We start from the raw sequence: 57,433 nt of genomic DNA, 5'->3' as shown, positions 1-57,433 counted from the left end.
GGCCAGTTGCCGAGCAAGATCGGCGCCTACGACAACGCCGCCGATTTCCCCGCCGACGTACCGACCTACGCCCACTACCTGCGCCGCCTCGGCTACCGCACTGCCCTGTCGGGCAAGATGCATTTCTGCGGCCCGGACCAGTTGCACGGCTACGAAGAACGCCTGACCAGCGACATCTACCCGGCCGACTACGGCTGGGCGGTGAACTGGGATGAACCGGACGTGCGCCCGACCTGGTATCACAACATGTCGTCGGTGCTGCAAGCCGGCCCGTGCGTGCGCACCAATCAGTTGGATTTCGACGAAGAGGTGGTGTTCAAGGCCCAGCAGTTCCTGTTCGACCATATCCGCGAGGATGGCAACCAGCCGTTCTGCCTGACTGTTTCGATGACTCACCCACACGATCCGTACACGATTCCCAAGGCTTTCTGGGATCTGTACGACGATGCCGATATCCCGCTGCCTACAACCCCGGACCCGCATGCCCTCGATCCGCACTCGCAACGTCTGCTCAAGGTCTACGACCTGTGGGACAAGCCGCTGCCTGTGGATAAGATCCGCGATGCCCGCCGTGCCTATTTCGGCGCGTGCAGCTATATCGACAGCAACGTCGGCAAACTCCTGCAAACCCTCGAAGATACCGGGCTGATCGATGACACCATCATCGTGTTTTCCGGCGATCACGGCGACATGCTCGGCGAGCGCGGCCTCTGGTACAAAATGCACTGGTATGAAATGGCCGCACGGGTGCCGCTACTGATAAGCGCACCGGGGCAGTTCGGCGCTGGTCGGGTCAGCGCCAGTGTTTCCACGGCGGACCTGTTGCCGACCTTCGTCGAACTGGCCGGCGGCTCGCTGGAACCGGGCTTGCCGCTGGACGGCCGCTCTCTGGTCCCGCACCTGCAAGGGCAGGGCGGCCACGACGAGGTGTTCGGCGAATACATGGCCGAAGGCACCATCAGCCCGCTGATGATGATCCGTCGCGGTGCCTACAAATTCATCTACAGCGAAGACGACCCTTGCCTACTCTTCGACGTACACAACGACCCTAGCGAACTGGAAGAACTCAGTCATTCGCTGCAACATCACCATCTTTTCGACGATTTTCTTGCCGAAGCGCGGGCCAAATGGAACATTCCGGCGATTCACCAGCAGGTGCTCGCCAGCCAGCGGCGTCGGCGCTTCGTGGCCGAGGCACTGACCCTCGGCAAGCTGAAGAGCTGGGATCACCAGCCACTGGTGGACGCCAGTCAGCAGTACATGCGCAACCACATCGACCTCGACGATCTGGAGCGTAAAGCACGTTATCCACAACCCTGCCAAAACCAATAATGTTAAGGGGAAGTCCATGCAAAGGTTATCCACAGTACTGACGGTCGGGCTCCTGACTCTGGGCAGTGCATCGGCGTTTGCCGATCAGAGTTGCGAGACAGTGAAAATGGCCGACCCGGGCTGGAGCGACATCGCCGCGACCAATGCCATCACCGGGTTTCTGCTCGACGGCATGGGCTACAAGGCCAAGGTCGACACCCTCGCGGTGCCGATCACCTTTGGCGGGCTCAAGGATGGCCAGGTCGATGTGTTCCTGGGTAACTGGATGCCGGCGCAGCAGGGCTTCTATGACAAGTTCGTCGCCAACGGCGATGTCACGCAACTGACGAAGAACCTCGACGGCACCGAATTCACCCTCGCCGTTCCGGACTACGTGTGGGACGCGGGTGTGCATGACTTTGCCGACCTGAACAAATACGCCGACAAGTTCGACCGCAAGATCTACGGCATCGGCTCCGGCGCGCCGGCGAACATCTCGCTGCAAGAGATCATCAAGAAAAACGATTTCGATATGGGCCAGTGGAAACTGGTCGAGTCCAGCGAGCAGGCAATGCTGGCAGAAGTGTCCCGCGCGGTGAAAAAACAGAAATTCGTGACCTTCCTTGGCTGGACCCCACACCCGATGAACGTGCAGCTGAAAATGCACTATCTGAAGGGTGGCGAGAAATACTTCGGCGACACCGGCAGTGTGCATACCCTGACCCGTAAAGGTTATGCACAGGCCTGCCCGAACGTTGGCAAACTGCTGACCAACCTGAGTTTCACCCAGGACATGGAAAACAGCATCATGGCCGAGGTGGTGAACAAGAAAGTCAGCAATGCCGACGCGGCCAAGGCGTGGATCAAGGCCAACCCGGCGGTGCTGGATAAATGGCTTGATGGGGTGAAGACGGTGGATGGCAAGGATGCGTTGCCGGCGGTCAAAGCGAAACTGTAAGGTTCGAGAACGCCATCGCGAGCAGGCTCGCTCCCACAGGTCCGCGCACTCCCTGTGGGAGCGAGCCTGCTCGCGAATCGATTTATGCCCTTGCGCCATTACATCTGACACACCACCCTGACGCATTTACAGTCATTCACCGAGAGGCCCCATGGCCCTGCCAAGCCGCCATTCACTCTTCCCCTTCCTCACCTGGCTACCCCGGCAAACCCGCGCCAGTGTCGGTCGTGACCTGATCGTTGGCCTCAGCGGCGCAATTCTCGCGCTGCCGCAATCCATTGCCTACGCACTGATTGCCGGCCTGCCGCCAGAATACGGCCTGTACGCGGCAATCATCCCGGTGTTGATCGCTTGTCTCTGGGGCTCGTCGTGGCATCTGATCTGCGGTCCTACGGCGGCCATCTCGATTGTCTTGTACGCCAGCGTCAGTCCTCTGGCCGTTCCGGCGTCGCAGGACTACGTCATGTTGATCCTGTTGCTGACGTTTCTTGCCGGCCTCTTTCAGTGGCTGCTGGGTTTGCTGCGGTTTGGCGCCCTGGTGAATTTCGTCTCTCACTCGGTGGTGCTGGGTTTCACCCTGGGTGCTGCCGTGGTGATTGCCATCGGTCAATTGCCTAACCTGCTGGGGCTGGACTTGCCCAGCCAGGCCACCGCGCTGGACAGTTTCATCACGTTGCTGCGCCATCTAGGCGAAATGGACAAACCTTCGCTGGCGCTGGGGCTGGCGACGGTGGTGGTGGGCGTGATCCTCAAGCTGTGGTTGCCACGCTGGCCGACGCTCTTGATCACCCTGATTCTCGGCGGTTTGCTGGTTTGGCTCTGGCCATCAATGTTTGGCCATGTGCAACTGGTCAGCGCCTTCACTGGCAAACTGCCGCCCTTCAGTCCGTTGCCGCTGGACCTCGATCTGATCCTGCGCCTGCTACCCAGCGCGGTAGCGGTCGGAATGCTCGGGCTGGTCACCAGCCTGTCGATTGCCCGCTCGATTTCTGCACGTTCGCAGCAATTACTCGACGCGAATCAGGAAGTTCGTGCCCAAGGCCTATCGAACATCGTCGGTGCGTTTTTTTCCGGCTCGCTGTCGGCCGGCTCCTTCACTCGCTCTGCCCTGAGCTATGAAGCAGGGGCCTGTTCGCCACTGGCCGGGGTTTTTTCGGCATTGTGGGTGGCGCTGTTTGCGATCTTCGGCGCGAGCCTGATCGCGCACATCCCGATTCCGGCCATGGCCGGCAGCATTCTGTTGATCGCCTGGGGACTGGTGGACCATCGCGGCATTCGCGCGTTGTTGCGGGTCAGCCGCGCTGAGTTCGTGGTCATGGCGCTGACCTGCGTCGCCACGCTGCTGCTGGAACTGCAGACAGCGATCTACGCTGGCGTGCTGGCCTCGCTTTTTTTCTACCTCAAGCGCACATCGCAACCACGGGTGCAGCATGTGCGAGATGGCGAGGAGGACATTCTGCGGGTGGGCGGTTCGATCTTTTTTGGCGCCAGCCATTACCTGCAAGTGCGCCTGCAACGCATGCACGGCGCGCGCGTGGTGATCGAGGCGCAGCAGATCAACTTCATCGACTATTCAGGGGTGGAAATGCTGCATCAGGAAGCGCGGCGCCTGCTGCGCCAGGACCGCAGCCTGACCTTGCGCCGGGCTCGGCCGCAGGTGGTGGAAGAGCTGAGGAAGCTGGAAGGGGCGGAAAAATGCCCGATCCGGTTTGAGGATTGAAACACCGCTCTCTGTAGGAGCGAGCTTGCTCGCGAAAAACCTGAGAGCGCAGCTGGGCATCTGGTTTTGCGCATTATCGTTCGCGACCTTCGTCGGAACGCCGCCCGGAGCAAGCTCGCTCCTACAGTAGGTTATAGGGCCAATTGCCGGCGAAGTTCAGCCAATACCGGCGCAGTATCCGGGCGTACACCGCGCCACAGGAAGAACGCCTCCGCCGCTTGCTCGGCCAGCATGCCCAAGCCATCCATCGCCACCGCCGCCCCGTGTTCGCTGGCCCAGCGGCAGAACGAGGTCGGTTCCTTGCCGTACATCATGTCGTAGCACACTGTTTTGCCCGGTTCGATCAGGCTGGGCGCAATCGGCGGCACATCGCCCGTCAGGCTCGCGGAGGTCGCATTGATGATCAGGTCCACTGACTCCTGCAACCAGTCGTAGCCACTGGCCGAGACCGGCCCCAGATCGCAGAACAGTTCCGCCAGCAACTCGGCCTTGTCCACCGTGCGGTTAGCGATGATCACCGATGCCGGTTGCTCGGCCAGCAACGGCTCCAAAGCACCGCGCACCGCGCCGCCAGCGCCGAGCAACAGGATGCGTTTGCCCTTGAGGCTGAATCCGGCGTTGACCGTCAGATCGCGCACCAGCCCGGCACCGTCGGTATTGTCGCCCAGCAGACTGCCATCGGCCAGTTTGCTCAGGGTGTTCACCGCTCCGGCCCGTTGCGCCCGCGCCGTCAGGCTGTTCGCCAATCGATAGGCTTCTTCCTTGAACGGCACCGTCACATTGGCACCCCGACCCTCGAGGAAAAACGTCCGGGCACAGGTGGAAAAGTCGTCGAGTGGCGCCAGCAGCGTGTTGTAGTCCAGCTTTTGCGCGGTCTGCTCGGCGAACAGACGATGGATCAACGGCGACTTGCTGTGGCCAATCGGGTTACCGAATACGACATAACGGTCCATCAGGATTCCTCATTCAGGCTTCGGCCAACCAATCGCGGTCTTGCAGGAAATACTCGGTCAGGCGCGCTTCTTCGCTGCCAGGCTCGGCCTTCCAGTCGTAACCCCAGCGCACTTGTGGTGGCAGCGACATCAAGATCGACTCGGTCCGTCCACCCGATTGCAGGCCGAACAACGTGCCACGGTCGTAGACCAGATTGAATTCAACATAGCGGCCACGGCGGAATTCCTGGAACTCGCGCTGCTTGGCTGTGAACGCATCGTTCTTGCGGCGCTGCACGATCGGCAGATAGGCGTCGATGTACGCGTCGCCGATGGCGCGCATGAAGGCGAAGCTGGTGTCAAAGTCCCACTCGTTCAGGTCGTCGAAAAACAACCCGCCGATGCCGCGCGGCTCGTGGCGATGCTTGATGTGGAAGTAGCTGTCGCACCAGGCCTTGTAACGCGGGTAAACGTCCGGGCCAAACGGCGCACAGGCCTGCTCGGCGACGCGGTGCCAGTGGATGCAGTCTTCTTCGTTGCCGTAATACGGGGTCAGGTCGAAGCCGCCGCCAAACCACCAGACCGGTTCTTCACCTTCTTTTTCAGCGATGAAAAAGCGCACGTTGGCGTGGGAAGTCGGCACGTGCGGGTTGTGCGGGTGAATCACCAGCGACACGCCCAGGGCTTCAAAGCCACGGCCCGCCAGTTCCGGTCGATGAGCGCTGGCAGACGGTGGAAGACCGCTGCCGAAGACATGGGAAAAGTTGACGCCGCCCTTTTCAATCACCGCGCCGTTTTCGATCACGCGGGTGCGACCGCCACCGCCGGCAGGCCGGGTCCAGGCGTCTTCGACGAATTGCGTGCCGCCGTCTTCGGCTTCCAGGGCAGCGCAAATGCGCTCTTGCAGGTCGAGCAGGTAGGCTTTTACGGCCTCGGTGCGGGTCGTCATGTCATCACCTTGAATCGGGCAAAACTACGCGGTGCTCCATTGGAGCTCAGCCTGCGCAAATGGGCCCGTAGCATAACATCGCAAGTTACCCCTTCGCAGTTGACGAAGATCAAGCTTAGGAGTCCGATAGGGCGCTTGGTAAAACGACCTATGGAGAGTTCTGATGGCAAAGCGTATCCAGTTCCGCGCCCATGGCGGCCCCGAAGTGCTCGAATATGTGGATTACCAACCCGCCGAGCCAGGTCCGAAGGAAGTGCGCGTGACCAACAAGGCCATCGGCCTGAACTTCATCGACACCTATTACCGCAGCGGTTTGTATCCACCACCGTCCCTGCCGTCGGGTGTTGGCTCAGAAGGTGCGGGCGTGGTCGAGGCAGTGGGCAGCGACGTGACCCGCTTCAAGATTGGCGATCGCGTGGCCTATGGCAGCGGCCCTCTGGGCGCCTACAGCGATGTTCACGTCTTGCCCGAGGCCAATCTGGTGAAACTGCCGGACGCCATCAGCTTCGAACAGGCCGCCGGCGTGATGCTCAAGGGCCTGACCGTGCAGTACCTGCTGCGCCAGACTTATGAACTCAAGGGTGGCGAAACCATCTTGTTCCATGCGGCGGCCGGTGGGGTCGGTTCCCTGGCCTGCCAATGGGCCAGAGCCTTGGGCGTGAAGCTGATCGGCACGGTCAGCTCGGCAGAGAAAGCTGCACTGGCCAAGGCCAACGGAGCCTGGGCGACCATCGACTATAGTCATGAAAACGTCGCGCAACGCGTGCTGGAATTGACTGACGGCAAAAAAGTCCCGGTGGTGTACGACGGCGTTGGCAAAGACACCTGGCTGACTTCACTCGACAGCGCCGCGCCACGCGGGCTTGTGGTGAGTTTCGGCAATGCGTCCGGCGCGGTCGACGGCGTGAACCTGGGGATCCTGGCAGGGAAAGGCTCGCTGTACGTGACCCGGCCAACCCTCGGCACTTATGCGAACAACGCCGAGAACCTGCAACGCATGGCCGACGAGTTGTTCGAGATGATCATCAGCGGCAAGCTGACCGTGGACATCAGCCAGCGTTATCCACTGGCTGAAGCGGCGAAGGCGCAGACCGAGTTGTCGGCGCGGCGTACGACGGGCTCGGTTGTTTTGTTGCCCTGAGGACGCCTTCGCTGGCAAGCCAGCTCCTACAAGTTTCGCGATAAACCTGTAGGAGCTGGCTTGCCAGCGAAGAACGATGACGTGATATCAGTCCGGGCGCACAACCCTGCCGGTCGCCAGATCGCGAATCACGCTCGGGTTCTTGCGCCCGCCCAGATTGCCACCCAACACCAGATCCACCTGGCCACGGAAATACTGTTCGACGCGAATCCGCGTACGTGCCGCCGGGCGCCCCTGCGGGTTGGCCGACGTCGACACCAACGGCCCGACCAGCGCGCACAAGTCCCGTACCAGCGGGTGATCGCTGACGCGTAGCGCTACCGTCTCATGCACCCCGGTAATCCACTCCGGCAGCAGGTTCTGGTGCGGCACCAGCCAGGTGTTCGGACCTGGCCACGTGCTGGCCATGCGGTCCATCCACAACTCGGGAAAGTCTTCGAAGAGGAAATCGAATTGACGGATATTGTCGGCGACCAGAATCAGCCCCTTATCCACAGACCGGCCCTTGATCAGCAGCAGACGCTCCACCGCTTCCTCGTCCCACGGGTCGCACCCCAGGCCCCAGACTGCTTCGGTTGGGTAGGCAATCACCGCCCCGGCGCGAATTGCTTGCGCGGCTTGTTGCACACGCCAACTGTTGACCATGAAAAACACTCCAGAATAAGGCTCTGCGCAGTTTACCGATCTTGTTTATAAAACCTAGCTCACCCGCGCAAACCAGCGTCCGCTTTCGCACACGGCGCAGCCATCCATTTCCAGTTCCGTCAACGCAGCCAGCACTTTTGGCAAGGCCCAGCCGCTTGCGTCGGCCAGCGCTTCGCTGGTGAGAGGCGCGGCATGCAGCAGCTTCAGCAGTGGGTGAGTCGTCATAGGAGTGCAGGTTTGCGTGGATAACGACAGTCGTTGCCAACCGCGCAAGGCTTCAAGGATATGTTCGATGGTTTCCACCAGCACCGCACCGTCCCGAATCAACTGATGACAGCCGCGGGCGCCGGGGTGATGGATCGACCCGGGCATCGCAAACACCTCGCGCCCCTGTTCCGCCGCCAGCCTCGCGGTGATCAGTGAACCGCTGGCGACACTGGCTTCGACCACCAGCACCCCGAGAGACAAACCACTGATGATCCGGTTGCGCCGGGGGAAGTTGCCAGCGCTGGGGCCTGCATCCAGCGGAAACTCCGAAAGCACTGCGCTGCCCGAAGCGATCATGGCGTCCGCCAGGCGTCTATTTCGCTGTGGATAAAACTTCTCGAGCCCCGTGCCGAGCACACCGACCGTTTGCCCACCGACGTCGAGCGCGGCCTGGTGCGCGGCGGCGTCAATGCCCAGGGCCAGGCCGCTGGTAATGACAAAACCGGCACCGGCCAGGCTGCGGGAAAACGCCGCAGCGGTGTCCATCCCCGGCCGGGACGCGCGCCGGCTGCCGACCATTGCCAGTTGTGGTTTTTCCAGAATGCCCGGATTGCCCGCGACAAATAACAGCGGTGGTGCATCGCTGATTTGTGCCAGCAGTGCCGGGTAGTCCGGTTGGTCCCACATCAGTAAATGCTGGGCCGGGTGCTCTAACCAGGCCAATGCGTGGCTGGCGCCGTCACGAATCTCGGTGCTTCGTCTGGCCTCGGAACACGCCAGTGGCAAACCCAGCGAACGCCAGGCACTGGCCGGTGCGCTAATGGCTTTGGATGCCGAACCAAAGGCTTCGAGCAATTTCTTGAAACGCGCAGGACCGAGTTCCGGCAAACGATGCAGACGTAATCGAGCTTCCAGCTCCGCGGGGGAAACCGGTGTAACAGTAGACAGCGACATGGATCATCCTTGATCGTAATAAGCACCCGTACAAACGGGAATAAGCTGTGGATAACTCTGTTGGTAACTTGTGAAGCACGCTTACGGATTTCGCACCTTGTCCATCACCGACAGCGAGCGCGAAGTGCTAAGCACCAACCCATAACTGAGTTTGTCGTAGGTACGGAAAACCATCAGCAGACCAGCGCGCTCATCGGGAATTTTCAACGGCTGGCCGGTGATCCGGTCGCGCACGGTTTCGCCGGTCTTCATCACCGCAAGCAGATTGCCTTCGGCCAGGCCGTCGCGCTGCCCCTTATTCAGCGTAACCACGTCCAACTCGCCGATCTGAGTGACCCCACGCGGCACATCGATGATCAAACCGTTGATTTCGTGACTCGGTGCGTTGGGCGTGAAGGTCGAGTTGATCGCGTGCTCTTCACCGCTGAACAAGCGATCGCCGATGCGCACTTCCTGGGTCGTGCGTTGCAACGCCAGGGTGGCAACGTCGCCTTCGATGGCCACGACCTCACCGCCGCCGATGTCGTCGGCGTTGATCCCTAGAATTTCCTTGCTCTGCGGATCGGTGTAGACCTTGCCTTGGCGGAAGATGCCGTACACCGGTTGCGCCGGATCGAAATGGCCACGGGCAAAGATACGGTCACCCGCGCCGCTGAGTACGCGTTCGGCATCGCCAGCGACGATGTAGGGCGCCTTGTCGAAATCCTCGGCCTTGTCGACGATGCGGTTGCTCAGCAGAAAGCTGTTGATCGATTTCAGCGCAATGCCGGGGATAGCCTCGGTCACCGGGCTGCTGCGCACCTGAGGCGACAGCTTTATGGTGGGAATATCTTCCCGAAGTTGCACTTGCCCGTACGCCAGACCGGCCGAGGCCAGGAGCAGCAGGGCGAGTAGTGATTTCCTCATGCGGTGAATCCCTTTATTATGTACGTTCGCGTGAAACGCCAGAGCCGTCAGTGGCTCGCTCCCGGCTTGCTTGTCAACAGAAGGGAGCTACGTTTTACAACGGTAGCCTGCATTTCTTCGGACCCGCCAGGCCATCGACCCGACCTTACTTCACACGTGCAATCATCAAGCTTATGGCCATTTTGAACATCCTCGAATTCCCTGATCCGCGCCTGCGCACTATCGCCAAGCCAGTGGCCGTAGTGGACGCCGAAGTGCGTCAGTTGGTCGACGACATGTTTGAAACAATGTATGAAGCGCCTGGCATCGGCCTCGCCGCTACCCAGGTCAACGTGCACAAACGTATCGTCGTGATGGACCTCTCCGAAGACCGCACCGAACCGCGAGTGTTCATCAACCCCGAGCTCGAACCGTTGACCGACGAGATGGGCCAGTATCAGGAAGGCTGCCTGTCGGTGCCGGGTTTCTACGAAAACGTCGATCGCCCGCAACGGGTCAAGGTCAAGGCGCTGGACCGCGACGGCCAGCCTTACGAACTGATCGCCGAAGATTTGCTCGCCGTGTGCATCCAGCACGAATGCGACCACCTCAACGGCAAATTGTTCGTTGATTACCTGTCCACGCTCAAACGCGACCGCATCAAGAAGAAACTGGAAAAGCTCCATCGCCAGAACGCCTGATGCCCATCTTCAAAGGCTTGCTGCGGCAAGCCTTTTTCTTTTCAAGAGACGTCACCCATGACTGAGCCACTGCGCATTGTCTTTGCCGGCACCCCGGAATTCGCCGCCGAACACCTCAAGGCCCTGCTCGACAGCCCTTACGAGATCGTCGCGGTCTACACCCAACCGGATCGTCCGGCCGGTCGCGGGCAAAAACTGATGCCGAGCCCGGTCAAGCAGCTTGCTCTAGAGAACAATATCCCGGTGCTGCAACCGCCGACCCTGCGCAACGAAGATGCTCAGGCTGAACTGGCCGCACTGAAGCCGGACTTGATGGTGGTGGTCGCCTACGGCCTGATCCTGCCGCAAGTGGTGCTGGATATTCCGCGCCTGGGTTGCATCAACAGTCACGCCTCGCTGCTGCCGCGCTGGCGTGGTGCGGCGCCGATCCAGCGCGCCGTGGAAGCGGGGGACGCCGAAAGCGGCGTGACCGTGATGCGTATGGAGGCCGGCCTCGATACCGGGCCAATGCTGCTGAAAGTCGCCACGCCGATCAGCGCCGAAGACACCGGCGGCAGCCTGCACGATCGTCTGGCCGAAATGGGCCCGCCGGCCGTGGTCCAGGCGATTGCCGGCCTCGCCGCCGCAACCCTGGAGGGCGAAGTGCAGGACGACAGCCTCGCTACCTATGCGCACAAATTGAACAAGGACGAAGCACGCATCGACTGGAGTCGCCCGGCGATTGAGCTGGAGCGTCTGGTGCGTGCCTTCAACCCATGGCCGATCACCCACAGCACCTTGAACGGCGAAGCCCTGAAAGTGCTGGCTGCAAATCTGGCTGAAGGCAAAGGCGCCCCGGGTGAAATCCTCGGCGCCAGCAAGGACGGCCTGATCGTCGCGTGCGGCAAACAGGCCCTGTGCCTGACCCGTCTGCAATTGCCCGGCGGCAAGGCGCTGAACTTCAGCGACCTGTTCAACAGCCGCCGTGAGAAATTCGCCACCGGCACGATCCTCGGTCAAGCGGCGGACACTCAATGAACCCGCGTCTGGCCGCCGCCAAGGCACTCGCTGCCGTCCTGAGCGGAAAAGCTTCGCTCAACAGCTCACTGCCGACCCAGATGGACAAGGTCGAAGACCGTGATCGCGGTTTCACCCAGGACCTGGCGTTCGGCACCGCGCGCTGGCAGCCACGCTTGTCGGCACTGGCGGCCAAACTGCTGCAGAAGCCGTTCAAAGCCGCCGACGCCGATGTCGAGGCGCTGTTGCTGGTCGGTCTCTATCAGTTGCTCTACACCCGTGTCCCGGCCCATGCCGCGATTGGCGAGACGGTCGGTTGCGCCGACAAGTTGAAAAAACCATGGGCCAAGGCCTTGCTCAACGCTGTTCTACGTAACGCTCAGCGCGAAAGCGAAACGATTTTCGCCGAGCTGGAGCGTGATCCGGTGGTGCGCACCGCGCACCCACGCTGGCTGCAGAAATCCCTGAAGGCGTTCTGGCCAGAGCAATGGGAAGCCATCTGCGCCGCCAACAACGCGCATCCGCCGATGATCCTGCGGGTCAACCGTCGCCACCACAGCCGTGACGCCTACCTCGGCTTGTTGACCGACGCCGGTATCGCCGCGACTGCGTGTGTCTATAGCCGCGACGGTATCGTGCTCGAAGCCGCCGCTGACGTACGCAGCCTGCCGGGTTTCGCCGAAGGCTGGATCAGTGTGCAGGACGAAGCCGCGCAACTGGCCGCTGATCTACTGGATCTGGCGCCGGGCCAACGGGTGCTGGACGCCTGCTGCGCACCCGGCGGCAAGACCTGCCATATTCTCGAAGCCGAGCCAAAACTGGCCGGCGTCGTGGCGGTAGACCTGGAGGCCAAGCGCCTGGTGCGGGTGCGGGAAAACCTCGAACGCCTGAAACTGAGCGCCGAACTGATTGCCGCCGACGGCCGCGACACCCAGGCGTGGTGGGACGGCAAGCCGTTCCAGCGCATCCTGCTGGACGCGCCATGTTCGGCCACCGGTGTGATTCGTCGTCACCCGGACATCAAGCTGACCCGCCAACCCGACGACATCGCCGCGCTGGCGCTGCTGCAAGGCGAATTGCTCGACGCCATGTGGAACACGTTGGAGGTGGGCGGCATTCTGCTGTACGCCACTTGTTCCACGCTGCCGACCGAAAACACTGAAGTCATCGCAGCCTTCCTCGCCCGCACGCCGGGCGCCCGTGAACTGGACCTCGCCACGGCGGCCGGCATCAAACAGCCCCATGGTCGCCAGTTGCTGGCCCAGGAAGGCGGCCACGACGGGTTCTACTACGCCAAGCTGATCAAGATCGCCGCCGCTCGCGGTTAAATGGATTCAACGGAGTGAATGGATGAAAATCATCATCCTCGGAGCAGGGCAGGTGGGCGGTTCGCTGGCGGAACACCTGGCCAGCGAAGCCAACGACATCACCGTGGTCGACACCGATGGCGAACGCCTGCGCGACCTCGGCGACCGCCTGGACATCCGCACGGTGCAGGGTCGCGGTTCATTCCCGACCGTGCTGCGTCAGGCCGGGGCCGATGACGCCGACATGCTGGTCGCGGTGACCAACAGTGACGAAACCAACATGGTCGCCTGCCAGGTCGCCCACACCCTGTTCCACACCCCGACCAAAATCGCCCGGGTTCGCGAAGCCGCGTACCTGACCCGCGAAGAGCAGTTGTTCCAGAACGAAGCGATTCCGGTGGACGTGCTGATCAGCCCGGAACAAGTGGTTACCAACTACATCAAGCGCCTGATCCAGCATCCCGGCGCCTTGCAGGTGATCGACTTCGCCGAAGGCAAGGCGCAACTGGTGGCCGTGCGGGCTTATTACGGCGGGCCGCTGGTGGGTCAGCAACTGCGGCAGCTGCGCGAACACATGCCGAACGTGGAAACCCGCGTCGCGGCGATTTTCCGTCGCGACCGACCGATCCTGCCCCAAGGCGACACGGTGATCGAGGCCGACGACGAAGTATTTTTCATCGCCGCCAAAGCGAACATTCGCGCGGTCATGAGCGAAATGCGCCGTCTCGACGAAACCTACAAACGCATCGTCATCGCCGGTGGCGGGCAGATCGGCGAGCGTCTGGCCGAGGCCATCGAAAGCCGTTATCAGGTAAAGATCATCGAGATGAATCCGGCACGTTGCCGTCATCTCTCGGACCACCTCGACAGCACCGTGGTGTTGCAGGGCAGCGCTTCGGACCGCGACCTGTTGATGGAAGAGAACATTGCCGACGCCGATCTGTTCCTGGCCCTGACCAACGACGACGAAGCCAATATCATGTCTTCGCTGCTGGCCAAACGCCTCGGTGCGAAGAAGGTGATGACCATCATCAACAACCCGGCTTATGTCGATCTGATCCAGGGCGGCGACATCGACATCGCCATCAGCCCGCAACTGGCGACCATTGGCACCTTGCTGGCCCACGTGCGCCGGGGCGACATCGTCAGCGTGCACTCACTGCGCCGGGGTGCGGCAGAAGCCATCGAGGCGATCGCCCATGGCGATGCGAAATCGAGCAAGGTGATCGGCAAGGCCATCGAGAACATCGGCCTGCCACCGGGCACCACTATCGGTGCGATTATCCGCGACGAAGAAGTGATCATTGCCCATGACGACACCGTGATCGAAACGGGCGACCATGTAATTTTGTTCCTTGTGGATAAAAAGCATATTCGCGATGTGGAGAAGTTATTCCATGTGGGGTTGAGCTTCTTCTGATCCAACATTGCCAGGATCGCAGCCTTCGGCAGCTCCTACATGGATCGGTGTAGGAGCTGCCGCAGGCTGCGATCTTTTGATCTTCGTTTCAACGCGCCAAAGGAACCAACATGATCGAATCCCTGGAAAAAATGCTCGCCAAGGGTGTGGATAACGCTTTGCTGCGCTTCGGCCTGGGCAAGGGTTATCTGGATCTGGGAGAGAATGCCAAGGCAGTGGAGCATTTCCAGCGCTGCGTCGAATTCGATCCGAAGTATTCGGCGGCGTGGAAACTACTGGGCAAGGCCCATCTGGCGCTGGCGGACTTTGCGGCCGCGCGGCAAGCCTGGGAGCAAGGCCTGGAAGCTGCTCGCGGCCATGGTGACAAACAGGCCGAGAAGGAAATGACGGTGTTCCTGAAGAAGCTCGAGCGTCAGGCGCACGCAGGCCAATAAAGATCAAAAGATCGTCCGAACGCGGCCCGAGCCTTCGGCAGCTCCTACGGGGTGTACGCCGAGCCTTTGTAGGAGCTGGCGAAGCCTGCGATCTTTTGATTTTTTGCATCAATACCAGCGAGCTTCACCCGGCGGACGCTTCTTGAAGCGCTTCATGCTCCACATGTACTGGCTCGGATACGCCCGCACATAGCGCTCGACCACCTGGCTCATGGCCGCGCAAGACTCCGCGGTATCGGTGCTGTACATGGCTTCTGGCGCGGCTTCGAGGATCACTTTGTAGCCCGAACCGTCGGGCAGACGCAGGGCGTGCAGGAACACGCCGACCGCTTTGCCACCCGCGAGCATGTTCGGCACGAATTTACTGGTCAGGGCCTGAGTGGCAAAGAACGGCACGAAGATCCCGGCGGATTCGGCCGGTTCCGGGTCAGCCGGAATGCCCACTGCCCCCCCTTTGCGCACTTCCTTGATGACGCTGAGGATGCCTTCCTTGGTGGAAGCAGCGACCTTGTTACCCAGTTGCACCCGCTGCTTTTGCAGCAATTCATCCACCGCCTTCAATTTGGGCGGACGATAAAAAATGATCGGTTTGCACTGGCTGCAGTAGAAGTGGTTGAGCACTTCCCAGTTGCCCAGGTGGCTGGTGATGCCGACCACGCCTTTGCCGGAGGCGAGGGCGTCCTTCAATATGTCGAGGCCCTCGACCTCGCGCACCAGGTCGATGGAGCGCTGGGCCGGCCAGATCCAGGCACAGGCGCTTTCGGTCAGGGACTTGCCGATATCCTTCAGGCTCTGGCCCACCAGGCGTTCACGCTCGGCGGGGTCCATGTCCGGAAAGCACTTGGACAGATTGATCCGTACCACGTCGCGGGAACGGTTCGGGGTTTTCCACATGACCCAGCCAATTGCCGAGCCCACGGCCTGCACGGCCCGCCACGGAAGCAGGGCAAACAGCCGCAGAGCGCCTACCAGCAAGGCGCCTTTCAACTTATCCACAGGTCACTCCTGATCTTGTGCTGTGCGCGAGGCGGCCATTCTAACCGGCGTTCGCCAGCTGCGCGTAGCGGTCGCAATCGCGGGTGTGATCCATGACCATGCCCGAGGCCTGCATCAGCGCGTAGCAAATGGTCGGCCCGACGAAGGTGAAACCGGCTTTTTTCAAGCCTTTGCTCATTTCCACGGCGGGCGGCGTCACGGCCGGCACTTCGCTGCGATCCTTGAAATGATTGATCACAGGCGTGCCACCGACGAACGACCAGAGAAATTCCACCGGGTCCTCCAGCACCAGCCAGGCCTGGGCATTGCGCCGGGCCGCATTGAGCTTGAGGCGGTTGCGGATGATGCCCGGATCGAGCATCAACTCGTCGATTTCGGCATCGCTCATCTGCGCCACGCGCTGGACATCAAAACCGAACATCACCTGACGATAATGCTCGCGTTTGCGCAGCACGGTGATCCAGGAAAGGCCGGCCTGGAACCCTTCGAGCAAAAGCAACTCGAACAATCCCTGCGCATCGCGTAGCGGCGTGCCCCACTCCTGATCGTGATATGCCATGTACAGCGGATCTTCGGAACACCAAAAGCAGCGTGGCATAAGGCTCCAGGGGGCGTGCGCAGCCATGAATCGGGTATACTCCCGCTCTTTAAATCGCAGCCCAAGAAACAGGTGAATTTCGTGAGCCAGCCTACGCCTGCCGTGCGTACCTTCCAAGACTTGATCCTCGCCCTCCAGCAATACTGGGCCGAGCAAGGTTGTGTGGTACTTCAGCCCTACGATATGGAAGTAGGCGCCGGCACTTTCCACACTGCTACATTCCTGCGCGCCATCGGCCCGGAAACCTGGAACGCCGCCTACGTGCAGCCAAGCCGCCGTCCGACTGACGGCCGCTACGGCGAAAACCCGAACCGTCTGCAGCACTACTACCAGTTCCAGGTGGTCCTGAAGCCGAACCCGGACAACTTCCAGGAACTGTACCTGGGCTCCCTCAAGCACGTCGGCCTGGACCCGCTGGTCCACGACATCCGCTTCGTCGAAGACAACTGGGAATCGCCGACCCTTGGCGCCTGGGGTCTGGGCTGGGAAGTCTGGCTCAACGGCATGGAAGTGACCCAGTTCACCTACTTCCAGCAAGCGGGCGGCATCGAGTGCTATCCGGTGACCGGCGAGATCACCTACGGTCTCGAGCGTCTGGCCATGTACCTGCAAGGCGTGGACTCGGTCTACGACCTGGTCTGGGCTGATGGCCCGTTCGGCAAAGTGACCTACGGCGACGTGTTCCACCAGAACGAAGTGGAGCAGTCCACTTACAACTTCGAACACGCCAACGTCGACAAGCTGTTCGAACTGTTCGATTTCTACGAAAGCGAAGCCAAGCGCTTGATCGAACTCGACCAGCCGCTGCCGTTGCCGAGCTACGAAATGGTGTTGAAGGCTTCCCACACCTTCAACCTGCTGGATGCGCGCCGGGCGATCTCGGTGACCGCGCGTCAGCAATACATCCTGCGTGTACGCACCCTGGCGCGTTCCGTTGCGCAAGCCTACCTGCTGGCTCGCGCCAAGCTGGGCTTCCCGATGGCGACCCCGGACCTGCGTGATGAAGTACTGGCCAAGCTGGAGGCTGCACAATGAGTGCTCTGGATTTTCTGGTTGAACTGGGCACTGAAGAACTGCCACCCAAAGCCCTGAACACCCTGGCCGAGGCGTTCCTCGCCGGTATCGACAAGGGCCTGCAAGCCGCCGGCCTGAACTACGAAAGCAAAACCGTTTATGCCGCCCCGCGCCGCCTGGCCGTGCTGATCACCGCACTGGCCACCCAGCAGCCGGACCGCAGCATCAACCTCGACGGCCCGCCACGTCAGGCCGCGTTCGATGCCGAAGGCAACCCGACCCAAGCGGCACTGGGCTTTGCCAAGAAGTGCGGCGTCGATCTGAGCGAAATCGATCAGAGCGGCCCGAAGCTGCGCTACAGCCAGAGCATCGCCGGCAAGGCGACCGCGAGCCTGCTGCCGACCATCGTCGAAGATTCCCTGAACGACCTGCCGATCCCGAAACGCATGCGTTGGGGCGCGCGCAAGGAAGAATTCGTTCGTCCGACCCAATGGCTGGTGATGCTGCTCGGTGACCAGGTCATCGATTGCACCATCCTCGCCCAGAAGGCCGGCCGCGATTCCCGTGGTCACCGCTTCCACCACCCGGAAAGCGTGCGCATCGGCTCGCCGTCCAGCTACTTGGCCGACCTGCGTGCCGCCTATGTGCTGGCCGACGCCAACGAGCGTCGCGAGATCATCAGCAAGCGCACCGAGGAGCTGGCCACCCGTCAGGAAGGCACGGCAATCGTTCCGCCAGCCCTGCTCGATGAAGTGACCGCGCTGGTCGAATGGCCAGTGCCGCTGGTGTGCTCGTTCGAGGAACGCTTCCTCGATGTGCCGCAAGAAGCGCTGATCACCACCATGCAGGACAACCAGAAATATTTCTGCCTGCTGGACGCCGACGGCAAGTTGCTGCCACGTTTCATTACCGTGGCCAACATCGAGAGCAAAGATCCACAGCAGATCATCGCCGGTAACGAGAAAGTGGTTCGCCCACGCCTGACCGACGCTGAGTTCTTCTTCAAGCAAGACAAGAAGCAGAAGCTCGAAGACTTCAACCTGCGCCTGCAAAACGTGGTGTTCCAGGAAAAACTCGGCAGCGTCTACGACAAGGCCGAACGCGTTTCCAGACTGGCCGCGTTCATCGCTCCACACATTGGCGGTAACGCTCAATGGGCGGCGCGTGCCGGTCTGCTGTCCAAATGTGATCTGGCGACCGAGATGGTCGGTGAGTTCCCGGAGATGCAAGGTGTCGCCGGTTACTACTACGCCCTCAACGATGGCGAGCCGGAAGATGTCGCGCTGGCGCTGAACGAGCAATACATGCCGCGCGGTGCCGGTGCTGAACTGCCGACCACCCTGACCGGTGCGGCCGTGGCGATCGCCGACAAGCTCGACACCCTGGTCGGGATCTTCGGTGTCGGCATGCTGCCCACCGGTAGCAAAGACCCGTATGCCCTGCGCCGTGCCGCGCTCGGTGTGCTGCGGATCCTGATCGACAAGAAGCTCGACCTCGACCTGACCGACGCCGTGGCCTTCGCCGTCAACTCGTTCGGCAGCAAGGTCAAGGCTGCCGGCCTGGCTGATTCGGTGCTGGAGTTCATCTTCGACCGTCTGCGTGCCCGTTACGAAGACGAAGGCGTCGACGTCGCCACCTACCTGTCGGTACGTGCCCTGAAACCGGGTTCGGCCCTGGATTTCGATCAGCGCGTACAAGCGGTGGAAGCGTTCCGCAAATTGCCGGAAGCCGCTGCACTGGCCGCGGTGAACAAGCGCGTATCGAACCTGCTGAGCAAACTCGAAGGCAGCATGCCGACCACCGTCGAAGCCAAGTACTTCGACAACGCCGCCGAGTTCTCCCTGTACTCGGCGATCCAGCAAGCGGATCAAGCGGTGCAGCCAATGGCTGCGACTCGTCAGTACAGCGAATCGCTGGCGCGTCTGGCCGCCTTGCGCGAGCCGGTCGATGCGTTCTTCGAAGCCGTGATGGTCAATGCGGAGGACGCAAAAGTCCGCGCCAACCGTTATGCATTGCTGGCGCGTCTGCGTGGTTTGTTCCTCGGCGTTGCCGACATTTCGCTGCTGGGTTGAGGGACTGCTGTTGAAACTGCTGATTCTCGATCGGGACGGGGTGATCAATTACGACTCCGACGCTTACATCAAGTCGGTGGAGGAGTGGATTCCGCTCCCCGGATCAATCGAGGCCATCGCGCAGTTGAGCAAGGCCGGCTGGACGGTAGCGGTCGCTACCAACCAGTCGGGCATCGCTCGCGGCTATTACGACCTCGCCACTCTGGACGCCATGCACGAGCGCTTGCGCGCGCTGGTGGCGGAGCAGGGCGGTGAAGTCGGCCTGATCGTCTACTGCCCGCACGGGCCGGACGAAGGCTGCGATTGCCGCAAGCCGAAACCCGGGATGTTGAAAACCATCGCCGCTCATTACAACGTGTCGCTGACCAATCTCTGGTTCGTCGGCGACAGCCTTGGTGACCTGGAAGCCGCCAAAGCCGTCGATTCACAGCCAGTTTTGGTAAAGACCGGGAAAGGCGAAAAGACTTTGGGCAAGACCCTTCCGGTAGGCACATTGATTTTTGACGATCTGGCGGCGATTGCCGCAGAACTTATCCACAAATGCCCTTGAGTAAGTGTGCGCTTCGATTGGTCCTGACCAGGGATGAAAGGGAAGTGCGCTTTATATAGGACGGGCAATTCCCGCAACGGTAAACGTCACCATGTCGATATTGCAGGCCATCAGAACCTTCCTCTTTTACCTGCTGCTGGGCACCAGCTCCTTGCTGTGGTGCAGCCTGAGCTTTTTTATCGCGCCGTTTCTGCCATTCAAGGCACGTTACCGCTTTATCAACGTGTACTGGTGCCGCTGCGCCTTATGGCTGAGCAAAGTGTTTCTGGGTATCCGCTACGAAGTGAAGGGTGCCGAGAACGTACCTGAACGGCCTTGCGTCATTCAGTCGAACCACCAGAGTACGTGGGAGACGTTCTTTCTCTCTGCCTACTTTTCACCGCTTAGCCAGGTGCTCAAACGTGAATTGCTCTATGTGCCGTTCTTCGGTTGGGCCATGGCCATGCTGCGACCGATCGCCATCGATCGCGACAACCCGAAAGCCGCACTCAAGCATGTTGCGAAGAAGGGCGATGAACTGCTCAAGGACAATGTCTGGGTGCTGATCTTCCCTGAAGGCACGCGCGTTCCTTTCGGCACCGTCGGAAAGTTCTCGCGCGGTGGCAGCGCATTAGCGGTCAATGCCGAATTGCCGGTGCTGCCGATTGCGCACAACGCAGGTAAGTTCTGGCCGAAAACCGGTTGGGCGAAGAAGCAGGGCGTCATCACTGTGATCATTGGCGCACCGATGTATGCCGAAGGCAACGGGCCACGAGCCATTGCCGAATTGAACGACCGGGTTCAGGCGTGGAATGAGCAGATGCAACGGGAAATGGGCTCGCTGCCACCGGCTCCGCAAGCGCCGGTTTCAAACGATCAGCTGGCTGTCTGAGATTCTGTGGATAACCTGTGTACCGTTTCATTGAAAACTGTCGTTTTCTGCATGTAACTTTATGATTTTTTTACATATTTCTCAGAGAGATAAAAACCATAAAAACGTGCATAAGTTTTTTTCGGACGTAAAAAAACCGGCTGATATAGCCGGTTTTTTTATGCCCGGAACAATCGCTGACTGTCGACCTGGATCGCTCGCTTTCATTCTGTAAACAGCGGAAATTGCAGCCTGAATGTCGTGCCCTGACCCACCTCGCTCTGACACTCGACTCGCCCGCCGTGCCGATCCACAACGGCTTTGACCATCGATAATCCCAATCCCACACCATCGATACCCTGGGCGGAAGAAAAGCGTCGGTATTGGCTGAACAGTTCGGGTAACTCCTCAGCGGCGATGCCTTTGCCCTGATCGATGAGCTCACAGATCAGCCAGCGGTCGCGTTGACTGACGCGCAAATGGATACGAGTACCTGAAACACTGTACTTGATGGCATTTTCCAGCAGATTGAACAACGCCCGGGTCAGCAGCGCCTGATCCGCCAGAACCAGACTTTCCTGGGCCTCCTCTTCCACTTGATGAACCAGTTCGATCTGTTTCAGCTGCGCGATGGGCAGCGCTTGATCGAACACATCCAGCACCAGCATCGCAAACAGGCTCGGCTGAAACTGATAAGCCTCGGACTCGGCCCTCGCCAGTTGTACGAAACCGTCAGTCAGTTCCAGGGCCCGGCGCACCTGCCTTTCGATTTGATCGAAGAGTTGCAGATCACCGCCCACCTGATGGCGATGCACATCGAGCAGCGCGAGGATGGCCGAGTGGGGTGCCCGCAGGTCGTGGGACAGAAAACGCAACAGGACTGCGCGTTGCTCTTCTGCATCACGTTCGACACTCAGATCAGTCAGGTTCCACAACCAGCCGACAGGGGTTTCCCCGTCTACTGGTAACAGCTCGGCACGCTCCAGACGCAGGCTACGCTCCTTGAGGTCGCGAAACTCAAGCAGCGGCAGTGTCGATAAAGGCGAACCCGGCCTGCGGCTCATATCCGGGTAACCAAGCCGTTCAAGTCGCTCTAGCACATCATCACCGACCAGATTCCCACCAAACAGGTCACGGGCCTTGCGGTTGCCGAGCAGAATCTGCCCTTGGGGATCGCTGATCAACGTGGCCACCGGCAAGTACTCCAAGCCATCGGCGATGAATCGGTGGGTATCGCGGGTCAGGCTCATGGCTTGTTCCAGCGCCATGATCTGCTTCTGCAAACGGTCGCCACCGGGATACTGGGCACGACGGCGCTCCGGAAACACTTTCGGCTCGCTGTCCAGCCGCGCCAATTCCCAACCGAAATAGGTCAGCACCACACTGAGGCGCCGCCAGTTCCAGATCAGATAACCAAACAGCATCCCCAGCACCGCAGGCGTCGGAGACCACCACCAGCGCTTGAACTCCGCAAGGCCGGCGCTGATCAGCAACGCACAAGCCATCCCCGTGAGCGTCAGCCAGAGCGCCAGGCGCGGGCGCCACAGCAACAGCCCAAGCACGCACGTCACCAGACCAAGGGAAAGCCATGCGCTCAAGCCTGGGGATGCATCGCCCAAGTTGATTTGCGCGCGATAGGACAGCAACGTTGTCAGCGGCAACAGCACGAGACTTATCCACAACCACTCGCGGACCAATTGCCGAAACAATCGCTGTACCTGGCTTGGCTCTCGGCTTTCACGGCGGCGTTGGTCAAACATGGCCAACAGGGCAGGGCGGGGTGAATGGTTTCATGATTCCTACGCCAGAGGTGTCGACTCAAAGAATCATAGCGGACGCCGCGACCAACGGCGGGCCGCTTGCTTTCACTGTATCGATTGAGCCGCTATCGTCGATAAAGAGCTGCCCAAGCGACAAGGAATCACCGTGTATGCGCGTTGCGATTCTGGACGATGAGCCCGCCGAACTGCGCCGGGTCGAACAAACCCTGCAACAGATGGCCGAAACCGGAGAGCAGCCGTGGTCGCTGCACAGCTTCGAACGGGCCGAAGACCTGTTGCGCCAACTGCGTCGGGAGACCTTCGACCTGCTGATCCTCGACTGGCAACTTCCAGACCTCACGGGTTTGTCATTGCTGCTATGGACCCGCGAACATATGGAAGCGCCGCCGGCGGCAATCATGCTCACCAGTCGCGACGGCGAAAGCGATATCGTTCAGGCCCTGAATGCTGGCGCCGACGACTACGTCAGCAAACCGTTCCGCCCCAATGAACTGAAAGCCCGTGTTGGCGCGGTTCTGCGCCGACATGGCCAGCAGCGCGCGACTGCCGAAGGGTTGAGCTTCAATGATCTGGTGTTCGACGACGCCGATCTGACCGTCACTCGCGACGGCAAACCGATCGTCATGACCGAACGCGAATACCGCCTGGCGCATTGCCTGTTCAGCAACCTCGGTCGACCGCTGTCGCGGGATTACCTGTACGAACGACTCTGGCCCCATGAAGAAATGTCGTCGTCGCGACCGCTGGACACTCACATCTATCGCCTGCGCAACAAACTTGGGCTGACGGCGGATCGCGGTTGGCAGTTGCTGACGATTTATGGGTATGGGTATCGGTTGGAGAGTGTGGCGTCGGCGAGCGAGTGAAACGCAGGTAATAAAAAAGGCCAATGCAAATGCATTGGCCTTTTCGTTGGCGTCGACCGGGATCAGAAGTCCAGGTTGGACACCGCCAGGGCGTTGCTTTCGATGAAGTCACGACGAGGTTCGACCGCATCACCCATCAGGGTGTTGAAGATCTGGTCCGCGCCAATAGCGTCTTCGATGGTCACTTTGAGCATCCGGCGCTGGCTTGGGTCCATAGTGGTTTCCCATAGCTGATCCGGGTTCATTTCGCCCAGACCTTTGTATCGCTGGATGGTGTGACGCTTGGTGCTTTCAGCCATCAGCCATTCAAGGGCTTCCTTGAACTCGGTCACCGGCTTCTTGCGCTCGCCACGCTGGATATACGCGCCGTCGTCCAGCAGGGTGCTCAGTTGAGCGCCGAGGGAAACAACAGTCTTGTAATCGTTGCTGCCGAAGAAGTCGCGGTTGAAGGTGACGTAGTTCGACAGGCCGTGGGAGATCAGTTCGACCTCTGGCAGCCAGACGTTACGTTCACGGTCTTCACGCAGGCTGGCTTTGTAAACCAGGCCGGACTTCTCGACGGTGCGCAGGCGAACTTCGTACTGAGCCAGCCAATCTTGCATCGCTGCGTGATCGGACAGTTGCTCCATGCTCACCGCTGGCAGGTAGATGAAGTGCTCGGTCAGCTCCTGTGGGTACAGGCGCGACAGACGCTTGAGGGTCTTCATCACCAGACGGAAGTCATTCACCAGACGCTCAAGTGCTTCACCGGAAATGCCAGGAGCTTCTTCGTTCAGGTGCAGGCTCGCATCTTCCAGGGCCGACTGCGTCATGTACTCTTCCATGGCGTCGTCGTCTTTGATGTATTGCTCTTGCTTGCCTTTCTTCACTTTGTACAGCGGCGGCTGAGCGATGTAGATGTAGCCGCGTTCGATCAGCTCCGGCAACTGACGGAAGAAGAAGGTCAGCAGCAGGGTACGGATGTGCGAACCGTCGACGTCAGCATCGGTCATGATGATGATGTTGTGGTAACGCAGCTTGTCGATGTTGTACTCGTCGCGGCCGATGCCGCAGCCCAGCGCGGTGATCAAGGTGCCCACTTCTTGCGAAGAGATCATCTTGTCAAAACGCGCCTTCTCGACGTTCAGGATCTTGCCCTTCAGCGGCAGGATGGCTTGGGTCCGACGGTTACGTCCCTGCTTGGCGGAGCCGCCAGCAGAGTCACCTTCCACGAGGTAAAGTTCAGAAAGGGCAGGGTCTTTTTCCTGGCAGTCGGCCAGTTTGCCCGGCAGGCCAGCGATATCCAGCGCACCTTTGCGACGGGTCATTTCACGGGCTTTACGCGCCGCTTCACGAGCACGCGCCGCATCGATCATCTTGCCGACGACCAGCTTGGCTTCGTTCGGGTTTTCCAGCAGGAAGTCGGAGAAGTACTTGCCCATTTCCTGTTCGACCGCGGTCTTCACTTCGGAAGAAACCAGCTTGTCTTTGGTCTGGGAGCTGAACTTCGGATCCGGTACTTTCACCGAAATGATCGCGGTCAGGCCTTCACGGGCATCGTCACCGGTGGTGGCAACTTTGTGCTTCTTCGCCAGGCCTTCTGCTTCGATGTAGGTGTTGAGGTTACGCGTCAGCGCGGAACGGAAACCCACCAGGTGAGTACCGCCGTCGCGCTGTGGAATGTTGTTGGTGAAGCACAACAGGTTCTCGTTGAAGCTGTCGTTCCACTGCAGGGCGATTTCCACGCCGATGCCGTCTTCGCGCTGAATGTTGAAGTGAAACACCTGGTTGACCGCAGTCTTGTTGGTGTTCAGGTATTCAACGAACGCACGCAGGCCGCCTTCGTACTTGAACAATTCTTCCTTGCCGCTGCGTTCATCCTTGAGGACGATGCCGACACCGGAGTTGAGGAAGGACAGTTCACGAATCCGCTTGGCCAGGATGTCCCAGCTGAAGTGGATGTTCTTGAACGTCTCGGCCGATGGCTTGAAGTGAATCTGGGTGCCCGTGGTTTCACTCTCACCAACGATTTTCATCGGTTCTTGTGGAACACCGTGGACGTAAGTCTGTTCCCAGATTTTACCGCTGCGGCGAACGGTCAGGACCAGTTCTTTGGACAGTGCGTTCACCACCGACACACCTACACCGTGCAGACCACCGGATACTTTGTAGGAGTTGTCGTCGAACTTACCGCCGGCGTGCAGCACGGTCATGATGACCTCGGCTGCCGAAACGCCTTCTTCTTTGTGCACGTCTACCGGGATGCCGCGACCGTTGTCACGAACGGTGATGGACTCATCCGGGTGAATGATGATGCTGATGTCGTCGCAGTGGCCGGCGAGAGCTTCGTCGATCGAGTTATCGACCACTTCGAACACCATGTGGTGCAGACCGCTGCCATCGTCGGTGTCACCAATGTACATACCGGGACGTTTGCGTACGGCATCCAGGCCTTTCAGCACTTTAATGCTCGTTGAGTCGTACGTATTTTCTTCGCTCAATGCCTTCACTCCCGATGGTCGTGGGTCTGGGTGATACGGCCCTGTTCCACGTGGAACAGAGCGACTGGCGTTTCCGTCTGCCAGCCTTCCCTCAATAATTCGTGATCTACACAGGTGATAAAGACCTGGCAGCGTAAGTCTTCCAACAAGCGGCAAAGCGCACGACGGTGGTGCTCGTCCAGCTCGGACGGCAAGTCATCCACCAGATAAATACACTGACCGCGCCGAGCCTGGCTGACCAAGTGCCCCTGGGCAATCCGCAATGCGCAAACCACCAACTTCTGCTGGCCACGGGACAAGATGTCCGCGGCGTTGTGCGCACCCAGTCTGAGACGCAAATCAGCGCGTTGTGGTCCGGCCTGGGTATGCCCCATTTGCTGGTCCCGCTGAAGAGACCCAGCGAGCACAGCACTCAGTTCACGGTCCTTGTCCCAGCCGCGGTAATAGCTGAGCGTCAAGCCTTCAAGCTCAACCAGATCGCTCAAGGTTTGTTCAAAGACTGGTTTCAAGGCTTTGATATAAGCGCGGCGGTATTCATCAATTTCAGCGCTGGCCTGGCACAGTTCCCTGTCCCAAACCGCTTGCGAAACGGCGTCAAGTGTACCATGCCGCAGCCAAGAGTTTCTCTGGCGCAGGGCCTTCTGCAAGCGCTGCCAGGTTGACATGAAGCGCGGTTCCACGTGGAACACGCCCCAGTCGAGAAACTGTCGGCGAATCTTCGGCGCACCTTCCAGCAATCGAAAGCTGTCCGGATTGATCAGTTGCAGTGGCAAGATCTCGGCCAGTTGCGCGGCGCTGCGTGCGTTCTGCCCATCGATACGGATCTGGAATTCGCCTTGTCGATCCCGTGAGATGCCCAGGGCGCTATGCCCTCCCTCCGCCAGTTCAACCTGGCCAAATACCGTACAGGCAAGCTGTTCGTATTGAATGACCGGCAACAGACGGGTGCTGCGAAACGAACGGGCAAGCCCCAGCAGATGGATGGCTTCCAGAACACTGGTTTTGCCGCTGCCGTTGGCGCCGTAAAGAATATTGATGCGGGGGGAGGGGGAGAAGGTCACCGGGTGCAGATTGCGCACCGCGGTGACCGAGACGCGACTTAAGGACATCTAGCTTCTGCTGAGCATGATTACAGACGCATCGGCATGACAACGTAGGCCGAGTCGTCGTTATCCGATTCCTGCACCAGCGCACTGCTGTTGGAGTCGGACAGGATCAGACGAACCTGCTCGGTGGTCATCACGCCCAGTACGTCGAGCAGGTAGCTCACGTTGAAGCCGATTTCCAGAGAGCCGCCGTTGTATTCAACGCCCACTTCTTCTTCCGCTTCTTCCTGCTCCGGGTTGTTCGCCTGGATCTTCAGCTGCCCGCTGGCCAGTTGCAGACGGATACCACGGTACTTCTCGTTGGACAGAATGGCGGTACGGCTGAACGCTTCGCGCAGAGCCTGACGATCGCCAAGAACCAGCTTGTCGCCGCCTTTAGGCAGAACACGCTCATAGTCCGGGAATTTTCCGTCGACCAGCTTCGAGGTGAAGGTGAACTCACCGGTGGTGGCGCGGATGTGGTGCTGACCCAGCACGATGCTGACATTGCCGTCTGGCTCGGTGAGCAGACGAGCCAGCTCGAGGATACCTTTACGCGGCACGATGACCTGGTGACGATCCGGCTGACCGATATCGGCCTGCATCGAGCACATGGCCAGACGGTGACCGTCAGTGGCCACGGCGCGGATCACGCCAGCGGACACTTCCAGCAGCATGCCATTAAGGTAGTAACGCACGTCCTGCTGGGCCATGGCGAAGCTGGTGCGCTCGATCAGACGACGCAGTTTGCTTTGCTCCAGGCTGCAGGTCAGCGAACCCGGGCCTTCTTCCACGGTAGGGAAATCGTTGGCCGGTAGTGTCGACAGGGTAAAGCGACTACGGCCGGCTTTGACCACGAGCTTCTGCTCATCGACCTTGATGTCGATCAGCGCATCGTTCGGCAGGCTTTTGCAGATGTCCATCAGCTTGCGCGCCGGCACGGTGATGGAACCCGGATCCGCCGGCTCTTCGAGTTGAACACGACCGACCAGCTCGACTTCCAGGTCGGTACCGGTCAGCGACAATTGCTGGCCTTCGACAACCAGCAGCACGTTGGAAAGCACCGGCAAGGTCTGTCGGCGCTCGACGACGCCTGCGACCAGTTGCAGGGGTTTCAACAGGGCTTCGCGTTGAATGGTGAAATGCATGGTCTAGTCCCTTGCCTTAATTAGCTGCGCTGGTATTCATCAAGTGGTCAGTGTACGCAGCAGGTTCTTGTAGTCCTCGCGGATGTCCGCGTCGGATTCCTTAAGTTCGTTGATCTTGCGGCACGCGTGCAAGACCGTTGTATGGTCGCGACCGCCAAACACATCGCCAATTTCCGGCAGGCTGTGGTTGGTCAGTTCCTTGGACAACGCCATGGCGACCTGACGCGGACGAGCGACCGAACGCGAACGGCGTTTGGACAGCAAATCGGATATCTTGATCTTGTAGTACTCGGCGACGGTGCGCTGAATGTTATCCACAGAGACCAGTTTATCCTGCAACGCCAACAAGTCCTTCAGGGATTCGCGAATCAGCTCGATGGTGATATCGCGGCCCATGAAGTGCGAGTGCGCGATCACGCGTTTGAGCGCGCCTTCCAGCTCACGTACGTTGGAGCGAATGCGTTGGGCAATGAAGAACGCGGCGTCGTGCGGCAACTCGACTTTGGCCTGATCGGCCTTCTTCATCAGGATCGCCACGCGGGTTTCCAGCTCCGGCGGCTCGACCGCTACGGTCAGGCCCCAGCCAAAACGGGATTTGAGACGTTCTTCAAGGCCTTCGATTTCCTTCGGGTAGCGGTCACTGGTGAGAATGACCTGCTGGCCACCTTCGAGCAGGGCGTTGAAGGTGTGGAAAAACTCTTCCTGGGAACGCTCCTTGCGGGCAAAGAACTGAATGTCATCGATCAGCAATGCATCCACCGAACGGTAGAAGCGTTTGAACTCGTTGATCGCGTTCAGTTGCAGAGCCTTGACCATGTCCGCCACAAAACGCTCGGAATGCAGGTACACCACCTTGGCATTCGGGTTCTTCTTTAATAGATGGTTACCCACAGCGTGCATCAAGTGGGTTTTACCCAGGCCGACGCCACCATAAAGGAAGAGCGGGTTGTAACCGTGCTTGGGGTTGTCTGCCACCTGCCAGGCGGCGGCGCGCGCCAACTGGTTGGATTTACCTTCAACGAAGTTCTCGAAGGTAAAGGTGCGATTCAGGTAACTGGTGTGCTTGAGCGCACCTTCGACCTGCACGGTACGTTGCTCGGCGCGAACCGGGGCCTGTTGCGAACTGGCGCCGGCCATGGGGTCGAAGCTGTCACGAGAAGGTTCTTGCTCGGTGACCTCATCCACTTTTCGCGTCGTACGTTTGGTCGATGCGGCGGCAGGTGCTGGCGGTGGACTGGCAGGCGCTTGAGCAGCCTGGGCCTGGGAAGCGGCGGCAGCCAGGGGAGCATTGGGCGCGGCACGGGGTGCCGAACTGCGTTTGCTGCCTATTAACAAGGAAAGCGCAGGCGCCATGCCATTGCCGTGCTCATCGAGTAATTCGAGAACACGCCCCAGGTACTTTTCGTTGACCCAGTCCAGAACAAAACGATTGGGTGCATAGACACGCAACTCGTCGCCTTCGGCTTCGACCTGTAGTGGACGGATCCAAGTGTTGAATTGTTGGGCAGGCAGCTCATCGCGCAAAAGCTCCACGCACTGCTGCCAAAGTTCCACTGACACGGATATCCCCTAAGTTGAAAGCCGGTGAGGCAAAAACAAGCGGCCATTGTAGCGACCAGACGCCGACTTATCCACACGAAGGTGGTTCATCGACCAAGAAGAATCGCCGTTTTATACGCAAAAAAGACGACCAGTGGTCTGTGCATAAGCTCTGTGGATAACCGGGGTTAAGGTCATTGCACAAGTGGGGGCGGAACTCGGTGGATAACCGGCCTGTGGATAAACCGAGCTTCCACACACAGGTTATCCGACAGCGCAGCACAGGCTGAACACTGTTTTCCACTGTAGTTGTCATTCTCTGTACATCAGGTAACACAAGGGCTGAATCGACTTATCCACAGATGGGTGCGGGCCTAGCTTTTATAAGCTTTACAGAAAAGCTTTAAATACTTTCCTTTCTTATTTTTATATTTGCCAACGGATCGTTCAGCGCAAAACGCCCGGAGATCTATTTATAAGGAAACGCTGGTTGGAAATTGACCTGAAGGCTTGCTTTCTCTAGAATCCCCGGTCTCTTAAAACGGGGGCCATTCCGGCCCGTTGTGGACGAACCAGGTAACACGACAATGAAACGTACTTTCCAACCAAGCACTATCAAACGCGCTCGTACCCACGGTTTCCGTGCTCGCATGGCTACCAAGAACGGTCGTGCCGTCCTGTCGCGTCGTCGCGCCAAAGGTCGTGCGCGTCTGGCAGTTTGATAATCCGGCACTGGAGGTGAGTCAGGACTTCAGTCGGGAAAAGCGTCTGCTTACCCCCCGGCAATTCAAGGCAGTCTTTGACTCCCCTACCGGCAAGGTTCCGGGGAAAAATCTCCTGCTCCTTGCGCGCAACAACGATCTCGATCACCCCCGTCTCGGGTTGGTTATCGGGAAAAAGAGCGTAAAGCTCTCCGTCGAGCGCAATCGCCTCAAACGTCTGATGCGCGAATCGTTTCGCCTGAACCAGGACTCTCTGGTCGGTTGGGACATCGTTATCGTCGCGCGCAAAGGTTTGGGTGATGTAGAAAACCCCGAATTGATTCAGCATTTCGGCAAACTCTGGAAACGTCTGGCTCGCAGTTCGCCGGTACCAGCAGTCAAAACCGAAACTGTAGGGGTAGACAGTCCAGATGCGTAAACTGGCACTCGTTCCGATCCAGTTTTATCGCTATGCCATTAGTCCCCTGATGGCCAGTCACTGTCGTTTCTACCCCAGTTGTTCCTGCTACGCGTTAGAAGCCATCGAAAATCATGGCCTTCTTCGCGGTGGCTGGCTGACCTTTCGTCGTTTAGGTCGCTGTCATCCGTGGAATCCCGGTGGTTATGACCCGGTTCCACCTATCCCTACCTCCCGTTCTTCTTCGATGGCCGAGTAATCATGGATATCAAACGCACGATCCTGATCGTCGCCCTGGCAATCGTGTCCTACGTTATGGTTCTTAAATGGAACCAGGACTATGGCCAGGCTGCCCTGCCGACTCAGAATGTTGCCACCAATACGACTGCATCGGGCCTGCCGGATACGGCATCTGGCTCCAACGCTTCCGCCAGTGACGACATTCCACGTGCTGCAAGCGACACCAGCGCACCTGCCGAAACGCCGGTGGCTGTGAGCAAGGACCTCATCCAGATCAAAACGGATGTACTGGACCTGGCTGTCGACCCACAAGGTGGTGATGTTGCCCAACTGACCCTGCCGCTGTATCCGCGTCGTCAGGATCACCCGGAAATTCCGTTCCAGCTGTTCGATAACGGCGGCGAACGTACTTATCTGGCGCAAAGCGGTCTGATCGGCACCAACGGTCCGGATGCCAATCCGGCCGGTCGTCCGGTTTATTCCTCGGAGAAGAAGGTTTATCAGCTGGCTGACGGTCAGGACCAATTGGTCGTGGACCTGAAGTTCAGCAAGGACGGCGTCAACTACATCAAGCGTTTCACCCTGAAACGTGGCCTGTATGACGTAACCGTTTCCTACCTGATCGACAACCAGAGCGCTCAGCCCTGGACCGGTGCGATGTTCGCGCAATTGAAGCGTGACGCCAGCGCCGATCCATCTTCCACAACCGCCACCGGCACCGCGACTTACCTGGGCGCTGCCCTGTGGACAAGTTCCGAGCCGTACAAGAAAGTGTCCATGAAGGACATGGACAAGGCGCCGCTGAAAGAAACCATCACTGGCGGTTGGGTTGCCTGGTTGCAGCACTACTTCGTGACCGCATGGATTCCGGCCAAGGGCGAAAACAACGTCGTCCAGACCCGTAAAGACAGCAAAGGCAACTACATCATCGGTTACACCGGCCCATCGATGAGTGTTGCGCCGGGTGCCAAGGCCGAGACCAGTGCTGTTCTGTACGCCGGTCCGAAAAGCCAGGCCGTGCTGAAAGAGTTGTCCCCAGGTCTGGAACTGACGGTCGACTACGGCATTCTGTGGTTCATCGCCCAACCGATCTTCTGGTTACTGCAACACATCCACGCCATTGTGGGTAACTGGGGCTGGTCGATCATCTTCCTGACCATGCTGATCAAAGGGATTTTCTTCCCACTGTCGGCTGCCAGCTACAAATCCATGGCGCGCATGCGTGCAGTGGCACCGAAACTGGCCGCGCTGAAAGAGCAACATGGCGATGACCGGCAGAAAATGTCGCAATCCATGATGGAGCTGTACAAGAAAGAGAAGATCAATCCGCTGGGTGGTTGCTTGCCAATCCTCGTGCAGATGCCGGTTTTCCTCTCGCTGTACTGGGTTCTGCTGGAAAGCGTCGAAATGCGCCAGGCGCCGTTCATGCTGTGGATCACTGACCTGTCGATCAAGGATCCGTTCTTCATTCTGCCGATCATCATGGGTGCAACCATGTTCATCCAGCAGCAGTTGAACCCGACTCCACCGGATCCGATGCAGGCCAAGGTGATGAAGCTGATGCCAATCATCTTCACCTTCTTCTTCCTGTGGTTCCCGGCGGGTCTGGTGCTGTACTGGGTAGTGAACAACTGCCTGTCGATCGCCCAACAGTGGTACATCACGCGTAAGATCGAAGCGGCTACCAAAGCAGCTGCCTGATTTACACTGTGGATAACCACTCAAAACGCCCCCTAGTGGGGCGTTTTGCTATCTGTCACTTTTGTCTGGATACCGGTTTATGAGCGTTCCTCGTGAAACCATCGCCGCCGTCGCCACCGCTCAAGGTCGTGGCGGTGTAGGCATCGTGCGTATTTCCGGGCCGTTGGCCAGCGTTGCGGCCAAGGCTTTCAGCGGTCGCGAGCTCAAGCCGCGATTTGCCCACTATGGTCCGTTTCTCGGTGAAAACGACGAGGTGCTGGACCAGGGCATCACGCTGTATTTTCCAGGGCCAAACTCGTTCACCGGCGAAGATGTGCTGGAGCTGCAAGGTCATGGTGGCCCGATCGTTCTGGATATGTTGCTCAAGCGTTGCCTGGAACTGGGTTGCCGTCTCGCCCGACCGGGGGAGTTCAGTGAGCGCGCCTTCCTCAACGACAAACTGGACCTCGCCCAGGCCGAAGCCATTGCCGACCTGATTGAAGCCAGTTCTGCCCAGGCTGCGCGAAACGCATTGCGCTCCCTGCAGGGTGCCTTCTCGTCACGTGTGCATAACCTCACCGAGCAATTGATCGGCCTGCGCATCTATGTCGAAGCGGCCATCGATTTCCCGGAAGAGGAAATCGACTTCCTCGCCGATGGCCACGTCCTGAGCATGCTCGACAAAGTGCGCGACGAGTTATCTACCGTCATGCGCGAAGCCGGGCAGGGTGCCTTGCTGCGTGACGGCATGACCGTGGTGATTGCCGGTCGTCCGAATGCCGGTAAATCCAGCCTGCTCAATGCACTGGCCGGGCGTGAAGCGGCGATCGTGACCGAAATTGCTGGCACCACCCGTGATGTGCTTCGTGAACATATCCACATCGATGGCATGCCGCTGCACGTGGTGGATACCGCCGGTCTGCGCGATACCGATGATCATGTGGAAAAAATCGGCGTAGAGCGTGCCTTGAAAGCCATTGGCGAAGCGGATCGGGTACTGCTGGTAGTCGATGCCACGGCACCTGAAGCCATCGATCCGTTCGCACTCTGGCCGGAGTTTCTCGAAATCCGTCCCGATCCCGCGAAAGTCACCCTGATCCGCAACAAGGCCGACCTTACGGCTGAACCCATTGCCATGGAGGTCAGCGACGACGGCCATGTCACCATCAGCCTGAGCGCCAAGTCTGGTGGTGTCGGACTAGAGCTGCTGCGTGATCACCTCAAGGCCTGCATGGGCTATGAACAAACGTCCGAAAGCAGCTTCAGTGCTCGCCGGCGACACCTTGAGGCGCTACGTCATGCCAGTACTGCCCTCGAGCATGGCCGTGCCCAATTGACCCTGGCCGGCGCTGGCGAGTTGTTGGCCGAGGATTTGCGCCAGGCTCAGCAGTCGCTGGGTGAAATCACCGGTGCTTTCAGCTCTGACGATCTGCTGGGGCGAATTTTCTCCAGCTTCTGTATCGGTAAGTAGCCCTCCTGTTATTCACAGACAGGCCATTCGTGCCTGTCTGCTCCCTCCTTTTCTGAAAAAAACCTCCAGTGCCGAGCGGACTTCGTCTGCTTGAGCGCAATTCCTGTACCCGAATTTCGAGCGAACGGCACTTTTCTGTGGATTAAGCCCTGTGAATAACCGCAGCTAAGGTCAGTTGATAACAGGGCTCTAAAACTGAACATAACCGCCTCTGTGGATAACCACCCCTTTCATCCACAGGCTTACACCGGTTATCCAAGGGCCTCATTGGCACATGAACACAGGGTTTTGAATCTCTGTACACATTGAAAACAAAGGGATTCATAGATCTATCCACAGATAGTTGCCTGCATAGAAATAAACATAAAAACAAAGATTTAATAAATTTCTTTCTTTTTAATTTCTATAACTCCGAGTTTTCCACAGCTGGTTAAATTTTGTGCAAAGGGTTCTTTAGGAAGGGCGAAGTCCCTATACTTGTCGACCAGGTCCAAAAACCTGAGCTCAAACTATTCCTGAATTACCTACTTAAGCAGGCACGAGGTGCGTGGTGGATTTCCCTTCCCGTTTTGAAGTGATCGTCATCGGCGGCGGTCATGCCGGTACCGAGGCAGCACTGGCCTCAGCACGTATGGGGGTTAAAACCCTGTTGCTGACGCACAACGTGGAAACCCTCGGTGCCATGAGTTGCAATCCGGCCATTGGCGGGATCGGCAAAAGCCACCTGGTCAAGGAAATCGACGCCCTCGGCGGCGCGATGGCCATGGCTACCGATAAAGGCGGTATCCAGTTTCGCGTGTTGAACAGCCGCAAAGGCCCGGCCGTGCGAGCAACCCGCGCACAGGCAGACCGGGTTCTGTACAAGGCAGCTGTCCGCGAAATCCTGGAGAACCAGCCGAACCTGTGGATATTTCAACAGGCCGCTGACGATCTGATCGTCGAGCAGGAACAAGTCCGTGGTGTTGTCACCCAGATGGGCCTGCGTTTCCTCGCCGATTCCGTGGTGTTGACCACTGGCACATTCCTCGGTGGACTTATCCACATCGGTTTGCAGAATTTTTCCGGCGGTCGCGCCGGTGATCCGCCATCGATCGCGCTGGCTCACCGTCTGCGTGAGCTGCCATTGCGTGTGGGTCGTTTGAAAACCGGTACTCCGCCGCGTATCGACGGCCGGTCTGTGGATTTCTCGGTGATGTCCGAGCAACCAGGTGATACGCCGATCCCGGTGATGTCGTTCATGGGGTCCAAAGAGCAGCATCCGAAGCAAGTCAGCTGCTGGATTACTCATACCAACGCCCGCACCCACGAAATCATTGCCGCGAACCTCGACCGTTCGCCGATGTATTCCGCTGCCGGTGAGATCGAAGGCATCGGCCCGCGTTATTGCCCGTCGATCGAAGACAAGATCCATCGCTTCGCCGACAAGGAAAGCCATCAGGTGTTCATCGAACCGGAAGGTTTGACCACCCATGAGCTGTATCCGAACGGGATATCCACATCCTTGCCGTTCGACGTGCAATTGCAGATCGTGCAATCGATCCGCGGCATGGAAAACGCGCACATCGTGCGTCCTGGCTACGCGATCGAGTACGACTACTTCGATCCGCGTGACCTGAAATACAGCCTGGAAACCAAAGTCATCGGCGGCCTGTTCTTCGCCGGGCAGATCAACGGCACCACCGGTTACGAAGAAGCCGGTGCCCAGGGTTTGCTCGCCGGGACCAACGCAGCGCTGCGCGCACAAGGCAAAGAGGCCTGGTGCCCGCGCCGCGACGAGGCCTATATCGGCGTGTTGGTTGACGACCTGATTACCCTCGGTACCCAAGAGCCGTACCGGATGTTCACGTCCCGTGCCGAATACCGTCTGATTCTGCGCGAAGACAACGCCGACCTGCGTTTGACCGAAAAAGGTCGCGAACTGGGCCTGGTGGATGACGTGCGCTGGGCGGCTTTCTGCAAAAAACGCGAAAGCATCGAACTGGAAGAGCAGCGCCTGAAAAGCACCTGGGTACGCCCGGGCACCGAACAAGGCGATGCCATTGCCGAAAAGTTCGGCACGCCACTGACTCACGAATACAACCTGCTCAATCTCTTGAGCCGTCCGGAAATCGACTACGCTGGTCTGATCGCCGTGACCGGTGGGGGCGCAGAAGATCCACAGGTTGCCGAGCAGGTCGAAATCAAGACCAAGTACGCCGGCTACATCGATCGTCAACAGGATGAAATCGCCCGCCTGCGCGCCAGCGAAGACACCAAATTGCCTGTGGATATCGATTACACGAATATTTCCGGTCTCTCCAAAGAGATCCAGAGCAAGCTCGGCGCGACCCGTCCAGAAACCTTGGGCCAGGCCTCGCGTATCCCGGGCGTTACGCCGGCAGCCATTTCGCTGTTGATGATTCATTTGAAAAAACGCGGCGCGGGCCGTCAGTTGGAGCAAAGCGCTTGAGTTCGTTGGTCACTTCGCAACACGCAGAAGAGTTATCCACAGGTGCCCGCCAGCTTGGCGTCACGCTGACAGAAACCCAGCACGCACAACTGCTGGGTTACCTGGCCCTGTTGATCAAATGGAACAAGGCTTACAACCTCACCGCCGTGCGTGATCCGGACGAAATGGTTTCCCGTCACTTGCTCGATAGCCTGAGTGTGATGTCGTTCATCGAAAACGGTCGTTGGCTCGACGTCGGCAGTGGCGGCGGCATGCCTGGCATTCCGCTGGCGATCCTGTTTCCCGAGTCCCAGGTGACCTGCCTGGACAGCAACGGCAAGAAAACCCGCTTCCTGACCCAGGTAAAACTCGAACTCAAACTGGATAACCTGCAAGTTATCCACAGTCGCGTTGAAGCCTTCCAGCCTGCCCAGCCGTTCAACGGGATCATTTCCCGGGCGTTCAGCAGCATGGAGAACTTCAGCAACTGGACTCGCCACCTCGGCGATAGCGAAACACGCTGGCTGGCAATGAAGGGCGTTCATCCGGCCGATGAGCTGGTAGCATTGCCGGCAGACTTCCACCTCGATAGCGAACACGCCCTGGCCGTACCTGGTTGCCAAGGCCAACGCCATCTGCTGATACTGCGCCGCACGGCATGATTGGGAACACAAGCAAGAATGGCTAAGGTATTCGCGATTGCGAACCAAAAGGGTGGCGTGGGCAAAACCACCACCTGCATCAACCTCGCAGCATCCCTGGTCGCGACCAAGCGCCGGGTGCTGTTGATCGACCTTGATCCACAGGGCAACGCCACCATGGGTAGCGGTGTGGATAAACATGGCCTGGAAAACTCGGTCTACGACCTGCTGATCGGTGAGTGCGACCTGGCCCAGGCCATGCACTTTTCCGAACACGGTGGTTACCAGTTGTTGCCAGCCAACCGCGACCTCACCGCGGCCGAAGTAGTGCTGCTGGAAATGCAGATGAAGGAAAGCCGTCTGCGCAGCGCGCTGGCGCCGATCCGGGAAAACTACGATTACATCCTGATCGACTGCCCACCGTCGCTGTCGATGCTGACCCTGAACGCACTGGTTGCCGCCGACGGGGTAATTATCCCCATGCAGTGCGAGTACTTCGCACTCGAAGGCTTGAGCGACCTTGTGGATAACATCAAGCGTATCGCTGAACTGCTGAACCCGAACCTGAAGGTCGAAGGCCTGCTGCGGACGATGTACGACCCGCGCCTGAGCCTGATGAACGATGTCTCGGCGCAGCTCAAGGAACACTTCGGCGAACAGCTCTACGACACCGTCATTCCGCGCAACATCCGTCTGGCCGAAGCGCCAAGCTACGGCATGCCGGCGCTGGCGTACGACAAAGCATCGCGAGGCGCCGTTGCCTATCTGGCATTGGCGGGCGAAATGGTTCGTCGTCAACGCAAAAACTCACGCATCGCCGCTGCTCAGGCAACTTAAGGAATCCCCATGGCCGTCAAGAAACGAGGTCTCGGACGTGGACTGGATGCTCTGTTGAGTGGTCCGACTGTCAGCTCGCTGGAAGAACAAGCGGCGCAAGCCGATCAGCGTGAGCTGCAGCACCTTCCCCTGGATCTGCTCCAGCGCGGCAAATACCAGCCGCGTCGTGACATGGATCCGCAGGCGCTCGAAGAGCTGGCGCAGTCGATCAAGGCCCAGGGCGTCATGCAGCCCATCGTGGTTCGCCCGATCGGCAGCGGCCGTTTTGAAATCATTGCCGGCGAACGCCGCTGGCGCGCCAGCCAGCAAGCCGGGAAGGAAACCATCCCGGCGATGGTTCGCGATGTGCCCGATGAAACCGCTATTGCCATCGCGCTGATCGAGAACATCCAGCGCGAAGACCTGAACCCGATCGAAGAAGCGGTGGCTCTGCAGCGGTTGCAGCAGGAGTTCCAGCTGACCCAGCAACAGGTCGCCGAGGCAGTGGGCAAGTCCCGGGTGACCGTGGCTAACCTGTTGCGCCTGATTTCCTTGCCGGAAGTCATCAAGACCATGTTGTCCCACGGCGACCTGGAAATGGGTCACGCCCGTGCTTTGCTCGGTTTGCCGGAAATTCAACAGGTTGAAGGGGCGCGACATGTTGTCGCACGCGGGCTGACCGTGCGCCAAACCGAGGCACTGGTTCGCCAGTGGTTGAGTGGTAAACCGGAGCCTGTTGAAGCGGCAAAACCGGACCCGGATATCGCCCGTCTCGAACAGCGCCTGGCCGAGCGCCTAGGCTCTGCGGTGCAGATCCGCCACGGTAAGAAGGGTAAAGGGCAATTGGTGATTGGCTACAACTCACTGGATGAGCTTCAAGGCGTACTTGCACATATCCGCTGAAACATTTCCTCATGTAGCGCGCAGTCGGAAATCACTACCTGACAGTTGAATAGGGGCAGAACCGCCCCTATACTCTGCGCGCATTTTGTCGGCACAAATTATGCCAAGTTATTGAATTTCGGCAGCCGACCATTGGGGAGTAAAAGTGATGGAAACCCGCACGCCAAACCGCCTGCCCTTCCATCGCCTGGCAGTTTTTCCGGTGTTAATGGCTCAATTTGTCGTGTTGCTGATCGCCGCTTTGGCGCTCTGGTACCGATATGGAGTCGTTGCCGGGTACTCGGGACTCTGCGGAGGCCTGATAGCCTTGCTACCGAATGTTTATTTCGCTCACAGGGCATTTCGGTTTTCCGGCGCCCGAGCAGCCCAGTCCATCGTCCGGTCTTTTTATGCCGGCGAGGCAGGCAAACTGATTTTGACGGCAGTGCTGTTTGCACTGGTGTTTGCAGGTGTGAAGCCACTGGCGCCGATTGCAGTATTCGGTGCCTTCGTGCTGACTCAGTCGGTCAGCTGGTTCGCTCCCCTGCTGATGAGAACAAGACTTTCGAGACCTTAGGGCGTTTGAGGCAACCATGGCAGAAACAACCGCTTCGGGCTATATCCAGCACCACTTGCAGAACCTGACCTTCGGTCAGCTACCCAACGGCGGCTGGGGCTTTGCCCACACCGCAGCAGAAGCCAAGGAAATGGGCTTCTGGGCTTTCCACGTCGATACCCTCGGCTGGTCGGTCGCATTGGGTCTGATCTTCGTTCTTCTTTTCCGCATGGCGGCAAAGAAGGCGACTACCGGTGTTCCTGGTGCTTTGCAGAACTTTGTTGAAGTATTGGTCGAATTCGTCGATGGCAGCGTGAAAGACAGCTTCCATGGCCGTAGCCCTGTGGTTGCACCACTGGCACTGACCATCTTCGTCTGGGTGTTCATGATGAACGCCGTCGACCTGGTACCGGTCGACTGGATTCCTCAGCTGGCCATCCTGATCTCCGGCGACCACCACATCCCGTTCCGTGCCGTGTCGACCACCGACCCGAACGCTACTCTGGCCATGGCCTTCTCGGTGTTCGCGCTGATCATTTTCTACAGCATCAAGATCAAGGGCCTCGGCGGCTTCATCGGCGAGCTGACCCTGCACCCGTTCGGCAGCAAGAACATCTTCCTTCAGGCGCTGCTGATTCCGGTGAACTTCCTGCTGGAATTCGTGACCCTGATCGCCAAGCCGATCTCCCTGGCTCTGCGTCTGTTCGGCAACATGTATGCCGGCGAGCTGGTCTTCATTCTGATTGCTGTGATGTTCGGCAGCGGTCTGCTCTGGCTTAGTGGCCTGGGCGTTGTTCTGCAGTGGGCGTGGGCTGTGTTCCACATCCTGATCATCACCCTGCAGGCGTTCATCTTCATGATGCTGACCATCGTCTACCTGTCGATGGCACACGAAGAAAACCATTAAGACCAGTCTCGACTAGTCTGATGTCCCTCCCCGTTAAACGGGAGGGGGCTCTTAACGGGGCCTCTGAAACGATTTGTTTTACCGCTTTAAATTAAAAAAACCTAAACCATACGACGTAAAAGTCGGGAGGAAAGATGGAAACTGTAGTTGGTCTAACCGCTATCGCTGTTGCACTGTTGATCGGCCTGGGCGCACTGGGTACCGCAATTGGTTTCGGCCTGCTGGGCGGCAAGTTCCTGGAAGGCGCAGCGCGTCAGCCAGAAATGGTTCCAATGCTGCAAGTTAAAATGTTCATCGTTGCCGGTCTGCTCGACGCCGTAACCATGATCGGTGTTGGTATCGCTCTGTTCTTCACCTTTGCGAACCCGTTCGTTGGTCAAATCGCTGGCTGATTACTCGGATCTTCCGGGTAATTTGGTGTGATGGACAACGTAACTGCGAGGTGTTGGCGTGAACATTAATGCGACCCTGATTGGCCAGTCCGTTGCGTTCCTGATTTTTGTACTGTTCTGCATGAAGTTCGTATGGCCTCCGGTCATTGCGGCTCTGCACGAACGTCAAAAGAAGATCGCTGATGGTCTGGACGCTGCCAGCCGAGCAGCTCGCGACCTGGAGTTGGCCCAAGAGAAAGCGGGTCAGCAACTGCGCGAAGCGAAAGCTCAGGCAGCTGAAATCATCGAGCAAGCCAAGAAACGCGGTAATCAGATTGTCGAAGAGGCTGTTGAAAAAGCCCGTGTCGACGCTGACCGTGTGAAGGTTCAGGCTCAGGCCGAGATCGAACAGGAACTGAACAGTGTCAAAGACGTGCTGCGTGCCCAAGTGGGCTTGCTGGCAGTCGAAGGCGCCGAGAAGATCCTGGGTGCCACAATCGATCAAAACGCGCACGCAAAGCTGGTTAACCAACTGGCTGCTGAAATCTAAGCGAGGGCGATCATGGCAGAACTGACCACGTTGGCCCGACCTTACGCTAAGGCGGCCTTCGAGCACGCTCAGGCCCACCAGCAACTGGCCAATTGGTCAGCCATGCTCGGCCTGGCTGCAGCGGTGTCGCAAGACGACACTCTGCAGCGCGTGCTCAAGGCCCCGCGACTGACGAGCGCAGAAAAGGCCACCACGTTCATTGACGTGTGTGGCGACAAGTTTGATGCCAAGGCACAGAACTTCATCAATGTCGTTGCCGAAAACGACCGTCTCCTGCTATTGCCGGAGATTGCCGCTCTTTTCGACCTGTACAAGGCCGAGCAAGAGAAGTCGGTAGACGTTGAAGTGACCAGTGCTTTTGCATTGAACCAAGAACAGCAAGACAAACTCGCCAAGGTTCTCAGTGCACGACTCAACCGGGAAGTGCGCCTGCAAGTTGCGGAGGACGCTGCCCTTATTGGTGGTGTCGTCATCCGCGCCGGCGACCTGGTTATCGATGGCTCGATTCGCGGCAAAATCGCGAAACTGGCCGAAGCATTGAAATCTTGAGTTTGAAGGGGCAGCAGAGCAATGCAGCAACTCAATCCTTCCGAAATAAGTGAAATTATCAAGGGCCGCATCGACAAGCTCGATGTGACCTCCCAAGCCCGTAACGAAGGCACTGTCGTCAGCGTATCTGACGGTATCGTGCGGATTCACGGTCTGGCCGACGTAATGTACGGCGAGATGATCGAGTTTCCGGGCGGCGTCTTCGGCATGGCCCTCAACCTGGAGCAAGACTCCGTAGGTGCCGTTGTACTGGGCGCATACCAGTCTCTGGCTGAAGGCATGAGCGCCAAGTGCACTGGCCGCATCCTCGAAGTTCCGGTTGGTAAGGAACTGCTGGGTCGCGTAGTCGACGCACTGGGTAACCCTGTTGACGGCAAAGGTCCACTGGGCAACACCGAGACCGACGCGGTCGAGAAAGTTGCTCCAGGCGTGATCTGGCGTAAGTCGGTAGACCAGCCTGTACAGACTGGCTACAAGGCTGTCGATGCCATGATCCCGGTCGGCCGTGGCCAGCGTGAGCTGATCATCGGTGACCGTCAGATCGGTAAAACCGCTCTGGCGATCGACGCGATCATCAACCAGAAGAACAGCGGCATTTTCTGCGTCTACGTAGCGATCGGTCAGAAACAATCGACCATCGCCAACGTGGTTCGCAAGCTGGAAGAAAACGGCGCCCTGGCCAACACGATCATCGTGGCTGCCAGTGCTTCGGAATCTCCTGCGCTGCAATTCCTGGCACCGTACTCCGGTTGCACCATGGGTGAATTCTTCCGCGACCGCGGTGAAGACGCGCTGATCGTTTATGACGATCTGTCCAAGCAAGCAGTGGCTTACCGCCAGATTTCCCTGCTGCTGCGCCGTCCACCAGGCCGTGAAGCTTACCCAGGCGACGTGTTCTATCTCCACTCCCGTCTGCTGGAGCGCGCATCCCGCGTTTCGGAAGAATACGTAGAGAAGTTCACCAACGGCGCAGTGACCGGCAAAACCGGTTCCCTGACCGCACTACCGATCATCGAAACCCAGGCTGGCGACGTTTCCGCGTTCGTTCCGACCAACGTGATTTCCATCACCGACGGTCAGATCTTCCTGGAATCGGCCATGTTCAACTCGGGCATCCGCCCTGCAGTGAACGCCGGTGTTTCGGTATCCCGTGTGGGTGGTGCCGCTCAGACCAAGATCATCAAGAAGCTGTCCGGTGGTATCCGTACCGCTCTGGCTCAGTACCGTGAACTGGCGGCATTCGCCCAGTTCGCTTCTGACCTGGACGAAGCGACCCGTAAGCAACTTGAGCATGGTCAGCGCGTTACCGAGCTGATGAAGCAGAAGCAATACGCACCAATGTCGATCGCTGACATGGCGCTGTCGCTGTATGCCGCTGAGCGTGGGTTCCTGACTGACGTTGAAATCGCCAAGATCGGCAGCTTCGAACAAGCGCTGATTGCTTTCTTCAACCGCGATCACGCCGATTTGATGGCGAAGATCAACGTGAAGGGTGACTTCAATGACGAAATCGACGCTGGCATGAAAGCCGGTATCGAGAAGTTCAAGGCCACCCAAACCTGGTAAGCCGCAGCGGGAGCCGCAAGGCTCCCGCTTGCTAACCTGATAGGTGTTACATGGCAGGCGCAAAAGAGATTCGCAGTAAGATTGCGAGCATCAAAAGCACGCAAAAGATTACCAGCGCCATGGAAAAAGTGGCGGTCAGTAAAATGCGCAAGGCACAAATGCGCATGGCTGCTAGCCGTCCTTACGCGGAGCGCATCCGCCAGGTTATTGGTCATCTGGCCAACGCTAACCCGGAATATCGCCACCCGTTCATGATCGACCGTGAAGTAAAGCGAGTTGGTTATGTCGTAGTGAGCAGTGACCGTGGTTTGTGTGGTGGCTTGAACACCAACCTGTTCAAGGCTCTGGTCAAGGACATGGCGGTAAACCGCGAAAACGGCGTCGAGATCGATCTGTGTGTCGTTGGTAGCAAGGGTGCGGCTTTCTTCCGCAACTTCGGCGGTAACGTCGTAGCAGCTATCAGCCACCTGGGTGAAGAGCCGTCGATCAATGATCTGATTGGCAGCGTCAAGGTGATGCTGGATGCCTACCTGGACGGCCGTATTGACCGCCTGTCCGTGGTGTCCAACAAGTTCATCAACACCATGACGCAACAGCCTACCGTGGAGCAGTTGATTCCACTGGTGGCAACCCCGGATCAAGACCTCAAGCACCACTGGGACTATCTCTACGAACCGGATGCCAAAGAGCTGCTTGACGGCTTGATGGTCCGTTACGTCGAGTCGCAGGTCTACCAGGCGGTGGTCGAGAACAACGCGGCTGAACAGGCTGCGCGGATGATCGCGATGAAGAACGCTACCGACAACGCCGGTGATTTGATCAGCGATTTGCAGCTGGTCTACAACAAGGCGCGTCAGGCTGCGATCACCCAAGAGATCTCGGAAATCGTCGGCGGCGCTGCCGCGGTTTAACGGTTCAAATATTCAGAGGATCCAGCTATGAGTAGCGGACGTATCGTTCAAATCATCGGCGCCGTTATCGACGTGGAATTTCCACGCGACAGCGTACCGAGCATCTACAACGCGCTGAAAGTAATGAGCGCGGCTGAAACCACTCTGGAAGTTCAGCAACAGCTGGGCGACGGCGTGGTTCGCACCATTGCGATGGGTTCCACCGAGGGCTTGAAGCGCGGTCTGGAAGTTACCGATTCTGGCGCAGCCATCTCCGTACCGGTCGGTAAAGCGACTCTGGGCCGGATCATGGACGTCCTCGGTAACCCGATCGACGAAGCTGGTCCGATCGACACCGAAGAGCGTTGGGGCATTCACCGTCCAGCACCTTCGTTCGCTGAACAAGCAGGCGGTAACGACCTGCTGGAAACCGGCATCAAGGTTATCGACCTGGTTTGCCCGTTCGCCAAAGGCGGTAAAGTCGGTCTGTTCGGTGGTGCCGGTGTAGGCAAAACCGTAAACATGATGGAACTGATCCGTAACATCGCCATCGAGCACAGCGGTTATTCCGTGTTCGCCGGTGTGGGTGAGCGTACTCGTGAGGGTAACGACTTCTACCACGAGATGAAGGACTCCAACGTTCTGGACAAAGTGGCACTGGTTTACGGTCAGATGAACGAGCCGCCGGGAAACCGTCTGCGCGTAGCACTGACCGGCCTGACCATGGCCGAGAAGTTCCGTGACGAAGGTAACGACGTTCTGCTGTTCGTCGACAACATCTACCGTTACACCCTGGCCGGTACTGAAGTATCCGCACTGCTGGGCCGTATGCCTTCGGCAGTAGGTTACCAGCCGACCCTGGCTGAAGAGATGGGCGTTCTGCAAGAACGTATCACTTCGACCAAGGAAGGTTCGATCACTTCGATCCAGGCGGTATACGTACCTGCGGATGACTTGACCGACCCGTCGCCAGCGACCACCTTCGCCCACTTGGACGCTACCGTCGTTCTGTCCCGTGACATCGCTTCCCTGGGTATCTACCCAGCGGTCGATCCACTCGACTCGACTTCGCGCCAGCTGGACCCGAACGTAATCGGCCAGGACCACTACGACACCGCTCGCGGCGTTCAGTACGTTCTGCAGCGTTACAAAGAACTGAAGGACATCATTGCGATCCTGGGTATGGACGAGCTGTCGGAAGCCGACAAGCAGTTGGTAAACCGTGCTCGTAAGATCCAGCGCTTCTTGTCGCAGCCGTTCTTCGTGGCTGAAGTCTTCACCGGTGCATCGGGTAAATACGTTTCCCTGAAAGACACCATTGCTGGCTTCAAAGGCATCCTCAACGGTGACTACGACCACCTGCCAGAACAAGCGTTCTACATGGTTGGCGGCATCGAAGAAGCGATCGAAAAAGCCAAGAAACTGTAATCCCGGCGCCCGGCAACGGGCGCTAATTTAGGTTGAGGCAATCAGATGGCTATGACAGTCCATTGCGATATCGTCAGCGCGGAAGGAGAAATCTTTTCCGGTCTGGTCGAGATGGTGATTGCGCACGGTGCACTGGGTGATCTTGGTATCGCCCTGGGTCACGCGCCGCTGATCACTAATCTGAAGCCAGGTCCGATCCGCCTGGTCAAGCAGGGCGGGGAAGAGGAGGTGTATTACATCTCCGGTGGTTTCCTCGAGGTTCAGCCGAACATGGTCAAGGTTCTTGCCGATACCGTGCAACGTGCTGCCGACCTGGATGAAGCCTCCGCTCAGGAAGCCGTCAAGGCTGCCGAGAAGGCCTTGCATGAACGTGGCGCTGAATTCGATTACGGTTCTGCTGCCGCACGTCTGGCCGAGGCTGCAGCTCAGCTGCGCACCGTCCAGCAGATCCGCAAGAAGTTCGGCCATTAAGGCAGCGCTTGTTGTGTGATTGATTAAAAAGGGTAGCCTCGGCTACCCTTTTTTCTTTTCCGATTTTTACAACCCGGTCGCAGCCGCTGACCACCCAGGATTGGTAGCCAGTCATGTCTCTTGAAATCGTTATTCTCGCTGCAGGCCAAGGCACGCGCATGCGTTCCGCTTTGCCGAAAGTTTTGCACCCGATTGCCGGCAACTCCATGCTCGGTCATGTTATCCACAGCGCCCGGCAACTTGATCCACAGCGCATCCATGTCGTAATCGGTCATGGTGCCGACGCCGTGCGCGAACGCCTGGCGGCGGATGACCTCAACTTCGTCCTGCAGGATAAACAGTTGGGTACCGGTCACGCCGTTGCTCAAGCAGTGCCATTCATTCAGTCCGACACCGTGCTGGTGCTCTACGGTGATGTGCCGTTGATCGAGGTCGAAACCCTGCAGCGCCTGCTCAAGCAAGTGGGTCCAGAGCAATTGGGCCTGCTGACCGTCGAACTGGATGACCCGACCGGTTACGGCCGAATCGTTCGTGATAGCGCTGGCAAGGTTGCCGCCATTGTCGAGCAGAAAGATGCCGATGAAGCCCAACGCCAGATCACCGAAGGCAATACCGGCATTCTGGCGCTGCCTTTTGCCCGTCTTGGCGACTGGATGAGCCGCCTCTCCAATAACAACGCCCAGGGCGAGTACTACCTGACTGACATCATTGCCATGGCAGTGAGCGATGGTCTGGTGGTGGCCACCGAGCAACCGCATGACGCCATGGAAGTGCAGGGCGCCAACGACCGCAAGCAGCTCTCCGAACTCGAGCGTCACTATCAACTGCGCGCCGGCCGTCGTTTGATGGCCCAAGGTGTGACGCTGCGCGACCCGGCTCGTTTCGACGTGCGTGGAGACGTGACCGTAGGCCGCGATGTGTTGATCGACATCAACGTGATCCTCGAAGGCAAGGTCGTCATTGAGGATGACGTGGTGATCGGTCCGAACTGCGTGATCAAGGACAGCACCCTGCGCAAAGGCGTGATCATCAAGGCCAACAGCCATATCGAAGGTGCCATTCTGGGTGAAGGCAGCGATGCCGGCCCGTTCGCGCGTCTGCGTCCAGGTACCGTGCTGGAAGCCCGGGCGCATGTGGGTAACTTCGTCGAGTTGAAAAACGCGCACTTGGGAGAAGGCGCCAAGGCCGGTCACCTGACATACCTGGGCGATGCCGAAGTGGGGGCGCGCACCAACATCGGCGCCGGCACCATCACTTGCAACTATGACGGCGCCAACAAGTGGAAAACCGTGTTGGGTGAAGATGTGTTCATTGGTTCCAACAACTCGTTGGTAGCACCTGTGGATATCCTGGATGGTGCGACCACGGCGGCCGGTTCGACTATTACCTCGGCTGTGGATAAATCCCAGTTGGCCATCGGGCGTGCTCGTCAGAAGAACATCGACGGCTGGAAGCGGCCGGAGAAGATCAACAAGAGCTGAGTTATCCACAACTCCTTTGTAGGAGCGAGCTTGCTCGCGGTGAATACGCGTGCGACGCATTTTTTCAGAAAGAACGCGTCATCGTTAACGCCCATCGCGAGCAAGCTCGCTCCTACAAGTTATCCACAGATCTTTTTGTCGCAACATGCTTGACGAAGTTTCGCTGATAGGTTTTGATTGCTTCTGCTATCTTTCGAAACGAAACTTATCAGCTCATGTCGAAGCGCAACACACCTCAACGTCGTCACAACATCCTCGCCTTGCTCAATGAGCAGGGCGAAGTCAGTGTGGATGAGTTGGCCAAGCGCTTCGAAACGTCGGAAGTTACGATTCGCAAGGATCTGGCAGCACTTGAAAGCAATGGCCTGTTGCTGCGTCGTTACGGCGGGGCGATCACCATGCCTCAGGAGCTGGTCGCGGACCTTGGTCAGCCGGTTTCCATATACAAGCAAGCCATCGCTCGTGCCGCCGTCGCGCGGATTCGCGAGCATGCGCGCATCATTATCGACAGTGGCAGTACCACCGCCTCCATGATCCCGGAACTCGGGCAGCAACCCGGTCTGGTGGTGATGACCAACTCGCTGCATGTCGCCAATGCCCTGAGCGAACTTGAGCATGAACCGGTGCTGTTGATGACCGGTGGCACCTGGGACCCGCATTCCGAGTCCTTTCAGGGGCAGGTTGCCGAGCAGGTACTACGCTCCTACGACTTCGACCAGCTGTTCATCGGGGCCGATGGCATCGATCTGGTTCGCGGTACAACCACCTTCAACGAACTGCTCGGGCTGAGCCGGGTCATGGCCGAAGTCGCCCGCGAAGTGGTCGTGATGGTGGAGGCCGACAAGATCGGCCGCAAGATTCCCAACCTGGAGCTGCCCTGGAGCAGCGTCCATACCCTTATTACGGATGAACGCCTGCCGCTTGAGGCTCGCGATCAGATTCAGGCCCGCGGCATCAATTTGATTTGCGCGGCTATCAGTCAGGAGAAATAGCATGTGTGGAATTGTCGGCGCAGTCGCAGAACGTAACATCACCGCCATCCTCGTCGAAGGCCTGAAACGCCTCGAATACCGTGGGTATGACAGCGCTGGCGTGGCGGTCTACACCAACGATGAAAAACTCGAGCGCCTGCGTCGCCCGGGCAAAGTCAGTGAGCTGGAGCAGGCATTGGCCACCGAGCCGCTGGTCGGTCGTCTGGGTATCGCCCACACCCGCTGGGCCACCCACGGTGCACCGTGCGAGCGCAATGCCCACCCGCATTTCTCCGGTGACCTGGCGGTGGTGCACAACGGCATCATCGAAAACCACGAAGCCCTGCGTGAACAACTCAAAGCCTTGGGCTATGTGTTCACCTCGGACACCGACACTGAAGTCATCTCCCACCTGCTGAACCACAAGCTCAAGGATCTGCGTGATCTGACCGTGGCCCTCAAGGCGACCGTCAAAGAGTTGCACGGTGCTTACGGCCTGGCAGTGATCAGCGCGCAGCAACCGGATCGCCTGGTCGCAGCCCGCAGCGGCAGCCCGTTGGTGATCGGCCTTGGCCTGGGGGAAAACTTCCTGGCGTCCGACCAGTTGGCCCTGCGTCAGGTCACTGACCGTTTCATGTACCTGGAAGAAGGCGATATCGCCGAAATCCGCCGCGACAGCGTGCAGATCTGGGACGTTGACGGCCAGGCTGTCGAGCGCGAAACCGTGCAATATCGTGACGGCGCCGAAGCCGCTGAAAAGGGCGAGTTCCGCCACTTCATGCTCAAGGAAATCCACGAGCAACCGTCTGTGGTCCAGCGCACGCTGGAAGGTCGCCTGAGCCAGAACCAGGTACTGGTACAGGCATTCGGCCCACAGGCGGCCGAGCTGTTCGCCAAAGTGCGTAATGTACAGATCGTCGCGTGCGGCACCAGCTACCACGCCGGCATGGTCGCGCGTTACTGGCTCGAAGAGCTGGCCGGCATTCCTTGCCAGGTCGAAGTCGCCAGCGAATTCCGCTACCGCAAGGTGGTGGTGCAGCCGGACACCTTGTTCGTGACCATTTCCCAGTCCGGCGAAACCGCCGACACCCTGGCCGCACTGCGCAACGCCAAGGAACTGGGTTACCTCGCCAGCCTGGCGATCTGCAACGTCGGCATCAGCTCGCTGGTGCGCGAATCCGATCTGACCTTGTTGACCCAGGCCGGTCGCGAAATCGGTGTGGCTTCGACCAAAGCCTTCACCACGCAATTGGTTGGCCTGTTGTTGCTGACGCTTTCCCTGGGCCAGGTTCGTGGCACCTTGGCCAAAGGCGTCGAAGCGACACTGGTCGAAGAACTGCGTCGTTTGCCAACCCGTCTGAGCGAAGCGCTGGCCATGGACAGCACCGTGGAAAAAATCTCCGAGCTGTTCGCCGAGAAACACCACACGCTGTTCCTCGGCCGTGGCGCGCAGTTCCCGGTAGCGATGGAAGGGGCACTCAAGCTCAAGGAAATCTCCTACATCCACGCCGAAGCCTACCCGGCCGGTGAGCTGAAACACGGCCCGTTGGCGCTTGTGGATAACGACATGCCAGTAGTGACCGTGGCGCCGAACAACGAACTGCTGGAGAAGTTGAAGTCCAACCTTCAGGAAGTCCGTGCCCGCGGTGGCCAGTTAATCGTCTTCGCTGACGAGAAGGCCGGCATGACCAACGGTGAAGGTACCCACGTGGTGCACATGCCGCACATCCACGACATCCTGTCGCCGATCCTCTACACCATCCCGCTGCAGCTGTTGTCGTACTACGTTGCTGTACTCAAGGGTACTGACGTTGACCAGCCGCGCAACCTGGCGAAGTCGGTCACTGTGGAATAAGTTATCCACAGGTGATTTAAGCTGTTTTTGATTAAAAGTTTTTTGAGATCATCAGCTTAATGTGGTTGACGGGGCGACAAGCTCGCCCCGTCACAGCTCAGTCTTTTCACATTCGACAGTTGAATTATCTTGACGTGGATTTTGTTGTCGTGGGTGTGAGAAATACACTGAGTGATAATCGTGCTAGGGCCCGTCGAAAACCTTCCAATTTAGATAAGTCCCCTCTTGTCCTATGGATAATGACGCCATAGGCGTAGGGGAGTAATCCTTCCAGCCAATCTCTCGGGTGGATGACTATGTTGTTCTCTAATGTTGATACGACCCAATCTGGTAGCCACGACACATCACGGTCCGAGAAGTTAACTTCGCCGGCGATCAGCAATGCGAGCGTAATACGCAGCGAAGACTTTTCTTTCACTAATCGCTCTTGCAGCGCTTGGCAAGCTTCGGGGTTATCCAGTATCGAGCGAAGATCGTCGGGTTTGCTTAGTTTCAACGAGGCTGGAAGCAGCGCAGACAACGCTGGTAACGTGTCCGCCCAGCGTTTTCGCACCTCTTGATCAATCCCCGCGAAATCCAGTGCCGGGAGGATTGGCGGTGTGTGCTGGATAACAGTAGGCACCAAATAGCGCAGACGAAGACTCATGATGTCCATAAAAAGTCGGTCACTGGCGCATAACGACTCCACGGCAGGTACGGTGTCCAGTTTAGTTGATGGCGGCGGTCCAATAATGAACGTTGCATTGCGTCGGTGGGGCAGGTAATGAACGTCGCCCCAGCTATTGTTTAGGCAGTGGGCGAGCCAAGCTTGGGGCGTAGAACCGTTAAGTGGGGCCAGGTTCATTGGGACGCCAAAACCATTGAACACCACGTGACCAAGGGGGTTGAGGCGGCTCTTCAATAGTTGATGGAAGTCGTGTTCAAACACGATCGGGGCATAACCGTACTGAGTGTAAAGGTCGACAATAATGACGTCGTAACGGTCGGGGTTGGCGACTAGGAATTGCTCGGCATCGGCGATCTCGCTGTCAAAGTCGATATGCGCTGCCATTCGGTTCCGATTTTCGAGGCTGCGCACCAGTGCTGTCTCGTCCAGATCAATAGCCATTAGACTGTCCACCCTGGTGCTGGCTGCGATCGGTGCCAGTCCTACACCGTCTGAAAGTCCTAGCATCAGAACCGAGATGCGATTCTTAGCTGGATCCCCCAGAAAGCCGATACAGCCCATGTCATCATAATATTGACCGCAGAAGATCTGTTCGTGTCGAGCAGATCCAAGACGATCCTTGAGCTCCGGCATCATGTAAGGCCACTCCGTTTGAAAGGGCAGGAGTACGGCGACGCACATTAGTGCGCAAACGCGTTTGGGTATTTGTCCAGATATGCATTATTGAGTTGCGTATCTTGGGAGCGCATGAAAAGTTTAAAGTCCGGTACTAGAAGGACCAGCAGTGATAACACCAACACCATGACGCCTAGCAGCGTAATTGTCAGGGAGACTCCCAAGTAGGTGATCAGGGCGTTCATCGCGAAACTGCCCAAGGGGCTAGCCGCTGCAGACAGAAATGAAACCGTGGCAAAAATCCGGTTGCGATGGAGCTTGGGGGTCGCCAGCAATCTCACCGCAGAGGTAGGAATATTGATTAACATCAGGCCGATGCCGCCGCAGAAAAAGGCCGCTGGTACGATGAACGACGATGAAATAGTGCCAACCACTACAAGGTTGCCTCCCAGTAGTGCAAAACCTGCGGAGACGCACATGTCACGGGGGACCCGTTCGGATAACCACCCGATGATTTTGTAACTTCCTGCCAAAATGCCCAGTCCGAAGCACGAGTCCAGAAGGCCAATGTAAGTGACCGGATATTGGATGACGTCCTTTACGTACAGTGGGATCAAGATAGTGAAAAATGGAAACAGCGCGAAATTGATCAGCATCGCAATAATGGCTAGGTAAAATTCGACTTTCACGCCATAAACCACTTTGAAGCCTGAATAGATCATGCTGAAGCCACTTGCACGTGGTGTTTTTTCGCATGAGTCAACTGCACCGATATGGCTCGGGATGGTTGCAATCAATGCCCCGGCGATGAAAATTGCAAAAAAATCGGTGACAAAAGCGATAGTGATACCGAACTCGTAAATCAACCCACTGGCCAGTACCGGCCCCAGAAGAATAGAAAAAGACGACATCACACTTTTGGTACGAAAGGCCAAGGAGACTTTATCGTCATCTGTAAACAAAGGAATAATCGACGCCTGGAGAGGGTCGCGCACGCCGACGATCGCACTGCTGAGCATCATCAGGGCGCCTACCGTCCAAGGGTTGAATGTCCCCGTGGCAGACAACAGAACCATCAATAACGCTGTGAGAAAGCTGATCCATGAGGTCAGTTTGATGATGAGTATTTTGTTGTACTTATCGCCTAGCCATCCCAGCAAAGGTTTGGCTAACACCTCCGCCGCGATGGAACAGGCAATCATGTTGGCAAAATAGAGCGCAGAGCCTGTTTCTTGCAGAGCCCACCAAGCCACCGCCAGTTGATTGCAACGTCCACCCAAAACCATCAGAAAAAAACTGAATTGCACTTTCAGTAGACGTCGGTCGATGTCGGGCAAACGCCATTTAACACCTGCAAACTTTGCACTCATTGACGTACCTTTGATCCGGATAAGGCGACTACGCCAGTAGGTTGTTCAAGAAACGACGGGGAGAGTTTCATCCGGGTAGATAGCCAGATAGCGCTCGACGCCACCCTCAAGACAATAGAGTTCTGCATCCTGATTGATGCTGCGAACTGCCAGTAAGGCTGCCTTGCTCCTGACACCGGATTTGCAATAAAAAACGATACGGCGGGCAGGGTCGAGTTCTCCCTGGCGCTTGATGATGTCTTTAAGCGGTATTAGTTTGCCGCCCAGCGAGCGTTGCTGATGCTCACTGACGTCGCGCACATCGACCAATTGAAATGGCGTATATGTCGCTATCCAGTCATGCAATGTGTCGGGTGATAGCCAGTCGCTCTCGCGCCATGCGGGGATAGATGTGGCGCCAAGCGTATTCCCAAGGGTCCCCGCACGTATTTTTTTGTCGATGTTCAATAGATGGAAAGTGTTGTCTAGACAGTCGATAGACAACAATTGCCCGCTTAAGGGCTCACCGGCATCGAGAATGAGCTTTAGTACTTCATTGGCCTGAAGGCAACCAAGCAAGCCAGGTACGACACCAAGAACGCCCGCTTCCGAGCAGCTTTGTGTCAAGTGCGGTGGTGGCGGTGTTTCGAACAGATCTCGGAAACAAGGCCCCCTTTGGTGAGTGTGCAGGTTGTAATAGTTAAATACCGACACCTGTCCTTCGAATTGACTGATCGCTGCATAGACCATAGGTTTTTCGCACTCGATACAGGCGTCACTGATGAGGTATTTAGCCTCGAAGTTATCAGTGGCATCGACGATAATATCGTAATCCGCCAGCAGTGACAGGACATTGTCCGTATTCAGCGTCGTGACAACGGTGTGGACGACGATTTCCGGGTTCAACTGATTAATACGACGCTTGGCCGCAAGTACTTTCAGGTCGCCCACATCGGCACTCGTATAGAGAATTTGTCGGTGTAAATTACTCACGTCGACGATGTCGTCATCAACGATACCGATCGTCCCGACGCCGGCACCTGCCAGGTACAAAAGTACCGGGCAGCCTAGTCCCCCTGCGCCGACTACCAACACTTTACTGTCTATGAGGCTTTGTTGCCCCTGAACGCCGATCTCACTAAGGATGACTTGGCGAGCATAACGGGTGGTATCTGTCTTCAGATCGCATTGCATTTCAGCCACCTGCCACTGCGTTAACCAGAATTAAGTGTGCATTACTGTTCAATGGACAATGGCGGTGATGCTCACTGGCCACGGGTATGCCGTCGACAAACAACCCAACGAATGGCAGCGGGTACAAATCCTCAGAGAAGACCGGGCCAATAAGACCGGGGAAACGTGCGGTTAATTTTCTCAGTACATCGTTAATACACAAACCTTCAGTGACGTATGTTTTATGTTGATCGGTATAGGGCATGAACTGTCGGGGAAAGTGTATGACTACCATGGGTCATCCTTGAATGGTGTCAGTTGTCAGATCATTGGAGAACGAATCCAGTCTGGAGGTGATCAGCTTTCCAATTTCGGACAGTTCGGTCGAGGTTTTGAGAGTAGCCAGACTTTTGAGGAAATACTGGTGCAAATAGTCGAGTCGTTCAGGACGAGCTCGCTCGGAACCGCTGGCCAGCAACCGCCGATGGTAATTCACAGCGCTAACCGCAAACAGGCAAGCCAGTAAGACACCTCTAGGATTCTTGTCGCCGGTTCCGGATGGCAGTATGTAGTTGTTAGAACTACCCTTAAGTTGGAAGTCATAAATCTCGGCGATCAGGCTGGACCAGATATGAGAGAGTTCATGCACCAGCAACTCTTCAAGGTCCGTAATAGTTGTAAACGCAGCTTCGCCCAGAAACATTTGTTGCGGTAGTACAGGATTGGTTAGGCTAACTTGTTCGTTAGTCAACTTATATATTTTGATCGGTAAGTCCAACAAATTTGTCCATTCCGGAAGCAAGGCTTTCAGGTTACTCTTTGCCTCGGTCAGCATATACAGTTCTGCTTTACCCAACGGTTGATGGGGCGGAAACGTTGGTGCGCCTTCGACGTGTCGATTATACAAGTTCGTGGCGAAGTCTGGTTGCAAATAGTCGGTTAAAGGTAATTCGCTTCCTTCGATATTTTTACGTACAACCGCGACAAGCGTTAGAAGTTTCATGCTATTGAATACAGGGTTTACAAATGGTAAACCGTCTATTTCAAATAGTATCTCTGATGGCGACATTTTTTATACCTTCCTTGTCCATGGTTGCAGTTTTAGAAAGCTTGCCAAGTCTAGGCTCTTTATTCTGTAGGCGGAAAAGTTAGCTATGGCGCTGTCTATTTGGTTCTCTGAGATAGCGAGTGCTAACAACACCTCCCTCAGACGATTTAGTGTTCGATTTCCGTACCACATGTTTTTCAGATATGTTAGTAAATCGTGTTCCTGTTCTTGCGTAATTATCTGTTCAGTCGTCCAGTGTCTTAAAAACTGTCTGATATGTATAAGTGGTTCGCTGAGTGGAAGAAAAGGCTCTTGTGCTTGATGTATCAGGGTTACCTCATCGTCGGACATGTCTTGGTCGCTGGCGAATAGTCGATACACTTCACCAAAGCCTTTCATTCCAAGCGTATTCATTTCACAGGCGCGAATGGCTCCCATGGACGATAATCCCCAGATGCGCCAACCAGCGTTCATTGCGTCCAGTATCTCGGCATGACCGACTGCCGGGTGCGCATGGAACACGCCATCGACAATTGCAAGGTTTGAAGGGGGGGAATACACCATTAACCGTTCGATATCACCGCGCTTGATTGGAGGACGCAATACCAGTCCGCCACTGCAAAGTAATTGACTATCTATCCCATGTAAGGAGGGACCAGCAAACAGCGTGCATGTTTCAAGCGCTTTGTTTGACATATGTAAGTAACCTCGGACCAACTCTTTTCAAACCAGGTTCAAAGACTTCAAGCCCCGGAATAATTATTCTGACCACAGAAATGTCTTCTGCCGCTTCACTGAGCAGGACTCTTAGTACGGTGCTGAGTCCGACACGCTGCAATCGCTCAATTAGTAACTCCCAAGCCGATTCGATCGTAGGTATTGCGGCTTCTTGGCAATCGATGGAGGAATAATCGATCATCTGATCTCGGGAGGTGGCCACGGTACGCAAGCGTGAAATGGCCTGAAGTTCAACCGAACGCCCCTTCTTCTCGAAGTATTTGACGCGATCGATAATGTCGTCTCGGCCTCCGTGGATGTGGCTTAAACGACTTTGGGCAGCCTCGCAGATGGCCCTGATCAATGCGATTTCCTTAATGGGATGCAACCCTGAGCCCGTGGCCACAGAGATAGGAGAATGGGAGGACTCTTCCATAATAAAAGCCTGAAAGTAGGCTAGGCCAAAACAGTTCTCTGTATAACGAATCGACAGATTTAATCCCGCATCATTGATCTTAATAATAAGAGCATCAATTTCTGTGCTGTAGCTGTCCAGATTGACGAGACGTGAACGGTCATGTACGTGGTTAAAGGCTTGAATATCGCGTTCCATGAGCTCACAAACAGCGTGTACCGAGGCTTCCTCTAAGTCATTACCAGACGCCAAGCCACTTGAGCTTTCCCCGAAGAGTCGTTGCCCTGGGTTTTCGGGGTATGGGATGAATACCAGTTCTGCTGGTGCAAGTACTTTTTGTTTCCGTAATATATCTTCTACTTCGATAGCCATGATTAGCGAGTCGGGGGCTACGGAGAAGCCATACAGCATGCAGAATTGATTGAATTCTATTCGTCCTTCGTGGCTTTTGATGAGTTGTCTTGGTGTGCTCCTTAACAGTTTCAGTTGCGCGGTGTTGTATTGTGCAAGGCTGAACTCGATGGCTTCCATGTACGCGCCTATCTTAGCCTCTACTGGTCTTAGACCCTTGCCAGCGTTTACGCAAAGAGATCCCTTAAGTGCGTCGGGTCGTATGCTGGCGAACACCGGAATGCCGATTCGGTCCAGCCAGGTTGTGTCTGTTACTCGGGTAATTCCCAAGCGAGGGGCTAAATCGTTGATGATAATTTTTAAAGTTTCTTCGGCATCGCGACGACGAAGACTAGAACTTAACCTGTGCATAAATTATTACACCACCATTAATGAGAGGTATAAGCAAGTTCCATGTTCGGTTTGAAAATAAAAGGGAGGGAATAGCTTCCCTCCCGTTTTTTCAGGCTGCGATTTTAATATCTTCAGGCAGACTCAACACATTGTTGTTCGACTGATGCGCCACAAAACCGGCGTGCATCAGGCTTTCATCGTTGAGAAGCTTGGAGAATTTTTCTGCAGTTTCTACATCAAGTTCTAGGTCGAATGTTTCATTGTTTGATGTGGTATTCATTTTCTTTGTCCTAT

Annotated in this window: 54 protein-coding genes (1 of these 54 only partly in view); 35 read left to right on the top strand and 19 right to left on the bottom strand. The window is 57.6% G+C overall.

All coding sequences use genetic code 11. The features are described from left to right. The 3 genes from betC to AC1DKH_RS06600 all read left to right on the top strand — a co-directional run. A protein-coding gene (gene betC / locus AC1DKH_RS06610; RefSeq protein ID WP_477797768.1) for a choline-sulfatase crosses the window boundary here: on the top strand, positions 1-1,332 show its 3' portion. 183 nt of this gene lie to the left of the window's left edge; only the last 1,332 of its 1,515 coding nucleotides appear in the window; its start codon lies beyond the left edge, outside the window; the stop codon is at positions 1,330-1,332. 16 nt (positions 1,333-1,348) lie between these two features. Continuing rightward, complete coding sequence (gene choX / locus AC1DKH_RS06605; protein ID WP_477797767.1) at positions 1,349-2,269, top strand: choline ABC transporter substrate-binding protein; 921 nt, start codon at positions 1,349-1,351, stop codon at positions 2,267-2,269. Between the two features lie 151 nt (positions 2,270-2,420). Then, entirely contained in the window at positions 2,421-3,989 is a 1,569-nt protein-coding gene (locus AC1DKH_RS06600) for a SulP family inorganic anion transporter (protein WP_477797766.1), read from the top strand. A 131-nt stretch (positions 3,990-4,120) separates the two neighbouring features. On the opposite strand, the gene aroE is transcribed toward AC1DKH_RS06600, so the two are convergent. Continuing rightward, positions 4,121-4,942: a shikimate dehydrogenase gene (gene aroE / locus AC1DKH_RS06595; protein ID WP_477797765.1), complete on the bottom strand. Its 822-nt coding sequence runs from the start codon at positions 4,940-4,942 to the stop codon at positions 4,121-4,123. Positions 4,943-4,955: 13 nt separating this feature from the next. After that, positions 4,956-5,870 carry an oxygen-dependent coproporphyrinogen oxidase gene (hemF, locus tag AC1DKH_RS06590; RefSeq protein WP_477754533.1) on the bottom strand — a complete coding sequence of 305 codons (915 nt, stop codon included), beginning with the start codon at positions 5,868-5,870 and terminating at the stop codon, positions 4,956-4,958. A 163-nt stretch (positions 5,871-6,033) separates the two neighbouring features. Here hemF and AC1DKH_RS06585 point away from each other — a divergent pair, with 163 nt between their 5' ends. Next, a complete protein-coding gene (locus tag AC1DKH_RS06585; protein ID WP_477754534.1) occupies positions 6,034-7,011 on the top strand; it encodes an NADPH:quinone reductase in 978 nt (325 codons plus the stop codon). Positions 7,012-7,098: 87 nt separating this feature from the next. On the opposite strand, the gene tsaC is transcribed toward AC1DKH_RS06585, so the two are convergent. From tsaC to AC1DKH_RS06570, 3 genes are all read right to left on the bottom strand, one after another. Continuing rightward, a complete protein-coding gene (gene tsaC / locus AC1DKH_RS06580) occupies positions 7,099-7,656 on the bottom strand; it encodes an L-threonylcarbamoyladenylate synthase type 1 TsaC (protein WP_347909892.1) in 558 nt (185 codons plus the stop codon). A gap of 54 nt (positions 7,657-7,710) precedes the next feature. Next, positions 7,711-8,817, bottom strand: a complete 1,107-nt coding sequence (dprA, locus tag AC1DKH_RS06575; RefSeq protein ID WP_477754535.1) for a DNA-processing protein DprA — start codon at positions 8,815-8,817, stop codon at positions 7,711-7,713. A gap of 81 nt (positions 8,818-8,898) precedes the next feature. Beyond that, positions 8,899-9,723, bottom strand: coding sequence for a peptidoglycan-binding protein (locus AC1DKH_RS06570; RefSeq protein WP_477797764.1), 825 nt, complete (start codon positions 9,721-9,723; stop codon positions 8,899-8,901). A 173-nt stretch (positions 9,724-9,896) separates the two neighbouring features. Between AC1DKH_RS06570 and def the strand changes: the two genes are divergently transcribed. The 5 genes from def (at position 9,897) to AC1DKH_RS06545 (ending at position 14,560) form a co-directional block, all read left to right on the top strand. Continuing rightward, the gene (gene def, locus AC1DKH_RS06565; RefSeq protein WP_477754537.1) at positions 9,897-10,403 is read left to right on the top strand and encodes a peptide deformylase; all 507 of its coding nucleotides are present in this window, start codon (positions 9,897-9,899) and stop codon (positions 10,401-10,403) included. Positions 10,404-10,460: 57 nt separating this feature from the next. Then, a complete protein-coding gene (fmt, locus tag AC1DKH_RS06560) occupies positions 10,461-11,420 on the top strand; it encodes a methionyl-tRNA formyltransferase (RefSeq protein WP_477797763.1) in 960 nt (319 codons plus the stop codon). Continuing rightward, positions 11,417-12,727: a 16S rRNA (cytosine(967)-C(5))-methyltransferase RsmB gene (gene rsmB / locus AC1DKH_RS06555; protein WP_477797762.1), complete on the top strand. Its 1,311-nt coding sequence runs from the start codon at positions 11,417-11,419 to the stop codon at positions 12,725-12,727. Before fmt ends, rsmB begins: the two co-directional genes overlap by 4 nt. A 22-nt stretch (positions 12,728-12,749) precedes the next feature. After that, positions 12,750-14,126, top strand: a complete 1,377-nt coding sequence (gene trkA, locus AC1DKH_RS06550) for a Trk system potassium transporter TrkA (RefSeq protein ID WP_429386834.1) — start codon at positions 12,750-12,752, stop codon at positions 14,124-14,126. A gap of 110 nt (positions 14,127-14,236) precedes the next feature. Next, the gene (locus AC1DKH_RS06545; protein ID WP_223459118.1) at positions 14,237-14,560 is read left to right on the top strand and encodes a tetratricopeptide repeat protein; all 324 of its coding nucleotides are present in this window, start codon (positions 14,237-14,239) and stop codon (positions 14,558-14,560) included. 108 nt (positions 14,561-14,668) lie between these two features. On the opposite strand, the gene AC1DKH_RS06540 is transcribed toward AC1DKH_RS06545, so the two are convergent. Both AC1DKH_RS06540 and tag read right to left on the bottom strand, forming a co-directional pair. After that, complete coding sequence (locus AC1DKH_RS06540; protein WP_477755065.1) at positions 14,669-15,556, bottom strand: lysophospholipid acyltransferase; 888 nt, start codon at positions 15,554-15,556, stop codon at positions 14,669-14,671. Positions 15,557-15,596: 40 nt separating this feature from the next. After that, on the bottom strand, positions 15,597-16,154 hold the full coding sequence (gene tag / locus AC1DKH_RS06535) for a DNA-3-methyladenine glycosylase I (RefSeq protein WP_477797761.1): 558 nt from the start codon (positions 16,152-16,154) through the stop codon (positions 15,597-15,599). 81 nt (positions 16,155-16,235) lie between these two features. On the opposite strand from tag, the gene glyQ reads away from it, so the two are divergent. From glyQ to AC1DKH_RS06515, 4 genes are all read left to right on the top strand, one after another. Next, a complete protein-coding gene (gene glyQ / locus AC1DKH_RS06530) occupies positions 16,236-17,189 on the top strand; it encodes a glycine--tRNA ligase subunit alpha (protein ID WP_003187265.1) in 954 nt (317 codons plus the stop codon). Next, positions 17,186-19,240, top strand: a complete 2,055-nt coding sequence (gene glyS / locus AC1DKH_RS06525) for a glycine--tRNA ligase subunit beta (protein ID WP_477755067.1) — start codon at positions 17,186-17,188, stop codon at positions 19,238-19,240. Before glyQ ends, glyS begins: the two co-directional genes overlap by 4 nt. 4 nt (positions 19,241-19,244) lie before the next feature. Further along, positions 19,245-19,790 carry a D-glycero-beta-D-manno-heptose 1,7-bisphosphate 7-phosphatase gene (gmhB, locus tag AC1DKH_RS06520; protein ID WP_477755072.1) on the top strand — a complete coding sequence of 182 codons (546 nt, stop codon included), beginning with the start codon at positions 19,245-19,247 and terminating at the stop codon, positions 19,788-19,790. Positions 19,791-19,881: 91 nt separating this feature from the next. Next, positions 19,882-20,661, top strand: coding sequence for a lysophospholipid acyltransferase family protein (locus AC1DKH_RS06515; protein ID WP_477797760.1), 780 nt, complete (start codon positions 19,882-19,884; stop codon positions 20,659-20,661). A 203-nt stretch (positions 20,662-20,864) separates the two neighbouring features. Here the strand turns inward: AC1DKH_RS06515 and AC1DKH_RS06510 are convergent, their stop codons facing one another. Then, complete coding sequence (locus AC1DKH_RS06510) at positions 20,865-22,400, bottom strand: sensor histidine kinase (protein WP_477797759.1); 1,536 nt, start codon at positions 22,398-22,400, stop codon at positions 20,865-20,867. 170 nt (positions 22,401-22,570) lie between these two features. Between AC1DKH_RS06510 and AC1DKH_RS06505 the strand changes: the two genes are divergently transcribed. Then, positions 22,571-23,287, top strand: a complete 717-nt coding sequence (locus AC1DKH_RS06505; protein ID WP_477797758.1) for a response regulator transcription factor — start codon at positions 22,571-22,573, stop codon at positions 23,285-23,287. A 62-nt stretch (positions 23,288-23,349) separates the two neighbouring features. On the opposite strand, the gene gyrB is transcribed toward AC1DKH_RS06505, so the two are convergent. Genes gyrB through dnaA form a run of 4 tightly spaced genes read right to left on the bottom strand, consistent with a single transcriptional unit; the run spans position 23,350 to position 29,560 of the window. Further along, positions 23,350-25,767, bottom strand: coding sequence for a DNA topoisomerase (ATP-hydrolyzing) subunit B (gene gyrB, locus AC1DKH_RS06500; RefSeq protein WP_057397325.1), 2,418 nt, complete (start codon positions 25,765-25,767; stop codon positions 23,350-23,352). A gap of 5 nt (positions 25,768-25,772) precedes the next feature. Then, positions 25,773-26,876, bottom strand: a complete 1,104-nt coding sequence (gene recF / locus AC1DKH_RS06495) for a DNA replication/repair protein RecF (protein ID WP_007985068.1) — start codon at positions 26,874-26,876, stop codon at positions 25,773-25,775. A gap of 20 nt (positions 26,877-26,896) precedes the next feature. Continuing rightward, a complete protein-coding gene (gene dnaN, locus AC1DKH_RS06490) occupies positions 26,897-28,000 on the bottom strand; it encodes a DNA polymerase III subunit beta (protein WP_007969885.1) in 1,104 nt (367 codons plus the stop codon). A 39-nt stretch (positions 28,001-28,039) separates the two neighbouring features. Next, entirely contained in the window at positions 28,040-29,560 is a 1,521-nt protein-coding gene (dnaA, locus tag AC1DKH_RS06485) for a chromosomal replication initiator protein DnaA (protein WP_477759768.1), read from the bottom strand. Positions 29,561-30,126: 566 nt separating this feature from the next. Here dnaA and rpmH point away from each other — a divergent pair. From rpmH to glmS, 21 genes are all read left to right on the top strand, one after another. Next, positions 30,127-30,261, top strand: coding sequence for a 50S ribosomal protein L34 (rpmH, locus tag AC1DKH_RS06480; RefSeq protein ID WP_003213577.1), 135 nt, complete (start codon positions 30,127-30,129; stop codon positions 30,259-30,261). 16 nt (positions 30,262-30,277) lie between these two features. After that, positions 30,278-30,679: a ribonuclease P protein component gene (gene rnpA / locus AC1DKH_RS06475; protein WP_056727027.1), complete on the top strand. Its 402-nt coding sequence runs from the start codon at positions 30,278-30,280 to the stop codon at positions 30,677-30,679. Beyond that, positions 30,672-30,917, top strand: a complete 246-nt coding sequence (yidD, locus tag AC1DKH_RS06470) for a membrane protein insertion efficiency factor YidD (protein WP_010207715.1) — start codon at positions 30,672-30,674, stop codon at positions 30,915-30,917. Before rnpA ends, yidD begins: the two co-directional genes overlap by 8 nt. A gap of 2 nt (positions 30,918-30,919) precedes the next feature. Beyond that, complete coding sequence (gene yidC, locus AC1DKH_RS06465; RefSeq protein ID WP_477763107.1) at positions 30,920-32,599, top strand: membrane protein insertase YidC; 1,680 nt, start codon at positions 30,920-30,922, stop codon at positions 32,597-32,599. A 79-nt stretch (positions 32,600-32,678) separates the two neighbouring features. Beyond that, positions 32,679-34,049 (top strand): tRNA uridine-5-carboxymethylaminomethyl(34) synthesis GTPase MnmE, encoded by a 1,371-nt coding sequence (mnmE, locus tag AC1DKH_RS06460; protein WP_477797757.1) that lies wholly within the window; start codon positions 32,679-32,681, stop codon positions 34,047-34,049. A 550-nt stretch (positions 34,050-34,599) separates the two neighbouring features. Next, positions 34,600-36,498, top strand: a complete 1,899-nt coding sequence (gene mnmG, locus AC1DKH_RS06455; RefSeq protein ID WP_414913590.1) for a tRNA uridine-5-carboxymethylaminomethyl(34) synthesis enzyme MnmG — start codon at positions 34,600-34,602, stop codon at positions 36,496-36,498. Continuing rightward, entirely contained in the window at positions 36,495-37,139 is a 645-nt protein-coding gene (gene rsmG, locus AC1DKH_RS06450; RefSeq protein WP_007969895.1) for a 16S rRNA (guanine(527)-N(7))-methyltransferase RsmG, read from the top strand. Before mnmG ends, rsmG begins: the two co-directional genes overlap by 4 nt. Before the next feature lie 18 nt (positions 37,140-37,157). Further along, positions 37,158-37,955, top strand: a complete 798-nt coding sequence (locus AC1DKH_RS06445) for a ParA family protein (RefSeq protein ID WP_007969897.1) — start codon at positions 37,158-37,160, stop codon at positions 37,953-37,955. A gap of 9 nt (positions 37,956-37,964) precedes the next feature. After that, entirely contained in the window at positions 37,965-38,837 is an 873-nt protein-coding gene (locus tag AC1DKH_RS06440; protein WP_108218795.1) for a ParB/RepB/Spo0J family partition protein, read from the top strand. Between the two features lie 148 nt (positions 38,838-38,985). After that, complete coding sequence (locus AC1DKH_RS06435; protein WP_008045685.1) at positions 38,986-39,393, top strand: F0F1 ATP synthase subunit I; 408 nt, start codon at positions 38,986-38,988, stop codon at positions 39,391-39,393. A 16-nt stretch (positions 39,394-39,409) separates the two neighbouring features. After that, entirely contained in the window at positions 39,410-40,279 is an 870-nt protein-coding gene (atpB, locus tag AC1DKH_RS06430) for a F0F1 ATP synthase subunit A (protein ID WP_477754448.1), read from the top strand. 134 nt (positions 40,280-40,413) lie between these two features. Next, positions 40,414-40,671: a F0F1 ATP synthase subunit C gene (gene atpE / locus AC1DKH_RS06425; protein ID WP_003097235.1), complete on the top strand. Its 258-nt coding sequence runs from the start codon at positions 40,414-40,416 to the stop codon at positions 40,669-40,671. 58 nt (positions 40,672-40,729) lie between these two features. After that, positions 40,730-41,200: a F0F1 ATP synthase subunit B gene (locus tag AC1DKH_RS06420; RefSeq protein WP_116262423.1), complete on the top strand. Its 471-nt coding sequence runs from the start codon at positions 40,730-40,732 to the stop codon at positions 41,198-41,200. 12 nt (positions 41,201-41,212) lie between these two features. Continuing rightward, positions 41,213-41,749 (top strand): F0F1 ATP synthase subunit delta, encoded by a 537-nt coding sequence (locus tag AC1DKH_RS06415; protein WP_108218799.1) that lies wholly within the window; start codon positions 41,213-41,215, stop codon positions 41,747-41,749. Between the two features lie 21 nt (positions 41,750-41,770). Next, a complete protein-coding gene (gene atpA / locus AC1DKH_RS06410; RefSeq protein ID WP_030132553.1) occupies positions 41,771-43,315 on the top strand; it encodes a F0F1 ATP synthase subunit alpha in 1,545 nt (514 codons plus the stop codon). Positions 43,316-43,365: 50 nt separating this feature from the next. Next, the gene (gene atpG / locus AC1DKH_RS06405) at positions 43,366-44,226 is read left to right on the top strand and encodes a F0F1 ATP synthase subunit gamma (RefSeq protein ID WP_085723558.1); all 861 of its coding nucleotides are present in this window, start codon (positions 43,366-43,368) and stop codon (positions 44,224-44,226) included. Between the two features lie 27 nt (positions 44,227-44,253). Further along, complete coding sequence (atpD, locus tag AC1DKH_RS06400; RefSeq protein WP_034152182.1) at positions 44,254-45,633, top strand: F0F1 ATP synthase subunit beta; 1,380 nt, start codon at positions 44,254-44,256, stop codon at positions 45,631-45,633. A 45-nt stretch (positions 45,634-45,678) separates the two neighbouring features. Next, positions 45,679-46,104, top strand: coding sequence for a F0F1 ATP synthase subunit epsilon (locus AC1DKH_RS06395; protein ID WP_007969909.1), 426 nt, complete (start codon positions 45,679-45,681; stop codon positions 46,102-46,104). Between the two features lie 113 nt (positions 46,105-46,217). Beyond that, positions 46,218-47,585: a bifunctional UDP-N-acetylglucosamine diphosphorylase/glucosamine-1-phosphate N-acetyltransferase GlmU gene (glmU, locus tag AC1DKH_RS06390; protein WP_477797756.1), complete on the top strand. Its 1,368-nt coding sequence runs from the start codon at positions 46,218-46,220 to the stop codon at positions 47,583-47,585. Positions 47,586-47,800: 215 nt separating this feature from the next. Then, positions 47,801-48,577 carry a DeoR family transcriptional regulator gene (locus AC1DKH_RS06385; protein WP_007985041.1) on the top strand — a complete coding sequence of 259 codons (777 nt, stop codon included), beginning with the start codon at positions 47,801-47,803 and terminating at the stop codon, positions 48,575-48,577. A gap of 1 nt (position 48,578) precedes the next feature. Further along, on the top strand, positions 48,579-50,411 hold the full coding sequence (glmS, locus tag AC1DKH_RS06380) for a glutamine--fructose-6-phosphate transaminase (isomerizing) (protein WP_477759769.1): 1,833 nt from the start codon (positions 48,579-48,581) through the stop codon (positions 50,409-50,411). A gap of 124 nt (positions 50,412-50,535) precedes the next feature. On the opposite strand, the gene AC1DKH_RS06375 is transcribed toward glmS, so the two are convergent. From AC1DKH_RS06375 to AC1DKH_RS06345, 7 genes are all read right to left on the bottom strand, one after another. Next, positions 50,536-51,714: a spermidine synthase gene (locus tag AC1DKH_RS06375; RefSeq protein ID WP_477797755.1), complete on the bottom strand. Its 1,179-nt coding sequence runs from the start codon at positions 51,712-51,714 to the stop codon at positions 50,536-50,538. A gap of 44 nt (positions 51,715-51,758) precedes the next feature. Beyond that, on the bottom strand, positions 51,759-53,063 hold the full coding sequence (locus AC1DKH_RS06370; protein ID WP_477797754.1) for an MFS transporter: 1,305 nt from the start codon (positions 53,061-53,063) through the stop codon (positions 51,759-51,761). Between the two features lie 45 nt (positions 53,064-53,108). Next, positions 53,109-54,236, bottom strand: coding sequence for a molybdopterin-synthase adenylyltransferase MoeB (moeB, locus tag AC1DKH_RS06365; protein ID WP_477797753.1), 1,128 nt, complete (start codon positions 54,234-54,236; stop codon positions 53,109-53,111). 277 nt (positions 54,237-54,513) lie between these two features. After that, the gene (locus AC1DKH_RS06360) at positions 54,514-55,284 is read right to left on the bottom strand and encodes a hypothetical protein (RefSeq protein ID WP_477797752.1); all 771 of its coding nucleotides are present in this window, start codon (positions 55,282-55,284) and stop codon (positions 54,514-54,516) included. A gap of 3 nt (positions 55,285-55,287) precedes the next feature. Then, a complete protein-coding gene (locus tag AC1DKH_RS06355; RefSeq protein WP_477797751.1) occupies positions 55,288-55,959 on the bottom strand; it encodes a TfuA-like protein in 672 nt (223 codons plus the stop codon). Further along, positions 55,940-57,157 (bottom strand): YcaO-like family protein, encoded by a 1,218-nt coding sequence (locus AC1DKH_RS06350; RefSeq protein ID WP_477797750.1) that lies wholly within the window; start codon positions 57,155-57,157, stop codon positions 55,940-55,942. The genes AC1DKH_RS06355 and AC1DKH_RS06350 overlap by 20 nt, the downstream gene beginning before the upstream one ends. 91 nt (positions 57,158-57,248) lie before the next feature. Next, the gene (locus AC1DKH_RS06345; protein ID WP_191624899.1) at positions 57,249-57,419 is read right to left on the bottom strand and encodes a hypothetical protein; all 171 of its coding nucleotides are present in this window, start codon (positions 57,417-57,419) and stop codon (positions 57,249-57,251) included. Positions 57,420-57,433: the final 14 nt, after the last annotated feature.

The organism is Pseudomonas sp. 05L36, from assembly GCF_056398125.1.
Note: the sequence above shows the minus strand (reverse complement) of the source record. Positions and strands in the feature narration are given on the sequence as shown.

What these genes read in the sequence shown, in the direction of transcription:
- choX (WP_477797767.1), top strand. Translation starts at nt 1,349, where the DNA reads ATGCAAAGGTTATCCACAGTACTGACGGTCGGGCTCCTGACTCTGGGC.
- AC1DKH_RS06600 (WP_477797766.1), top strand. Translation starts at nt 2,421, where the DNA reads ATGGCCCTGCCAAGCCGCCATTCACTCTTCCCCTTCCTCACCTGGCTA.
- aroE (WP_477797765.1), bottom strand. Translation starts at nt 4,942, where the DNA reads ATGGACCGTTATGTCGTATTCGGTAACCCGATTGGCCACAGCAAGTCG.
- hemF (WP_477754533.1), bottom strand. Translation starts at nt 5,870, where the DNA reads ATGACGACCCGCACCGAGGCCGTAAAAGCCTACCTGCTCGACCTGCAA.
- AC1DKH_RS06585 (WP_477754534.1), top strand. Translation starts at nt 6,034, where the DNA reads ATGGCAAAGCGTATCCAGTTCCGCGCCCATGGCGGCCCCGAAGTGCTC.
- tsaC (WP_347909892.1), bottom strand. Translation starts at nt 7,656, where the DNA reads ATGGTCAACAGTTGGCGTGTGCAACAAGCCGCGCAAGCAATTCGCGCC.
- dprA (WP_477754535.1), bottom strand. Translation starts at nt 8,817, where the DNA reads ATGTCGCTGTCTACTGTTACACCGGTTTCCCCCGCGGAGCTGGAAGCT.
- AC1DKH_RS06570 (WP_477797764.1), bottom strand. Translation starts at nt 9,723, where the DNA reads ATGAGGAAATCACTACTCGCCCTGCTGCTCCTGGCCTCGGCCGGTCTG.
- def (WP_477754537.1), top strand. Translation starts at nt 9,897, where the DNA reads ATGGCCATTTTGAACATCCTCGAATTCCCTGATCCGCGCCTGCGCACT.
- fmt (WP_477797763.1), top strand. Translation starts at nt 10,461, where the DNA reads ATGACTGAGCCACTGCGCATTGTCTTTGCCGGCACCCCGGAATTCGCC.
- rsmB (WP_477797762.1), top strand. Translation starts at nt 11,417, where the DNA reads ATGAACCCGCGTCTGGCCGCCGCCAAGGCACTCGCTGCCGTCCTGAGC.
- trkA (WP_429386834.1), top strand. Translation starts at nt 12,750, where the DNA reads ATGAAAATCATCATCCTCGGAGCAGGGCAGGTGGGCGGTTCGCTGGCG.
- AC1DKH_RS06545 (WP_223459118.1), top strand. Translation starts at nt 14,237, where the DNA reads ATGATCGAATCCCTGGAAAAAATGCTCGCCAAGGGTGTGGATAACGCT.
- tag (WP_477797761.1), bottom strand. Translation starts at nt 16,154, where the DNA reads ATGCCACGCTGCTTTTGGTGTTCCGAAGATCCGCTGTACATGGCATAT.
- glyS (WP_477755067.1), top strand. Translation starts at nt 17,186, where the DNA reads ATGAGTGCTCTGGATTTTCTGGTTGAACTGGGCACTGAAGAACTGCCA.
- AC1DKH_RS06515 (WP_477797760.1), top strand. Translation starts at nt 19,882, where the DNA reads ATGTCGATATTGCAGGCCATCAGAACCTTCCTCTTTTACCTGCTGCTG.
- AC1DKH_RS06510 (WP_477797759.1), bottom strand. Translation starts at nt 22,400, where the DNA reads ATGTTTGACCAACGCCGCCGTGAAAGCCGAGAGCCAAGCCAGGTACAG.
- AC1DKH_RS06505 (WP_477797758.1), top strand. Translation starts at nt 22,571, where the DNA reads ATGCGCGTTGCGATTCTGGACGATGAGCCCGCCGAACTGCGCCGGGTC.
- recF (WP_007985068.1), bottom strand. Translation starts at nt 26,876, where the DNA reads ATGTCCTTAAGTCGCGTCTCGGTCACCGCGGTGCGCAATCTGCACCCG.
- dnaN (WP_007969885.1), bottom strand. Translation starts at nt 28,000, where the DNA reads ATGCATTTCACCATTCAACGCGAAGCCCTGTTGAAACCCCTGCAACTG.
- rpmH (WP_003213577.1), top strand. Translation starts at nt 30,127, where the DNA reads ATGAAACGTACTTTCCAACCAAGCACTATCAAACGCGCTCGTACCCAC.
- yidD (WP_010207715.1), top strand. Translation starts at nt 30,672, where the DNA reads ATGCGTAAACTGGCACTCGTTCCGATCCAGTTTTATCGCTATGCCATT.
- yidC (WP_477763107.1), top strand. Translation starts at nt 30,920, where the DNA reads ATGGATATCAAACGCACGATCCTGATCGTCGCCCTGGCAATCGTGTCC.
- mnmE (WP_477797757.1), top strand. Translation starts at nt 32,679, where the DNA reads ATGAGCGTTCCTCGTGAAACCATCGCCGCCGTCGCCACCGCTCAAGGT.
- AC1DKH_RS06445 (WP_007969897.1), top strand. Translation starts at nt 37,158, where the DNA reads ATGGCTAAGGTATTCGCGATTGCGAACCAAAAGGGTGGCGTGGGCAAA.
- AC1DKH_RS06440 (WP_108218795.1), top strand. Translation starts at nt 37,965, where the DNA reads ATGGCCGTCAAGAAACGAGGTCTCGGACGTGGACTGGATGCTCTGTTG.
- AC1DKH_RS06435 (WP_008045685.1), top strand. Translation starts at nt 38,986, where the DNA reads ATGGAAACCCGCACGCCAAACCGCCTGCCCTTCCATCGCCTGGCAGTT.
- atpB (WP_477754448.1), top strand. Translation starts at nt 39,410, where the DNA reads ATGGCAGAAACAACCGCTTCGGGCTATATCCAGCACCACTTGCAGAAC.
- atpE (WP_003097235.1), top strand. Translation starts at nt 40,414, where the DNA reads ATGGAAACTGTAGTTGGTCTAACCGCTATCGCTGTTGCACTGTTGATC.
- AC1DKH_RS06415 (WP_108218799.1), top strand. Translation starts at nt 41,213, where the DNA reads ATGGCAGAACTGACCACGTTGGCCCGACCTTACGCTAAGGCGGCCTTC.
- atpA (WP_030132553.1), top strand. Translation starts at nt 41,771, where the DNA reads ATGCAGCAACTCAATCCTTCCGAAATAAGTGAAATTATCAAGGGCCGC.
- atpG (WP_085723558.1), top strand. Translation starts at nt 43,366, where the DNA reads ATGGCAGGCGCAAAAGAGATTCGCAGTAAGATTGCGAGCATCAAAAGC.
- atpD (WP_034152182.1), top strand. Translation starts at nt 44,254, where the DNA reads ATGAGTAGCGGACGTATCGTTCAAATCATCGGCGCCGTTATCGACGTG.
- AC1DKH_RS06395 (WP_007969909.1), top strand. Translation starts at nt 45,679, where the DNA reads ATGGCTATGACAGTCCATTGCGATATCGTCAGCGCGGAAGGAGAAATC.
- glmU (WP_477797756.1), top strand. Translation starts at nt 46,218, where the DNA reads ATGTCTCTTGAAATCGTTATTCTCGCTGCAGGCCAAGGCACGCGCATG.
- AC1DKH_RS06385 (WP_007985041.1), top strand. Translation starts at nt 47,801, where the DNA reads ATGTCGAAGCGCAACACACCTCAACGTCGTCACAACATCCTCGCCTTG.
- glmS (WP_477759769.1), top strand. Translation starts at nt 48,579, where the DNA reads ATGTGTGGAATTGTCGGCGCAGTCGCAGAACGTAACATCACCGCCATC.
- AC1DKH_RS06375 (WP_477797755.1), bottom strand. Translation starts at nt 51,714, where the DNA reads ATGATGCCGGAGCTCAAGGATCGTCTTGGATCTGCTCGACACGAACAG.
- AC1DKH_RS06370 (WP_477797754.1), bottom strand. Translation starts at nt 53,063, where the DNA reads ATGAGTGCAAAGTTTGCAGGTGTTAAATGGCGTTTGCCCGACATCGAC.
- moeB (WP_477797753.1), bottom strand. Translation starts at nt 54,236, where the DNA reads ATGCAATGCGATCTGAAGACAGATACCACCCGTTATGCTCGCCAAGTC.
- AC1DKH_RS06360 (WP_477797752.1), bottom strand. Translation starts at nt 55,284, where the DNA reads ATGTCGCCATCAGAGATACTATTTGAAATAGACGGTTTACCATTTGTA.
- AC1DKH_RS06355 (WP_477797751.1), bottom strand. Translation starts at nt 55,959, where the DNA reads ATGTCAAACAAAGCGCTTGAAACATGCACGCTGTTTGCTGGTCCCTCC.
- AC1DKH_RS06350 (WP_477797750.1), bottom strand. Translation starts at nt 57,157, where the DNA reads ATGCACAGGTTAAGTTCTAGTCTTCGTCGTCGCGATGCCGAAGAAACT.
- AC1DKH_RS06345 (WP_191624899.1), bottom strand. Translation starts at nt 57,419, where the DNA reads ATGAATACCACATCAAACAATGAAACATTCGACCTAGAACTTGATGTA.